Origin of the sequence: Pandoraea terrae (assembly GCF_902459695.1) — a bacterium.
In the GTDB taxonomy this organism is placed as follows: Bacteria; Pseudomonadota; Gammaproteobacteria; order Burkholderiales; family Burkholderiaceae; genus Pandoraea; species Pandoraea terrae.
This window is the reverse complement of the sequence record NZ_CABPRZ010000011.1, coordinates 1-57,671: the sequence shown is the minus strand read 5'-3', so window position 1 is coordinate 57,671 and position 57,671 is coordinate 1. Positions and strand designations below refer to the sequence as shown.

51 protein-coding genes and 1 pseudogene (1 of these 52 running past the window's edge) are annotated in these 57,671 nt (G+C 61.0%); 27 read left to right on the top strand and 25 right to left on the bottom strand.

The genetic code is table 11. The annotated features are described in order from the left end of the window. Window positions 1–522 carry the 3' portion of an MHYT domain-containing protein gene (locus PTE30175_RS14295; protein ID WP_150697730.1) on the top strand. It extends 279 nt beyond the left edge of the window, so the window shows 522 of its 801 coding nt (coding positions 280–801); the start codon falls outside the window, past its left edge; it ends in the stop codon at window positions 520–522. Window positions 523–550: 28 nt separating this feature from the next. Here the strand turns inward: PTE30175_RS14295 and PTE30175_RS14290 are convergent, their stop codons facing one another. From PTE30175_RS14290 to rpmH, 10 genes are all read right to left on the bottom strand, one after another. Further along, window positions 551–766 carry a hypothetical protein gene (locus tag PTE30175_RS14290; RefSeq protein WP_150697729.1) on the bottom strand — a complete coding sequence of 72 codons (216 nt, stop codon included), beginning with the start codon at window positions 764–766 and terminating at the stop codon, window positions 551–553. Window positions 767–789: 23 nt separating this feature from the next. After that, on the bottom strand, window positions 790–1,371 hold the full coding sequence (gene thpR / locus PTE30175_RS14285) for an RNA 2',3'-cyclic phosphodiesterase (protein WP_150697728.1): 582 nt from the start codon (window positions 1,369–1,371) through the stop codon (window positions 790–792). Between the two features lie 92 nt (window positions 1,372–1,463). Continuing rightward, window positions 1,464–1,796, bottom strand: a complete 333-nt coding sequence (locus PTE30175_RS14280; RefSeq protein ID WP_150697727.1) for a hypothetical protein — start codon at window positions 1,794–1,796, stop codon at window positions 1,464–1,466. 91 nt (window positions 1,797–1,887) lie between these two features. Further along, complete coding sequence (locus tag PTE30175_RS14275; protein ID WP_150697726.1) at window positions 1,888–2,427, bottom strand: YMGG-like glycine zipper-containing protein; 540 nt, start codon at window positions 2,425–2,427, stop codon at window positions 1,888–1,890. Between the two features lie 11 nt (window positions 2,428–2,438). Then, window positions 2,439–2,786 carry a hypothetical protein gene (locus tag PTE30175_RS14270; RefSeq protein ID WP_150697725.1) on the bottom strand — a complete coding sequence of 116 codons (348 nt, stop codon included), beginning with the start codon at window positions 2,784–2,786 and terminating at the stop codon, window positions 2,439–2,441. A 409-nt stretch (window positions 2,787–3,195) separates the two neighbouring features. Then, the gene (mnmE, locus tag PTE30175_RS14265) at window positions 3,196–4,590 is read right to left on the bottom strand and encodes a tRNA uridine-5-carboxymethylaminomethyl(34) synthesis GTPase MnmE (protein WP_150697724.1); all 1,395 of its coding nucleotides are present in this window, start codon (window positions 4,588–4,590) and stop codon (window positions 3,196–3,198) included. Window positions 4,591–4,700: 110 nt separating this feature from the next. Continuing rightward, window positions 4,701–6,353 (bottom strand): membrane protein insertase YidC, encoded by a 1,653-nt coding sequence (gene yidC / locus PTE30175_RS14260; RefSeq protein ID WP_150697723.1) that lies wholly within the window; start codon window positions 6,351–6,353, stop codon window positions 4,701–4,703. Window positions 6,354–6,376: 23 nt separating this feature from the next. Next, on the bottom strand, window positions 6,377–6,697 hold the full coding sequence (gene yidD / locus PTE30175_RS14255; protein ID WP_150697722.1) for a membrane protein insertion efficiency factor YidD: 321 nt from the start codon (window positions 6,695–6,697) through the stop codon (window positions 6,377–6,379). 14 nt (window positions 6,698–6,711) lie between these two features. Beyond that, window positions 6,712–7,227, bottom strand: a complete 516-nt coding sequence (gene rnpA / locus PTE30175_RS14250) for a ribonuclease P protein component (protein ID WP_150697835.1) — start codon at window positions 7,225–7,227, stop codon at window positions 6,712–6,714. A 52-nt stretch (window positions 7,228–7,279) separates the two neighbouring features. Further along, window positions 7,280–7,414: a 50S ribosomal protein L34 gene (rpmH, locus tag PTE30175_RS14245; RefSeq protein WP_150697721.1), complete on the bottom strand. Its 135-nt coding sequence runs from the start codon at window positions 7,412–7,414 to the stop codon at window positions 7,280–7,282. A 651-nt stretch (window positions 7,415–8,065) separates the two neighbouring features. On the opposite strand from rpmH, the gene dnaA reads away from it, so the two are divergent. From dnaA to gyrB, 3 genes are all read left to right on the top strand, one after another. Then, entirely contained in the window at window positions 8,066–9,592 is a 1,527-nt protein-coding gene (gene dnaA / locus PTE30175_RS14240; protein ID WP_224788777.1) for a chromosomal replication initiator protein DnaA, read from the top strand. 224 nt (window positions 9,593–9,816) lie between these two features. Then, entirely contained in the window at window positions 9,817–10,923 is a 1,107-nt protein-coding gene (dnaN, locus tag PTE30175_RS14235; RefSeq protein WP_150697719.1) for a DNA polymerase III subunit beta, read from the top strand. Window positions 10,924–11,046: 123 nt separating this feature from the next. Then, a complete protein-coding gene (gyrB, locus tag PTE30175_RS14230) occupies window positions 11,047–13,521 on the top strand; it encodes a DNA topoisomerase (ATP-hydrolyzing) subunit B (protein WP_150697718.1) in 2,475 nt (824 codons plus the stop codon). Window positions 13,522–13,727: 206 nt separating this feature from the next. On the opposite strand, the gene PTE30175_RS14225 is transcribed toward gyrB, so the two are convergent. Then, the gene (locus PTE30175_RS14225) at window positions 13,728–14,687 is read right to left on the bottom strand and encodes a LysR family transcriptional regulator (RefSeq protein WP_191629066.1); all 960 of its coding nucleotides are present in this window, start codon (window positions 14,685–14,687) and stop codon (window positions 13,728–13,730) included. Window positions 14,688–14,833: 146 nt separating this feature from the next. On the opposite strand from PTE30175_RS14225, the gene PTE30175_RS14220 reads away from it, so the two are divergent. The 17 genes from PTE30175_RS14220 to PTE30175_RS14140 all read left to right on the top strand — a co-directional run bounded on the left by PTE30175_RS14220 (window position 14,834) and on the right by PTE30175_RS14140 (window position 35,250). After that, window positions 14,834–15,844: a glycine betaine ABC transporter substrate-binding protein gene (locus tag PTE30175_RS14220; RefSeq protein ID WP_150697716.1), complete on the top strand. Its 1,011-nt coding sequence runs from the start codon at window positions 14,834–14,836 to the stop codon at window positions 15,842–15,844. Window positions 15,845–15,900: 56 nt separating this feature from the next. Beyond that, the gene (locus PTE30175_RS14215) at window positions 15,901–16,770 is read left to right on the top strand and encodes an ABC transporter permease (RefSeq protein WP_150697715.1); all 870 of its coding nucleotides are present in this window, start codon (window positions 15,901–15,903) and stop codon (window positions 16,768–16,770) included. Window positions 16,771–16,775: 5 nt separating this feature from the next. Next, entirely contained in the window at window positions 16,776–17,855 is a 1,080-nt protein-coding gene (locus PTE30175_RS14210) for a quaternary amine ABC transporter ATP-binding protein (protein WP_150697714.1), read from the top strand. Between the two features lie 43 nt (window positions 17,856–17,898). Then, window positions 17,899–19,344 carry an aldehyde dehydrogenase family protein gene (locus PTE30175_RS14205; protein ID WP_224788776.1) on the top strand — a complete coding sequence of 482 codons (1,446 nt, stop codon included), beginning with the start codon at window positions 17,899–17,901 and terminating at the stop codon, window positions 19,342–19,344. Beyond that, window positions 19,341–20,321, top strand: coding sequence for a membrane dipeptidase (locus tag PTE30175_RS14200; protein WP_150697712.1), 981 nt, complete (start codon window positions 19,341–19,343; stop codon window positions 20,319–20,321). Before PTE30175_RS14205 ends, PTE30175_RS14200 begins: the two co-directional genes overlap by 4 nt. Continuing rightward, a complete protein-coding gene (locus PTE30175_RS14195) occupies window positions 20,322–22,643 on the top strand; it encodes a DUF3726 domain-containing protein (protein ID WP_150697711.1) in 2,322 nt (773 codons plus the stop codon). Beyond that, the gene (locus PTE30175_RS14190; RefSeq protein ID WP_150697710.1) at window positions 22,636–23,652 is read left to right on the top strand and encodes an Ldh family oxidoreductase; all 1,017 of its coding nucleotides are present in this window, start codon (window positions 22,636–22,638) and stop codon (window positions 23,650–23,652) included. Before PTE30175_RS14195 ends, PTE30175_RS14190 begins: the two co-directional genes overlap by 8 nt. 198 nt (window positions 23,653–23,850) lie before the next feature. Further along, window positions 23,851–25,002 (top strand): porin, encoded by a 1,152-nt coding sequence (locus PTE30175_RS14185; protein ID WP_150697709.1) that lies wholly within the window; start codon window positions 23,851–23,853, stop codon window positions 25,000–25,002. Window positions 25,003–25,494: 492 nt separating this feature from the next. Further along, window positions 25,495–25,854, top strand: coding sequence for a PA2779 family protein (locus PTE30175_RS14180; protein ID WP_191629064.1), 360 nt, complete (start codon window positions 25,495–25,497; stop codon window positions 25,852–25,854). A gap of 137 nt (window positions 25,855–25,991) precedes the next feature. Further along, complete coding sequence (locus PTE30175_RS14175; RefSeq protein WP_224788775.1) at window positions 25,992–26,834, top strand: PA2778 family cysteine peptidase; 843 nt, start codon at window positions 25,992–25,994, stop codon at window positions 26,832–26,834. A gap of 214 nt (window positions 26,835–27,048) precedes the next feature. Then, window positions 27,049–28,662, top strand: coding sequence for an ABC transporter substrate-binding protein (locus tag PTE30175_RS14170; protein WP_224788774.1), 1,614 nt, complete (start codon window positions 27,049–27,051; stop codon window positions 28,660–28,662). 52 nt (window positions 28,663–28,714) lie between these two features. Further along, a complete protein-coding gene (locus PTE30175_RS14165) occupies window positions 28,715–29,692 on the top strand; it encodes an ABC transporter permease (protein WP_150697706.1) in 978 nt (325 codons plus the stop codon). Then, window positions 29,692–30,519 carry an ABC transporter permease gene (locus tag PTE30175_RS14160; protein WP_150697705.1) on the top strand — a complete coding sequence of 276 codons (828 nt, stop codon included), beginning with the start codon at window positions 29,692–29,694 and terminating at the stop codon, window positions 30,517–30,519. Before PTE30175_RS14165 ends, PTE30175_RS14160 begins: the two co-directional genes overlap by 1 nt. Window positions 30,520–30,521: 2 nt before the next feature. Next, on the top strand, window positions 30,522–31,538 hold the full coding sequence (locus PTE30175_RS14155) for an ABC transporter ATP-binding protein (protein WP_150697704.1): 1,017 nt from the start codon (window positions 30,522–30,524) through the stop codon (window positions 31,536–31,538). Next, a complete protein-coding gene (locus PTE30175_RS14150; protein WP_150697703.1) occupies window positions 31,535–32,599 on the top strand; it encodes an ABC transporter ATP-binding protein in 1,065 nt (354 codons plus the stop codon). The genes PTE30175_RS14155 and PTE30175_RS14150 overlap by 4 nt, the downstream gene beginning before the upstream one ends. A gap of 34 nt (window positions 32,600–32,633) precedes the next feature. Then, window positions 32,634–34,283, top strand: coding sequence for an amidohydrolase (locus tag PTE30175_RS14145; RefSeq protein WP_150697702.1), 1,650 nt, complete (start codon window positions 32,634–32,636; stop codon window positions 34,281–34,283). Between the two features lie 4 nt (window positions 34,284–34,287). Further along, window positions 34,288–35,250: a CobW family GTP-binding protein gene (locus tag PTE30175_RS14140; RefSeq protein ID WP_150697701.1), complete on the top strand. Its 963-nt coding sequence runs from the start codon at window positions 34,288–34,290 to the stop codon at window positions 35,248–35,250. A gap of 33 nt (window positions 35,251–35,283) precedes the next feature. Here the strand turns inward: PTE30175_RS14140 and PTE30175_RS14135 are convergent, their stop codons facing one another. Next, window positions 35,284–36,135 (bottom strand): alpha/beta fold hydrolase, encoded by an 852-nt coding sequence (locus PTE30175_RS14135; protein ID WP_150697700.1) that lies wholly within the window; start codon window positions 36,133–36,135, stop codon window positions 35,284–35,286. A 95-nt stretch (window positions 36,136–36,230) separates the two neighbouring features. On the opposite strand from PTE30175_RS14135, the gene PTE30175_RS14130 reads away from it, so the two are divergent. Beyond that, window positions 36,231–37,082, top strand: a complete 852-nt coding sequence (locus PTE30175_RS14130) for a LysR family transcriptional regulator (protein ID WP_191629062.1) — start codon at window positions 36,231–36,233, stop codon at window positions 37,080–37,082. 64 nt (window positions 37,083–37,146) lie between these two features. Here the strand turns inward: PTE30175_RS14130 and PTE30175_RS14125 are convergent, their stop codons facing one another. Both PTE30175_RS14125 and PTE30175_RS28700 read right to left on the bottom strand, forming a co-directional pair. Beyond that, the gene (locus PTE30175_RS14125; RefSeq protein ID WP_224788783.1) at window positions 37,147–38,136 is read right to left on the bottom strand and encodes a PDR/VanB family oxidoreductase; all 990 of its coding nucleotides are present in this window, start codon (window positions 38,134–38,136) and stop codon (window positions 37,147–37,149) included. Next, a pseudogene (locus PTE30175_RS28700) lies at window positions 38,122–38,490 on the bottom strand (cupin domain-containing protein); the annotation flags it as partial. The gene PTE30175_RS14125 and the pseudogene PTE30175_RS28700, both read right to left, overlap by 15 nt. Before the next feature lie 186 nt (window positions 38,491–38,676). Here PTE30175_RS28700 and PTE30175_RS14120 point away from each other — a divergent pair. After that, window positions 38,677–39,939, top strand: coding sequence for a citrate synthase (locus PTE30175_RS14120; RefSeq protein WP_224788773.1), 1,263 nt, complete (start codon window positions 38,677–38,679; stop codon window positions 39,937–39,939). Between the two features lie 60 nt (window positions 39,940–39,999). Here the strand turns inward: PTE30175_RS14120 and PTE30175_RS14115 are convergent, their stop codons facing one another. After that, the gene (locus tag PTE30175_RS14115; protein WP_150697698.1) at window positions 40,000–40,716 is read right to left on the bottom strand and encodes an EthD domain-containing protein; all 717 of its coding nucleotides are present in this window, start codon (window positions 40,714–40,716) and stop codon (window positions 40,000–40,002) included. Window positions 40,717–41,057: 341 nt separating this feature from the next. Further along, window positions 41,058–41,927, bottom strand: coding sequence for a LysR family transcriptional regulator (locus tag PTE30175_RS14105; protein WP_150697697.1), 870 nt, complete (start codon window positions 41,925–41,927; stop codon window positions 41,058–41,060). Between the two features lie 151 nt (window positions 41,928–42,078). On the opposite strand from PTE30175_RS14105, the gene PTE30175_RS14100 reads away from it, so the two are divergent. Beyond that, window positions 42,079–42,798 carry an aspartate/glutamate racemase family protein gene (locus PTE30175_RS14100; protein ID WP_150697696.1) on the top strand — a complete coding sequence of 240 codons (720 nt, stop codon included), beginning with the start codon at window positions 42,079–42,081 and terminating at the stop codon, window positions 42,796–42,798. Window positions 42,799–42,897: 99 nt separating this feature from the next. On the opposite strand, the gene PTE30175_RS29235 is transcribed toward PTE30175_RS14100, so the two are convergent. Beyond that, window positions 42,898–43,029 carry a TetR family transcriptional regulator gene (locus tag PTE30175_RS29235; protein WP_150697831.1) on the bottom strand — a complete coding sequence of 44 codons (132 nt, stop codon included), beginning with the start codon at window positions 43,027–43,029 and terminating at the stop codon, window positions 42,898–42,900. Window positions 43,030–43,234: 205 nt separating this feature from the next. On the opposite strand from PTE30175_RS29235, the gene PTE30175_RS14090 reads away from it, so the two are divergent. Beyond that, window positions 43,235–44,359 (top strand): 3-ketosteroid-9-alpha-monooxygenase, oxygenase component, encoded by a 1,125-nt coding sequence (locus PTE30175_RS14090; RefSeq protein WP_150697695.1) that lies wholly within the window; start codon window positions 43,235–43,237, stop codon window positions 44,357–44,359. Window positions 44,360–44,453: 94 nt separating this feature from the next. Continuing rightward, window positions 44,454–45,950, top strand: a complete 1,497-nt coding sequence (locus tag PTE30175_RS14085; RefSeq protein ID WP_150697694.1) for an alcohol dehydrogenase catalytic domain-containing protein — start codon at window positions 44,454–44,456, stop codon at window positions 45,948–45,950. A 91-nt stretch (window positions 45,951–46,041) separates the two neighbouring features. Here the strand turns inward: PTE30175_RS14085 and PTE30175_RS14080 are convergent, their stop codons facing one another. From PTE30175_RS14080 to kdpF, 8 genes are all read right to left on the bottom strand, one after another. Continuing rightward, window positions 46,042–46,545, bottom strand: a complete 504-nt coding sequence (locus PTE30175_RS14080) for a surface-adhesin E family protein (protein ID WP_150697693.1) — start codon at window positions 46,543–46,545, stop codon at window positions 46,042–46,044. Window positions 46,546–46,654: 109 nt separating this feature from the next. Beyond that, a complete protein-coding gene (locus PTE30175_RS14075) occupies window positions 46,655–48,583 on the bottom strand; it encodes a potassium transporter Kup (RefSeq protein ID WP_150697692.1) in 1,929 nt (642 codons plus the stop codon). A 439-nt stretch (window positions 48,584–49,022) separates the two neighbouring features. Beyond that, window positions 49,023–49,247: a DUF3820 family protein gene (locus PTE30175_RS14070; RefSeq protein ID WP_150697691.1), complete on the bottom strand. Its 225-nt coding sequence runs from the start codon at window positions 49,245–49,247 to the stop codon at window positions 49,023–49,025. Between the two features lie 94 nt (window positions 49,248–49,341). Then, window positions 49,342–52,098 carry a two-component system sensor histidine kinase KdpD gene (kdpD, locus tag PTE30175_RS14065; protein WP_420819634.1) on the bottom strand — a complete coding sequence of 919 codons (2,757 nt, stop codon included), beginning with the start codon at window positions 52,096–52,098 and terminating at the stop codon, window positions 49,342–49,344. Next, the gene (gene kdpC / locus PTE30175_RS14060) at window positions 52,095–52,691 is read right to left on the bottom strand and encodes a potassium-transporting ATPase subunit KdpC (protein ID WP_150697690.1); all 597 of its coding nucleotides are present in this window, start codon (window positions 52,689–52,691) and stop codon (window positions 52,095–52,097) included. The genes kdpD and kdpC overlap by 4 nt, the downstream gene beginning before the upstream one ends. 12 nt (window positions 52,692–52,703) lie before the next feature. Beyond that, window positions 52,704–54,773: a potassium-transporting ATPase subunit KdpB gene (kdpB, locus tag PTE30175_RS14055; protein WP_150697689.1), complete on the bottom strand. Its 2,070-nt coding sequence runs from the start codon at window positions 54,771–54,773 to the stop codon at window positions 52,704–52,706. Between the two features lie 29 nt (window positions 54,774–54,802). Continuing rightward, complete coding sequence (gene kdpA, locus PTE30175_RS14050; RefSeq protein ID WP_150697688.1) at window positions 54,803–56,611, bottom strand: potassium-transporting ATPase subunit KdpA; 1,809 nt, start codon at window positions 56,609–56,611, stop codon at window positions 54,803–54,805. After that, window positions 56,611–56,700, bottom strand: coding sequence for a K(+)-transporting ATPase subunit F (gene kdpF / locus PTE30175_RS14045; protein ID WP_150697687.1), 90 nt, complete (start codon window positions 56,698–56,700; stop codon window positions 56,611–56,613). Before kdpF ends, kdpA begins: the two co-directional genes overlap by 1 nt. 340 nt (window positions 56,701–57,040) lie before the next feature. On the opposite strand from kdpF, the gene PTE30175_RS14040 reads away from it, so the two are divergent. Next, the coding region (locus PTE30175_RS14040) for an adenylate/guanylate cyclase domain-containing protein (RefSeq protein ID WP_150697686.1) at window positions 57,041–57,671 on the top strand (631 nt) is incomplete at its 3' end.

Genomic DNA, 57,671 nt, shown 5'->3' with positions numbered 1-57,671 from the left:
GTCGTATCGGGCTTCGCCTTGTGGTACGTGGGCCGCTCGCCGTTCAATGCGTTTTATTGCTTGGTCGGCGGCGTGCTGGGGGGGCTGGGCGTCACCGGGATGCACTATCTGGGCATGAGCGCAGTACGCACACAAGCCTATTTCACATGGGATGCGGGGTTGATCGCGTTGTCGGCGGTAATCGCGATGGTTGCGGCGGCCGTTGCGCTATGGCTGGCGTTCAACTTGCGCACGTCGATGCAGCGCGGACTGGCGTCGCTCGTGATGGCCGGCGCCGTGTGCGGCATGCATTACACGGGCATGCGCGCAGGGACCATGATCTGCACGGCGGACAGCCCAAGCAACAGCGCGTGGCTGCACGGCGACACCTTGGCGTACGCCGTTTTCGCAATCGCCTGCGTCGCCGTGCTGGGTATGGGTGTGCTGCTCTACCGCGGGTCCGTGGAACGGCGCGCGCGGATCGAGGCGCGGGTGGAGGCGCTTACGCGTGGCGTGGCGGGACGCGGTTCCGGCCCGATCTGAAATCGGAAATCGCGATGCCCGCCTGGCCTCAATGAAGGATGGGGCTGGCGCCGACAGGCATGACGTCGCCGGTTTCGATGAGATCGGCGATGAAGAACGGTTCCGTGTTGAGTTCGCGCGAAGCGCCGGGCTGGCCGGCGTACCAGCGAACCATGGCCATGTCGCCGAGCACGCGGGTCACGATCCCGATGGCGCCCTGGGGCACCGCAATATGATTGGATGTCACGATCGATCCGATTTGCACGTGGTTCTCTCCAGCAAAAAACGTTATCTGACTATACCGTATTGGCGCGTAGGTGCCGGGGATTTTGTGCGCTCCGGGTTATCGGTGCCGGGCGGCTCATCGAGCGTGGGCGCCAGTCTGCGGTAATGCGGGCCGCGCGGCGTCCGTATGGATTGGATGAGCGAGAACGTGTCGTATGTCCACAGCAGCGGACGAGGATTGGGGTCCGCCGGCGCGCAGCGCGCATGACGCAACAACGTGACGTGCGGACGGAACCCTTGCGCCTCGATGTGTCCGCCGGCGGCCTGCCATTGCGACAGCAGCGCGTCGCGGGTCGCATGCAGGGAATCGGGGACATGCGCGGCGCTGGCCCAGACGATCTTGCGATCCGACCAGAAACCGATTTGATCGAAGGTCAGCGTACCGGGCGTGATCGGGGTGCGTTGCATGAGCGTGAGCAACGTGCCCAGACGCGCCGGATCGACTTCCCCGAGAAACACAAGCGTGAGATGAAGCGTATCGGCGCGCAGCACGCGCCCGCCGCAGTCGGCGTGCGCCATGCGCGCCCAGTCGTGAAATTGCGCGCGGACACCCTGGCTGGGCCAGAGGGCAAAGAAGAGTCGCATGAGAACACCGCAGGTTGTGGCCTGTCGATGATTCTCATAGTAGTGCGACTCCGACCGGAATGCCAAAGCCGGCGCGTGGATGCGCCGGCGGATCAGTTGCTGGAAATGCCGGTTTGCGCGCCGCCGCGATGCCCGCGACGGGCGGCAGGTTTGTCGGCGGGTGTCTCGGCCGGTTTGGCCGGTGCGGGGTGAATGATGCTGTTCCAGTTGTTCTGGATAGCCGTATCGGTCGTGTCCCGCGAGATTGCGCGGGTGATGTCAGCCGACGGCGTGGGTGCGGGCGCCGTGGCCGGCATTGCCGGCGTCGTCACGCCGGGGGGCGCCGTTGTCCCTTGGGCCTGGGCGAGTGAGGCTGTGGCGGCGAGGCCGGTTACGGCGAGCAGGGTAAGGAAGCGGAATTGCGGACGAGCGAGGCGCTGGGACATGTGGGATCAGGACAATAAGCGCATCGACAACGTGCGGCATCGCGGATATCTGAGGATATCGGGCGACGCCGCACACTGGCGGGCGCGGGGTTCAATAGGTGCCGGGCGGCGGCGCCCAGCCCGGCGGCGGGGGTGGCGGCGGTGCGTAGCGGCGGGCGGGTTGCGCGGAGACCATGCCGCCGCGCACGGGCACCCGGTGACCGGAGGCGTACATGCACTGCACGTAGGCCGCATCGTACCGGTTTTGTGTGAGATACGCCGACGATTGCGCATTGCCGGCACCGATGGCGCTGCCGGTCAACAGGCCGGCGCCCGCGCCGACGGCGGCACCTCTGCCGCCACCGAAAGCGGCACCCGCGGCGGCACCGATGGCGGTGCCGACCACGGCACTGCCGACAGCGCTGTTGGTGGCGGCGGTGTTGGCGTCGAGGCCGCCGTTCTGGCCGTTGGCGTACTGACGGCAGGAGGCGTCATCGTAGCGGAACTGGTCGAAGCTCTTGCCGGTGCCGGGCAGCGCCATCACGCTGGGGCCGGTCGGCACGGCGACACAGCCGGCAAGCGCTGCGGCGAGCAGAAGCGCGGCGGGTGCGGCAAGCCTTCGGTGGTGATGAGACAGCGGCGGATGATTCATGGCACGGGCCCTCACTGTTGCGGTACGGGTTGCGCGGGCACGGTGCGCCATCCCGCCGGGCACGTTTTCACGTACGGATAGTAGGCTTTGGACTTATCGCAGTAATACCAGGTGTCGCCGCCTTGATCGCCGGCGGCAGCCTGTTGCGATTGCTCCACGTAGGCCTCGGACTGACCGGGCACGACGACAACGGGCGCGGGACCGTAATACGGGTACGGGGCGACGGGATAGGCGTACGGATAGGGGTAGAAGCCGGGACCGACCCAAACGCGGACACCGCCGCGCCATGCCATTGCGCTTCCGCTGGCGAGCGTGGCGGCCGCGGCCAACAGACCGATGACGACAGGAAGACGTTTCACGACGAGACCTCGATGCGCATGCCGGCACGGAATATGCCCGACACACAGCGGTTAGCCCTGACATCATGGGAAGCCGCGCACGCGCGGGGCTTCATGCCAGGATCATGGCAATTCCGAGTCTAGGCCCGAGGTCCCCGCGAGGCAATTACGAGGCGTGTTAGATGTGTTTCAAAGCATTACAGCGGGGGCGCACCTCGAACCCGGTTGGCTCGAAGCGCCAGTGCCGTTACAGACGGCGCACACCGATGACGGCCCGTCGTAATGAGCGTTTTGTCGCGTCCGTTTGAAATTCAAACTCTTTTTTTCCAGGGGAGTCTTGGCGGCGTTCGCCATTAGACTGAATCTGCCCAGCGCAACGTTGGTCCCATGTGCTTCGGGTTCTTGGCTCGCCCGAGCGGGCGGGCCCTTTTTATTTTCCGATACAAAACCGGCTGAAGATCACGCCGAGCAGATCGTCGGACGTAAACTCTCCGGTGATCGCGTTGAGCTGTTCCTGGGCCAGCCGCAGTTCTTCCGCGAACAAATCCAGCGCGCCGGCGTTTTGCGCGGCATGCGCCGCCGCTACGTCGACGTGCTCACGCGCCGCACGCAACGCCGCAAGATGGCGCTCACGTGCCAGGAAAACGCCTTCATTGCCCGCTTGCCAACCGGCAATCTTAAGCAGTTCCGAACGTAGCAGGTCGATTCCGTCGCCTGCCTTCGCCGACAGACGAATCGCCATCGGCGTACCATCCCTTGCAGCAACCACCATCGCCGCTTCTCCGGCGAGATCCGTCTTGTTCAACACTCGCACGATCGGCACCTGTGTCGGCAGGCGCTTCGCGATGTCCTCGTCGTCCGCCGTCATCCCCATACGCGCATCGAGCAGATGCAATACCGCATCCGCCTTCGCGATCTCGCTCCAGCTGCGTGCGATGCCGATCTGTTCCACTTCGTCGTGCGTCTCGCGCAATCCGGCCGTATCGATGATGTGCAAGGGAATACCGTCGATCTGAATCGTCTGCTGCACCTTGTCGCGCGTGGTCCCGGCAATCGGCGTGACGATCGCCAACTCGGCCCCTGCCAGCGCGTTGAGCAACGACGACTTGCCGACGTTCGGTTGGCCCGCCAACACGACATTCAGCCCTTCGCGCAACAACGCGCCCTGCTTCGCCTGTGCCAGCACGCTGTCGAGCTGCGCCTGTATGCGCGCCAACTGTCCGTGCGCATCGGCTGCCTCGAGAAAATCGATTTCCTCTTCCGGGAAATCCAGCGTCGCCTCGACCAGCATCCGCAAATGAATCACCTGATCGACCAACTGATGAATCTCGCGCGAAAACGCCCCATCGAGCGACCGGCTCGCCGAGCGCGCCGCCGCTTCGGTACTCGCTTCAATCAAGTCCGCGACAGCTTCCGCCTGCGCCAGATCGAGCTTGTCGTTCAAAAACGCGCGATGCGTAAACTCCCCCGGCTCGGCCAATCGGACACCCAGCTCGGCGCCGGCATCAAGACAACGCTGCAGGATCAACTGAAGAACGATCGGACCGCCGTGCCCTTGCAATTCGAGAACATCCTCGCCCGTATAAGAATTCGGCCCCGGGAAATACAACGCAATCCCGCGATCGAGCGTGCCGCCCTGCCCGTCCAGGAACGGCAGATACGCCGCATGGCGCGCCTTCAATGGTTGCCCGACCAGCTTCGCGATCACCGCCTGAACAGCTTCACCGCGATATTTCCCGAACGACACTCGCACGACACCAATCCCCCCCCGTCCGGGGGCGGTGGCGATGGCGGCGATCGGGACGGCGGTATGCGTGGCGCTCATGGGGCGATATGTCGGCAATGTTCGTCAATCCGTCATTTTGACATGCACAAAACAAAACCGCCCGCGAGGGCGCTCGCGGGCGGTTTGCAAAGCTTGCGAAGACGCGACGGTTACGCCGGCTTCTTTTCCTTCTTCTGGCCCAACATGCGGTTGATGGACCATTGCTGCGCGATCGACAGCGTGTTGTTGACCACGTAGTACAGCACCAGTCCCGACGGCAGGAAGAGGAACATGAACGAGAAAATCAGCGGCATGAACATCATCATCTTCGCCTGCATCGGATCCGGCGGCGTCGGGTTCAGCTTGGTCTGGATGAACATCGACACGGCCATCAGCACCGGCAGGATGTAGAACGGATCCTGTGCCGACAGATCGTGAATCCAGCCCAGCCAAGGCGCGCCGCGCATCTCCACGCTCGACAGCAGCACCCAGTACAGCGCGATGAACACCGGAATCTGGATCACGATCGGCAAGCAGCCGCCGAACGGATTCACCTTCTCGGCCTTGTACAACTCCATCAGCGCCGCGTTCATCTTCTGCGGGTCGCCCTTGTAGCGCTCACGCAAAGCCTGCATGCGCGGCGTGATTTCCTTCATGCGCGCCATCGAACGGTAGCTCGCAGCCGACAGCGGGAAGAACACCAGCTTGATGATCACGGTCACCGCGATGATCGCCCAACCCCAGTTGCCGATGATGCCGTGCAGCTTCGACAGCAGCCAGAACAGCGGCTTGGCCAGGATCGTGAAGTAACCGTAGTCCTTCGTCAGTTCCAGGCCCGGCGCGATCTCGCCGAGCATGTGCTCTTCCTGCGGACCGGCAAACAGGCGTGCATTGACCGTGACCGCTTGGCCGCCGGCGAGGCTGGCCAGCGGCGCTTTCGAGCCCACGCGATACAGGCCGTTGTCGAGCTTGCCGATGTAGTTCTCACGCGCCGCGCCTTCCTGCGGAATCCAGGCCGATGCGAAGTAATGCTGCACCATCGCGATCCAGCCGTCGTCGGACTGCTTGTTGTAGCTCGCCTTGCCCTTGTCGATGTCGCTGAAAGTGATTTTCTGGAACTTGTCAGCGCTGCTGTACACGGTCGGGCCCGTGAACGTGTGCGAAAACTTCGCGCCGCTGATCTCCGTACCGTCGCGCACCAGTTCCATGTACATCGTCGGCTTCACGGCGTCGTTGCCTGTGTTGACGATCTGGTTGGACACGTCGATCACGTAGCTGCCGCGATGGAACGTATACGTGCGGGTGAGTTGCACGCCACCCTTCACCGGCGACTGGAATTTGACCGCCAGCGTGTCGCCGGTCATCTGCAGCGGACCCGGCACCAGCGTAAAGGCGTCGTTGTGGTTCGGAAAGTCGCCGCCGATCAGTCCCGAGCGGGCGAGATAGGTGTGGGCGGCGGTGCTGTCGAACAACAGGACGTGTTTGCCTTCTTCTGCGTCGTCTTTCCACTTGGTCAGCGCGAGACGCGAGATCGTGCCGCCTTGCGTGTCAATGTCGGCATCAAAGACATCGGTGCTCACGTGCACTTTCTGCGACGCGGCGGCGACCGGTGCGTTACCGGGTGCGGCACTCGGCGCGGCGGCATTGGCCGCGGCCTGCGGCAGATCGTTGGCCGGCGTCTTGCCGCCCTGCACGGCCGGGGCGGTGGCCTCGGGTACAGGGAAGAACAGCGACGAATGGCCAGTGGCGCGTTGCCAGTTGTCGAAAAGCATCACGACAGACAGCGCGAAGATGACCCAGAGTACGGTACGTTTGATGTCCATGAGGAAGCTCTTGGTGGACGAGATCAGAAGAGGCGTTGCGAGCCGCGGCGATGCGCGTTCGACGGCCAGGGCTGGTCGGGGTTGGCGGAGTCCGGGCGTGCGGAATCGTCGGCCGAAGCACAGGCATGCCTGGCCGGAGGCACGGGGTCGAGCCCACCGGGATGAAACGGGTGACAACGGCACACGCGCCGGGCGGCGAGATACGTGCCATACGCGGGGCCATGGGTTTCAATGGCAACGCGTGCGTAGTCGGAGCAACTCGGATGAAAGCGGCAACGGTTACCCAGCCAGGGACTGATCACCAGCTTGTAACCGCGCAGGAGCAACAACAGCACGCTTCGCATCTCGATCCCGCCTGTCAGTCCGGCCGTGGGGGCCGGTTCGGCGGCGCCTGGCCCGAAGGGCCGGACGCCGTCGTGGGGTTCCGTTCCGGCTTATCGCGGTTTGCCCGGTCGAGGGCTGCCGCGAAAAGCTGCGTGAATTCGGCCTGGACCAGTGTCTTCAACACCGGTGCCGCTGCGGCTTCGTACGTGCCCTTGTCGAAACGGCGCGTGAGCCGCAGGACGAAGTCCCACCCGGCCAGATCGGCGCGGCGCTGGCGAAACATCTCGCGCGCCTGACGCTTGATCAGGTTCCGGGTGACGGCGCGTGGTGCATGCTTCTTGCCGACCACGATGCCGATGCGTCCCTCGCAACCGGACGCCGGGACAGGCAAATGCTGCAGCTCGCGCGGCCGCATGTACAAGACGAAGTGCACGCTGCGACGCAGGGGGCGCAAACTAAAAACGGATGAAAACTCATCCGTTTTGAGCAGCCGCGCGGCTTTAGGAAAACCAGCCGGCGGGGCTTCACGCCTTGCGGACTTTACGCGCAAAACCGCGGTAAAACCGAATACTCGCTGATCGCCGAAACTGGCCGAAGCCAGCTTAGACGGCCAGACGGTGACGGCCCTTGGCGCGACGAGCGGCGATGACCTTGCGGCCGCCACGGGTCTTCATGCGGACCAGGAAGCCATGGGTGCGCTTGCGGCGCGTCACGGAAGGCTGATAAGTACGTTTCATGATGCACTCACTGTGTGAAAAAAATCCCGGCGGCGGCGCGGTACGTCAGGCGCAAGCCCAAGCCCGGAAGGGACTTTCGCCTGCGGCGCAGCCAGCGAGAGTTGGACGGTAGTCCGGTTATCTTTCTGACGAACCCGTTATTTAATCGGTTTTTCCATTGTGTGTCAATAGCTTAGCGTCCCTGCCACTCGGGATCCATTCTCGGCGGCATGCGCCCCATACTGTACACGCCTCACCCGCCGCTTATTGTGTCGTTTCTGTGGATTGCTCTGCATTTGGGCAGCGGGGTCCAAGCCCCAAGCGGGTTAACTGGCGTGGGATTGAGCGGGATGCCCGTGCTGTGGGCATTCCTGTGGATAACTCGCCTTCGGGACACTTTGGCGGTAAAATCCCCCATCAAAATTTTTCCCAGCAGACTTCCGGCGACGCCGCCTTGTGGATAGCGCGCCGGGTTCGGCCGTTCGCGCGCGTCAGGAACCCCCTCTTTTCCTGATGGACGCTGCGCTCCTCCGAACCCGTGACCGCGCCCCAAGGCCTCGCCGGCGGGATGCATTGCGCCTGTTCGGCTTGCTCTTTCGCGTTTTGCCCCCACGTAGACAGGGTGAATGCGCGATTCGGCAGGCCGCGCGCCACCAGGACACCACACGCTGCATGAACGACTTCTGGCAACACTGCGCCACCCGGCTTGAGCAAGAGCTGACGCCACAGCAATTCCGCACGTGGATCAAGCCGCTGGCGCCGGTCGACTTCGACGCGCAATCGCGCGTGCTCAAAATCGGCGCGCCGAACCGCTTCAAGCTCGACTGGGTCAAGAGCCAATTTTCCGGCCGGATCACGGACATGGCCGCCGCGTTCTGGAACGAACCGATCGAAGTGACGTTCGTGCTCGACCCGAAAGCCGGCCTGCGTGTGCCTTCCCCGACCGCAGCGCCCGCCCCGCGAGTGGCCCCGGCAGCGCCGAATCATGCAACCAGTCCGGCGCCTGTGTCGCATCCGACGGCAGCCGCTGCCGCAGCCTCCGCCGCGATGGCCGACGGTGCAGGGCTCGACGGGGAACGTCCCGATCTGGAAGCCAGCGAAGCCGAGGCCGTGCGCCGCAATTGGCGCGTCACGCCCCAAGAGCCGGCCATCAACCACGAAGTCGAGTCGATCTACGAGCGCTCCAAGCTCAATCCGGTGCTCACATTCGACAATTTCGTCACGGGTAAATCGAACCAGCTGGCCCGCGCCGCAGCCATCCAGGTGGCGAACAATCCGGGTACGTCGTACAACCCGCTGTTCCTCTACGGCGGCGTCGGTCTGGGGAAAACCCACTTGATCCACGCGATCGGCAACCAGTTGTTGCAGGAAAAGCAGAATCCCCGTATTCGCTACATCCACGCAGAACAGTACGTTTCCGACGTAGTGAAGGCTTACCAACGTAAGGCCTTCGACGAATTCAAGCGCTATTACCATTCGCTCGATCTGCTGTTGATCGACGATATTCAGTTCTTTTCGGGCAAGAGCCGCACGCAGGAGGAATTCTTCTACGCTTTCGAGGCGCTGATCGCGAATCGTGCGCAGGTGATCATCACCAGCGACACGTATCCGAAGGAAATCACGGGGATCGACGATCGGCTGATTTCGCGTTTCGATTCCGGCCTGACGGTCGCGATCGAGCCGCCCGAGCTGGAAATGCGGGTGGCGATCCTGATCAAGAAGGCGCAGGCCGAAGGCGTGGGGCTGTCAGAGGACGTGGCGTTTTTCGTCGGCAAGCACCTGCGCTCGAACGTGCGCGAACTGGAAGGCGCGTTGCGCAAGATTCTTGCGTATTCGAAGTTCCATGGGCGGGAAATCACCATCGAACTGACGAAGGAAGCGCTCAAAGACCTGCTGACGGTTCAGAATCGTCAGATTTCCGTCGAAAACATCCAGAAGACGGTCGCCGATTTTTACAATATCAAAGTCGCCGACATGTATTCAAAGAAGCGTCCGGCGAATATCGCGCGTCCGCGCCAGATTGCGATGTACCTGGCGAAGGAACTGACGCAAAAGAGCCTGCCGGAGATCGGCGAACTGTTCGGCGGGCGCGATCATACGACGGTATTGCACGCGGTGCGCAAAATCGCGGAAGAGCGCGGCAAGGACGCGCAGCTCAACCACGAATTGCACGTGCTGGAGCAGACGCTCAAGGGCTGACCGCGGCCCCGTGGATAGGCTTGGCGCGAACGTCGGGCGGATTGGGGAAAACGGGCATTTTCGGGCACAATAGAGGATCGGCGCATAAATCGTGCCGATGCCGTCCACAGCCTTTTTTGCCCTTTTCTGCCCTGTTATCCCGTCCCCATGCCATTGATGGACCGAGGAATTTCGGGTTTTCCAGCGTTTTGATACCCGGTTAACAGTTACTACGAAGGATAGATATGCAATTGGTCAAAACTCAACGAGACAACCTGCTGCGGCCGCTGCAAACCGTGAGCGGCATCGTCGAGCGTCGCCATACGTTGCCGATTCTGGCCAATTTGCTGATCCGCAAGCATGGACCGGACATCTCCTTCCTTTCCACCGATCTCGAACTGCAGATCACCACGACGGCCGACTGCGGCGCGGGTGACGGCGAGGTCGCCACGACGGTGGCCGCGCGCAAGCTGCTGGACATTTTGCGCAACATGCCCGACGCCGAAGTCGCCCTGTCCCTGTCGGACAAGCGTCTGACGGTGCAGGCCGGCAAGAGCCGCTTCCAGTTGCAGACGCTGGCGGCGGAAGATTTCCCGACCGTGGCCGAAGCGAAGGACTACGCCGCGAGCTTCGCGCTGCCGCAGCGCAAGTTCCGCCAGCTGCTGGGCATGGTGCATTTCGCGATGGCGCAGCAGGACATCCGTTATTACCTGAACGGCATGCTGCTGGTGGTCGACGGCGAACAGATCATTGCCGTGGCGACGGACGGTCACCGTCTGGCCTATTGCAGCACGACGGTCGAGGGCGAGAAGTTTGCGCGCCAGGAAGTGATCATTCCGCGCAAGACGATTCTGGAACTGCAGCGTCTGATGGAAGACATCGACGATCCGGTGCAGATCGACGTGGCGCCGAGCCAGGTCAAGTTCCGCTTTGCGCAGGTCGAGCTGGTGTCGAAGCTCGTCGAGGGCAAGTTCCCGGATTTCACGCGCGTGATTCCGAAGGGCTACAAGAACGGTTTCGTGATCAGCCGCGAAGAACTGCACCGTTCGTTGCAGCGTGCGGCGATCGTGACATCCGACAAATTCAAGGGCGTGCGCTGCGCGGTGGGCGACAACCTGCTGAAGATCAGCGCGAACAACGCCGAGAACGAAGAAGCACAGGAAGAACTCGAAATCGACTACAGCGGCGATACGCTGGAGATCGGTTTCAACGTCACTTATCTGCTCGACGTCCTCGCCAACCTCAAGGTCGAGCAGGTCAAGGTGAGCTTGGGCGATGCCAATTCGTCGGCCCTGATCACGTTGCCCGACAACGAAGAATTCAAGTATGTCGTGATGCCGATGCGCATCTGAGTCCAAATCCGCCGATACGCGCGCGAAGGGGCTTGAAGGGGCATTGCGCCCCTTCGGCATTTCTAGAGATTTGTCCTTTGAACGGGATTGATCAGCAATAACGCAGTAAACCGGAAGATTGTCATGAGCGAACAGCAAAAGCAGCAGGCCGAAAACGGCTATGGCGCAGCCCAGATTCAGATCCTCGAGGGTCTCGAAGCGGTGCGCAAGCGGCCGGGCATGTACATCGGCGATACGTCCGATGGCACGGGTCTGCACCATCTGGTGTTCGAAGTGCTCGATAACTCGATCGACGAAGCACTGGCCGGTTATTGCGACGATATTCACGTCACGATCCACGCGGACAATTCGATTTCCGTGACGGACAACGGCCGCGGCATTCCGACTGGCATCAAGTTCGACGACAAGCACGAGCCCAAGCGCAGCGCGGCGGAAATCGTGATGACGGAACTGCACGCCGGCGGCAAGTTCGATCAGAACAGCTACAAGGTGTCGGGCGGCCTGCACGGCGTGGGCGTATCGTGCGTGAACGCGCTGTCGGATTTCCTGCGCCTGACGGTGCGCCGCGACGGCAAGAAGCATTACATGGAGTTCCGCCGCGGGGTGCCGCAGGACCGCCTGATCGAAGTGCAGGAAGGTGTTGAAGTGTCGCCGTTGAAGCTTTTGGGCGACACCGAGAAGCGCGGCACGGAAGTGCACTTCCTCGCCGACGAAAGCATTTTCGGCAAGGTTGAATTCCATTACGACATTCTCGCCAAGCGGATGCGCGAGTTGTCGTTCCTGAACAATGGCGTGCGGATCCGTCTGACGGATCTGCGCACGGGCAAGGAAGACGATTTCGCATTCGCGGGCGGCGTGAAGGGTTTTGTCGAGTACATCAACAAGTCCAAGAGCGTGTTGCACCCGACCATTTTCCACGTGACCGGCGAGCGCGACGGGATCGGCGTGGAAGTGGCGATGCAGTGGAACGACAGCTACAACGAGAATGTGCTGTGCTTCACGAACAACATTCCGCAGCGCGACGGCGGCGCTCACTTGACCGGTTTGCGTGCGGCGATGACGCGCGTGATCAACAAGTACATCGACGAACACGAGATGGCCAAGAAGGCCAAGGTCGAGACGACCGGCGACGATATGCGCGAAGGTCTGACGTGCGTGCTGTCGGTGAAGGTGCCGGAGCCGAAGTTCTCGTCGCAGACGAAGGACAAGCTGGTGTCGAGCGAAGTGCGCGCGCCGGTGGAAGAGTACGTGGCGAAGGCGCTGGAAGAGTTCCTGCAAGAGACGCCGAACGACGCGAAGATCATTTGCGGCAAGATCGTGGAAGCGGCGCGTGCGCGCGACGCAGCCCGCAAGGCGCGCGAAATGACGCGCCGCAAGGGCGTGCTGGACGGCGTTGGTCTGCCGGGTAAGCTGGCCGATTGCCAGGAAAAGGATCCGGCGCTGTGCGAGATCTACGTGGTCGAGGGTGACTCGGCAGGCGGATCGGCCAAGCAGGGCCGCGACCGCAAGTTCCAGGCGATCCTGCCGCTGCGCGGCAAGGTGCTGAACGTTGAAAAGGCGCGCTTCGACAAGCTGATTTCGAGCGAGCAGATCGTGACGCTGATTACCGCGCTGGGTTGCGGCATCGGCAAGGACGACTACAACATCGACAAGCTGCGCTATCACCGCATCATCATCATGACCGATGCTGACGTGGACGGCGCGCACATCCGTACCCTGCTGCTGACGTTCTTCTATCGTCAGGTGCCGGAGTTGATCGAGCGCGGCTACGTGTATATCGCGCAGCCGCCGCTGTACAAGATCAAGTCGGGCAAGGACGAGCGTTACCTGAAGGATGAAAGCGAGCTGAATCAGCATATGCTGCGGCTTGCGCTGCAGAACGCTGAGCTGCTGCCGACGACGGATGGCGTGGCGATCTCGGGAGACGCGCTGGGTGAGTTGGCACGCGCGTATCTGTTGTCGGAGGGCGTGATTGCGCGTGTGGGCCGATTGATCGAGCCGGCGATTCTGAACGCGATTACCGACGGCGTCGTGGTCGACCTGAGCGACGAGGCGGCGGCCAACGCTTCGGCCCAGGCGCTGCAAAAGGCGCTCGGCGACGATCCGCTGGCGCCGGAAATCACGGTGCGTGCGGTCATCGATGAGGCGAGCGAGCATCAGGCGTCACTGCGCGTGGAGCGGCGTCACCACGGCAATGTGAAGGTCAGCGTGCTGGATCAGGACTTCATGCAGACGGCCGATTACGGGCAATTGCAGAAGACGGCAGAGACGTTCAAGGGTTTGATCGGCGAAGGTGCACTGATCAAGCGCGGCGAGCGCTCGCAAGCGGTGACGAACTTCAAGAGCGCCATGCGCTGGTTGATGGCCGATGCCGAGCGTAACGTGAGCAAGCAGCGCTACAAGGGGCTGGGCGAGATGAACGCCGAGCAACTGTGGGATACGACGATGGACCCGGAGGTGCGTCGATTGCTGCGTGTCCAGATCGAAGACGCGATCGCCGCGGACGGCATCTTCACCACGCTGATGGGCGACGACGTCGAACCGCGCCGCGCGTTCATCGAAAGCAACGCGCTGCGTGCGGGGAATATTGACGTTTGATTGGTTTGTGTAGATAGCCGCATAACCTGAGAAAAAAGGACCCATAAGTTGAGAGACTTATGGGTCTTTTTTCGTGGCCAAGGTTTATGGGTGATTCATCGGCCGACCAATCACATCAAAGAGTCGCGCGGTCCTGATTGATTCTAGCTGCGCGCTCGGTATCGGCCCCACCTTCTCGTTCCTTCTTGTGACTTCCAAGGCTCGCGTCACTTGACTTGGCCCAGCAGCATCAGTTGTGAGCTGTCGGTGAGTTCGGCCATGGTATCGGAGGTTCCGTTGCCGAGCGATGCTAGCCATCGGGGAAGCTGCTCCTCAAGATGAGTGCAAAAGACGCGCGTGAGAGGGCTTTCGATGGAGTTGGGGCGTTGGACGATACCGACGTCTCTCCAACAGACTATGTCGTCTGCAAACGCAAGTGAGACAACATTCTTGGGAAGCGTCGAACACGAGAGAGCGGGAAGCAACGTTACGCCTAGCCCGGCTCCCACCATGGCTGTGAGCGATGAAATGTTGCGTACCGTCAGGCGAGCATTCGACGCTACTTCCGCGTACGACGCGTTATTCAGACTTCGCGACGACTCATTCAGAATCAAATTTGTCGTTGCGAGATCGTCCCAGCGTAACGGTCGCCCGAGCTGCACAAGAGGGTCGTCCTCGGCGCATACCAATCGGAATTTGTCCCTGAATAGGTGTTTGAAGGCCACCGACGTCGTGCCGGGCAGCGGACTGCAGATGCCAAAGTCTGCCTGCGCGGTTTCGACAAGCCGGATGACCTGAGAAGTGTCGGTATCTGTCAACTCGACATCGATATTGGCATGTCGAACGACAAAGTCCTTCAGAAGGCTGGGTAGCAGGTGTGTCGCAACTGAGGGAACGGACGCTATTCGCAATTTGCCTGTCCGGCCGTTTGCGTACGCCTTGATGAGGTCTACCGCACGGTCGTAATCCCGAATCAGAAGCGTCGCCGTTTCCTTTACGAACTGTCCAAGGTCCGTCAGGTGGCTCTTCCTGTCCTGCTCGAAAAGCGCAGCGGAGAGCTCATTCTCCAACTGGGTCAGAGTCATGGAAACGGCCGACACGGTCCGATTCAGGCGCTCTGACGCGCCTTTGATGCCTCCCACCTCCGCCACAGTCACAAACGTTCTCAGCGCTTCTAGCTTAATCACAGGGGCCTCCGCGTTCATTTCAGAAAAATTGAAAATAACTTAAAAATTATAAGATTGATTGAACTAATTTGGCTGGCAATGATTCGTCTACGGATGCCACGTGACGCGTTCGCCAATCAAATTAGAGACAGAGCAAAGGAGCCCCCATGAAATATGCTGCATCCCGCGCAATTGCCCTGCTGTGTTCAGCAGTCATTTGCGCTTTTGCCGGTTCGGCACAGGCTGCAGACTGCGGCACTGCTCCAAAAGTGACGATTGCCGAGATGTCGTGGTTGTCCGCCTCTACGCTTGCGCGCGTGACGCAGCACATCTTGAAATCGGGCTATGGCTGTAACGTCGAGCTCATGCCCGGAGACACCGTCCCGACGGCGACGTCCATGCTGACTCGCTCGCAGCCGAACATTGCACCGGAGCTTTGGGTGTCTACGACTCAGGACATCTGGAACTCAATCCGGAAGAAAGGAAATGTCTACAAGGCGAACGACGTCTTCGCCTCAGGCGCGCAAGAAGGACTGTGGGTTCCGGACTACCTCCTCAAAGAGAATCCGCAAATCAAGTCTGTCGAAGACTTGAAGGCCAACTGGAAGGTGTTTGCCTCTGAAGAGAATCCGTCCAAGGGGCGCATCTATAGCAGCCCTCCGGGATGGGCGTCCGAGATTGTCATCGCGAATCTCTACAAAGCTCTCGGGCTGCAGCAGACGTTCGAGCTTTTCTCCCCGGGGTCCGGTGAGGCGTTGAAGGCATCGATTGCTCGGGCGGTCGCGCGTCACCAGCCGTTTATTGGCTACTACTGGGCGCCGACGGAGGTGATCGCCAAGTATCACCTCGTACGCATGGACATGCCTGCTTACGATGCGGAGAAGTTCGTCTGTCTGACCAAGGACAGCTGCTCCAATCCGCAGGTTACCGGTTGGAAGAGTCCGGAAGTCGTTGTGGCTGCGACGTCGAACTTGAAGACCACAGCACCGGACGTCGCAACGTTCCTCAGCAAATTCCAAGTGCCGAACGACAAGCTCAATGAGTTGCTCGCTTGGGGCTCGACCAACGGTGCGACGCCTGAGCAGGTTTCGCAACGCTTCCTGAAGCAATACTCGAACGTGTGGACAGCGTGGGTTCCGGCCGACGTTGCCAAGAAGGTTCAGGCGTCGCTTCAATGATTGACCTAGCGTGGTCAAGCACGCCTTGACCACTTCGACGATTTTGGTGCGACGTTATGAACTCTGAATTTCCAGAACTTGTAGACCTGGCGCTTATTGGACACGCGATTGACAGCAGCTTCAATCAGTTTGTCTCGAATCACGGCGAGGGACTCGAAGCAACTGCGCTGCCGCTGCTCAAACTTCTGAACCTCTTCGAAAGCGGGCTGCTCGCGACACCGTGGTGGCTGGTCATCATCGCGTTGGGCGCGCTGGGGGGCTTGATTGCGCGCAGCGCCAAGGTGGCACTTGTCGTTGTCGTATTGATGTTTGGTGTGGGGCTTGTGGGCGTATGGGTGCCAGCCATGGCGACCATCGCGTTGATGCTTGTCGCCACTTTGCTGTCGGTGCTCATCGGCATCCCGATTGGTTTGATGATGTCTCAGTGGCGGGTGCTGCGAACCGTATTGCTTCCGGTTCTCGACGTGATGCAGACGCTCCCGATTTTCGTGTACCTGATTCCGTTCGTAATGTTGTTTGGTCCCGGGAAGATACCCGCGTTGCTCGCCACCATTTTTTTCGCGGTTTCGCCAGTGATTCGACTCACCGACTTGGGCGTGCGGCAAGTGGACGGTGAACTTGTTGAAGCGGTACGTGCCTTCGGTACGACGAAGACTCAGATTCTCTTCACTGTGCAGATGCCGTTGGCGTTGCCGTCAATCATGGCAGGCATCAACCAAACAACCATGATGGCGCTTTCAATGGTCGTTATCGCATCGATGATTGGTGCAGGAGGCTTGGGCTATCAAGTTCTGCAAGGAATCCAGCGCCTGGACGTGAGCCGGGGATTGCTGGCTGGCACGGGGATTGTGCTGCTGGCAATCGTGTTTGACCGAATTGCGCAGGCCTACGGCAAGCGCGCGCAGAAGACCTTGAAGCTGGGTTAGCCATCATGAGCGAAAACGTGAAAATCCGCATTGAAGATGTGACCAAAATCTTCGGGCCGAAGGCTTCGAAATCGCTCAAGCTTGTTCAGAGCGGGATGAGCAAGGGAGACCTTCTCAAGACGAACGGCAATGTGCTGGGTCTCAATCGAATCAACCTCTCCATCAACAAGGGGGAGACGTTCATCATCATGGGATTGTCGGGGTCGGGAAAGTCGACCCTCATCCGCCATTTCAATCGACTCATCGACCCGACGGCCGGCCGCATCCTGTTCGACGGCGAGGACATCCTCTCTTACGACGCGAAGAGGCTGCTTCACTTCCGCCGCAAGAAGGTCGCCATGGTGTTCCAGAAGTTTGCGCTCCTCCCTCACAAATCGGTCTTGGAGAACGCCGCTTACGGATTGCGAATCGCGGGCACGCCTCAGCGCGAAGCGAACCAGCGTGCAAAAGAGCAGCTCGACATCGTTGGCCTGTCTGGCTTTGTTGGTCACTATCCGGAGCAGCTGTCGGGTGGGATGCAGCAGCGGGTCGGTCTGGCGCGTGCCCTCGCGACCGATGCAGAAGTCCTGCTCATGGACGAAGCGTTCAGTGCGCTCGACCCGCTCATCAAGAAGGACATGCAAATCCAGCTCAAGGAAATCCAGGCGAAGCTGCACAAGACCATCGTCTTCATTACGCACGACCTCGATGAGGCACTGTTCCTTGGTGACCGGATTGCGATTCTCAAGGACGGAAACCTCATCCAAACCGGAACCGGGAGAGAGATTCTCACCCGACCGGCGGATGACTACGTCGCAAAGTTTGTGAGCGGCGTCAATCTTCCTAAAGCCATGACATGTGAGGACTTGGCGCTTCCGATTGAGGCGTCGCCTGATTGGCACCTCGCAGTGGTCGACCAGACCTTTCACATCTCACGAAAGGGGGGAACAGCAAGGGTCGCACAGACCATTGATGCTGCGGTCAACATTGAGCACGCATTTGCGCCGCTATCAGAAGGGTGCCCACCTCTCGTCGTAATGAAAAACGGCCAGCCCATCGGGATTCTCTGCAAGAGCGGAGTGCTGGCCGGCCTCAAGCGGCGTTGAGCTTTCGCGCTACTTTCAAACTTTCACTTTTAGGGGTTTGCAGTTGGAAACGCGAATCTATGTTGCCGGTCGCTGGGAAAGTGGCTCAGTTGTAAATGAAAACCGCAACCCGTCCGATACCTCGGACGTGATTGGTGTCTTTTCGCACGCCGACTCAGGTCTGCTTGCGGAGGCACTTGAGGCCGCGCAGCAGGCACAGAAGAAGTGGTGGGCCGCCGGCATTCAAAAGCGGCACGACGTTCTCATGGCGATTGGCAATGAGCTGATGGCACGCGCCGAAGAGATTGGACAGCTCGTTTCGCGAGAGGAAGGTAAGCCACTGGCCGAAGGCAAGGGCGAGGTTTATCGCGCCGGACAATTCTTTACCTATTTTGCGGCAGAGGCACTGCGATTGACCGGTGACTTCGCTGAAAGCGTTCGAGCCAACATCAGTATCGATGTGCGTCGCGAGCCGGTCGGCGTCGTTGCGATTGTTTCGCCATGGAACTTCCCCGTTGCAACGCCTGCATGGAAAATCGCGCCGGCGCTCGCGTTCGGCAACGCTGTGGTCTGGAAGCCCGCCGATTTGACGCCGGCGAGCGCGGTAGCGCTGACCGAAATCATCGCGCGACAAGACATTCCGGCAGGCCTGTTCAACCTCGTGATGGGCTCCGGTTCGAAGCTCGGACGCGCCTTGGTCAGCAACAAGGCTGTGAGTGCGATTAGCTTCACGGGCTCGGTTCCGGTTGGACGTGACATTGCGAGCTTGGCCATTCAAAACATGGCGAAGATGCAGATGGAAATGGGTTCCAAGAATCCGTTGGTCGTCATGGACGATGCGGACATGAACCTTGCCATCGACGTGGCCGTGCAGGCTGCATTCGGCGGCACCGGGCAGAAGTGCACGGCTGCCTCGCGAATCATCGTCCACAAAGCAGTACATGACGAGTTTGTCGAAAAATTCGCCAATGCGGCCCGGGCGCTCACAGTCGGACACGCGCTCGATTCCACGACTCAAATCGGGCCAGTGGTGAGCGCTTCGCAACTCAAGCAGAACCTCGAGTACATCGCACTTGGCAAGTCCGAAGGCGCTGAGCTCATCTGTGGCGGTGAAGCGTTGGAGCGCCAGACTAAGGGTTACTTCATGGCGCCGGCAGTCTTCGCAGGTACGCGGAATTCAATGCGCATCAATCAAGAGGAAATGTTCGCCCCGATTTCCTGCGTAATTATGGCGGATTCGTACACCGAGGCGCTGCATATCGCGAACGATACAGAATTCGGTCTGACCGCGGGCATCATGACGAACAGGCTGTCGATTGCCAACCACTTCCGTGCAAATTCGCGCTCTGGATGCGTGATGGTGAACCTTCCTACCGCCGGCACCGATTACCACGTTCCGTTTGGTGGTCGCGCAGCATCTTCGTATGGCCCGCGCGAGCAAGGTACCTACGCTGCCGAGTTCTACACGACCGTCAAGACGAGTTACGTCGCTAACGGGAGTCCGGAATGACCACCACGATTGATGGACTTCAATACGCGAAGTGGTCGGAGAAGATTTTCCGTCAGATGCGGCAGGGCAAGGTTGACGCTGTGCACGTCACCATCGCGTATCACGAAAACTTCCGGGAAACCGTCGCCAACATTCGCGAATGGAATCTCCTGTTTGAGCGCCATGCCGACCTCATCCTTCACGGCCGAACCGCGAAGGATGTGCTGCTCGCCAAAGAAACGGGTCGAACAGCCATCTTCTTCGGCTCGCAGAATCCGAGTTGTATGGAGGACGACATCGGCCTCATCGAGGTTCTGCACACGCTCGGGCTCCGGTTCATGCAATTGACGTACAACAACCAGTCGCTTCTCGCCACTGGTTGCTACGAGGCCTGCGACCCTGGCTTGACGCGCATGGGGCGCGAAGTCATTACGGAAATGAACCGGGTTGGCTTGGTCGTCGACATGAGCCATTCCGCCGAGCGCTCGACGCTGGAGGCAATCGAACACTCGACCCGCCCAATCGTTGTGAGCCACGCGAACTCGGCGAGCTGGCATCCGGCGCGGCGCAACAAGTCGGACGTTGTGTTGAAAGCACTGGGTGAGACCGGGGGGGTCTTGGGATTTTCCACCTATCCGCACCACCTGGCGGATGGCCCGGCCTGCACACTCGAAGGCTACTGCACGATGATTGCGCGCACTATCGATGTTATGGGCTTGCAATCAGTCGCGATTGGTACAGACCTTTGTCAGGACCAGCCCGACAGCGTCGTCGAATGGATGCGCTGCGGACGGTGGACCAAAAACATCGACTATGGTGAAGGAACGGCGTCTGCGCCGGGTTTTCCCGATATGCCGTCCTGGTTTCACGACAACCGCGATTTTCAGAACATAGCCGAGGGTTTGCGTGCGGTGGGGTTGCGAGAAAACGAGGTGCGGGCAGTGATGGGCGAAAACTGGCTTCGGTTCTTCGAGACCAACTTTGGACCGAAGGCGTAGATGAACAATTTTTCGGAGTTGACGAGAGTGACCGATATTTCTGCTTTCCGCCGTCCAGCGGACACGGTCATGCGTCTGGAACGGCTTGGGTCTTCGCATCCTACGCGCCTGTCCTTTCTGCGGACGCTTCTGCGCCGCATCGAGACAGAGCATTGGTCTTTTTCCCGGACCTTGTGGGAACTCGACAGCAATGGCGTGGGTCGTGCGGTTTATGCCCTACAAGGACCCGAGAGGACATATTCGCTTGTAGCCTTCGCGCACGACCTGCCGCCGGAAATGCGGTCGGACCGTGTTATTGCTACCGCTTGGGACGCAACCTTCACACTTTTCGACGGTGTGCCGTCGCTTGCCGATGTCAACCGCCTGCAGGAAAACGTGCCCTTCCAAGAGGCCGGGCGTATCAGCGTCAGGGAACTGACGCTGAGTCGAGCCAATCGGTCCGTTCGATTGTTCGAGCATGTGGTGTCGCGATTGGCCGAGGGCAAACAGCCGGACCTCGCGGAAATTGACGACGTCGGCTACCTCATGCGCACGACGGCGGTATATGGGTCCGGGAAATTCGGCGCAGCGGACCGAGCCGACATCAGTTCGCGGTCTGAATTGAATGGTCCGTTCCAGGTCGAAATGCTCACCGTCTGGCTCATTCGTGAGTTCACTGTCGACATCGTCGAGCACATGGCCAAAGTTCGCGGCGGTGAAGCAGCGGCCGCCCTCGATGGAGAAATCAAACGCCGACTGGGCGTCGGAAACTCCACTGGATTGGGGATGGCGCCGTTTTTAATTCGCCATCCTGTTCTGCTCAACAACTGGATTTCTGCTCGCGAAGATGCTCTCGCGCGCGTGCGCGCTCAGGACCATTCGGATAGCGAAGCCATCTCAGCTCTGCGCAACGAAATCAAGGCGAGCCGACAGAACGCGGACCTCTGGAAAAGCGACCATGAAATACAGAAGCGCAAGCTCGCGTTTCTGCGTGCGGATTTGCGTTTGCTCGAGAACTTCGTGTCTGCGCTCTGGGACGCCAAGTGTCCTCATCCTTGGGACCATCTGTGGACCTGGGGTGAAGAGAACCTCTCGTTCGAAGGGCAAGAGGCGTTGTTGGCTTTGATGCTGGAAGTCCATGGTCCGCTCGTTGACGATTTGGCGTTTCAAATGAGCGTCAACGACTCCGGAGTCTTCTGCATTCAAGGTGCACAGCCGTTGAATGAGTTCAGTCGCGAGTTCTTGCAGAACTATCGCTGGGCGCTTGTAATGGATATGTCGCTGCCGTCGGCCGCGGCGAAGTTCTGGTACGTGTCTGCGGAAAAGCTTGAGCCGCGCCTTGGCATCCGTGCCACGGAGTTCGGCGTTGCAAAAGAGTTGCCCTTGGCATCCGTGCCTGCCTGTCACGCGTTGGCGATTGCGCTTCAGCGATGGGACGGCGGGGATACCATTGCGGCATTTCTCGCCGCGCATCCGGAACACCGTGGAATGGTCCGGCGAGCGCAGATTGCAGCACGCTACCCATATTCAGAAGTTCGCGACAACCTTGTCGACGCGGGCATGCTGCCCATCGACCTGCTGCGCTGCAAGCTTGCCTTTTTCGGTGCGACGCGGTTCGACCCACGCTCGGACCTGTGGGTGCGAATCAGCCTGTTCCAAGGTATGCACTATCCGTCAGACCTCACAAAACGCGACCTTGGCAGCAAGGTGACTGCCGAAAAGAGCATTAGGGTGTCACGCTCGGAAGTCGAAGCAACTGCGATGAAGGCTACATGTGGGGCTGGCTTTGCCTGGGGCGTTGCCGAGGAAGTCGGTGCCTCGGTTCGCCGACTCGTTGAGGGCGGATTGCGGGGTCCCCAGATGCTGCTGAACTACCTGACATTTCGTGATGTTGACGTCAGTGCAGCAACGACCAATCCCACCGCCTGTCCCGTCCTGGCTGGCTTGTCCTTAATCGACTTAGCCGAGCGGATTGCGCAAGACGACCAATACGCTCATCAAATCCGCGTAAGCCATCCGCTTGTGCTGGTCGGCTTCGCGATGCGCGCCGCGGCGATAGCAAAAGCTCCGCTGCGGGTCACTTGGGAGGGGGCCGAGGTTGTCGTGGATTCGCTTGGCTATCTCGTATCGAAGCGAGGCGACTTGAACTCGAGCGATACGACCGATACGACGATTGAGCGCATTAGCGCTGAAGCGGTCCGCGGAGCGCGGATTACCGAAGGCGGTCAACTGTTGGACCTGAAGACGTGGGACGCCTTAGTCTCATTCAGCATGCGTACGACCGTTCCCGCTACCGGTGAATCTCGTGGCAACGCGGGAGCCGGAGCAACTGACAATGACTGAAATGACACAACGATTCACTCTGGAAGAGCTTGAAAAATTCGCGTTTGACTCGCTTGTCGCGGGTGGAACGAAGCCGGAGAATGCGGCTCCGCTTGCCAAAGCAATCACGACTGCAGAGCGAGATGGGATAACCAGCCATGGGCTCGCCTATCTCCCCACGTATCTGGAGCATGTGGCATGTGGAAAGGTTGATGGTCAGGCTCAACCCATCGTCACGGTCGATAACGGTGTCGTGATGGTGGACGCAAAGAGCGGATTCGCACACCCGGCCATTGCTGCAGGCTTCGAGCGGCTAATTGAAGTCGCGCGGAACAACGGCGTGGCTTGCCTCGCGGTGAAGAACTCTTACAACGCAGGCACGCTTGGGTATCACGCCGAGACCCTTGCATCAGCAGGTCTGTTGTCCCTTTGTTTCACTAATGCGCCGGCCTCAATCGCGCCGTTCGGAGGCACAAAAGCAGTCATCGGTACCAACCCGTTTGCGTTGGGCGTTCCCGACATGAACGGTGGATGCGCACTCGTGATTGACCAATGTTCAAGCGTTGTCGCGAAGTCGGAGCTTTTCAGGCATGTGCAAGCCGGTACGGCAATTCCGCAGGGCTGGGCGCTGGATGCAAACGGTCAGCCGACTACCGACCCTGCAGAGGGGCTCAAGGGGACGATGGTGCCATCGGGCGGCTACAAAGGTTTCGGAGTCGGATTGATGGTGGAAGTGTTTGCTGCCTTGATGACTGGAGCAACTTTAGGACTGAACGCATCACCGTTCAGTGGTCTGGTAGGAGGCCCTCCGAAAACTGGACAGTTCTTCATTGCCATCAATCCGGTGTTGACCGGCGGGGCGGAGATTGCAAATCGACTGAAGGTCATTGCGGACGCCATCGACGCTCAACCTGGCACGCAAAAGCCTGGGGACCGGGAGCGGCGGGCAAGGCAAAAAAGCCAAGCCGAAGGGGTCGCGGTGAGTGGGCAGTTGCTCGAAAAAATCAAGAATCTGGCAATGCCTCGGTAAGTGCAAAGTGTGGGGAGAAAGAGGTTTCCCTCTCTGCTAGGCGAGCGCCTCGAGACGCACCGTCGAGAGGTGCGGTGCCCCTGCGAAGTAAGTGAGCTGATGAAGTGTTAAAGATGGCAGTGCCGCGCAGAGCTACTTCGCTGTGACTGCCTTTCCAAAATAAGCAACGTCGCATGTTACAGACAATAAGGACTACGAATGAACAAGAGATGGATCGGAGGGGCTTTGATTGGTTTCGCCATGCTGGCTTCGGGCATCGCTCATGCTCAAGCTTCGGTAACGCTTTACGGCGTAATCGATGAAGGTATCGATTTCACCAACAACAGTGGTGGCAATTCACTTTGGCACATGCGCGACGGTACGTACGACGGTCAGTACGGAAGTCGTTGGGGGCTGAAAGGAAAGGAGGACCTTGGCGGAGGGCTCAGTGCGCTGTTCCTGTTGGAGAATGGCTTCAGTCTCGAGAATGGGCAACTCCGACAGGGCGGTCTTTTGTTCGGTCGTCAGGGTTACGTTGGCCTGTCTCACCACTCCTACGGTACGCTGACTTTTGGTCGACAGTACGATTCCATCGTTGACTTCCTCCAGCCTGTGACGGCTCCCGGAAACTTCGGCGGTCCCATCGTCCATTCCGGTGACATCGACAACACCATCAATTCGTTCCGGGTCAACAACTCTGTGAAGTATCGAAGCCCCAACCTTCAAGGCTTTGAGTTCGGAGGTATGTACAGCTTTACCAACACAAATGCTCCGGGGCGTGGCACCACAGGAATGTGGAGTTTAGGCGGTACCTACACGATAAGTGGATTGACCGTGAGCGGCGCCTACTTCCACGCGAAGAACCCGGCTCTCCTTTTCGTAGATGGCGACTTTGTCGCAAACACGACTGGAGCAGCAATTGGCGCCGGTGGTCCTTTCAGTTACGTCGGCAACCCCAGCAACCAGCAAATTTTCGGCGCGGGGGCAACCTACACGATTGGCAATGCGCTTTTCGGGCTCGACTACACCAACACTAAGTTCGATAACGCGAACGGAACGAACGGAACTGTTAAGTTCCAAAACTACGAAGCGTTCGGCCGCTACAACCTGACGCCTGCATGGTCGGTGGGAGCAGCCTACACTTACACGCACGGCGACGTGGGCTATAGCCAGACCGTCCTGGTTTATCACCAAGTCGCGCTCATGACGAACTACAACCTGTCGAAGCGAACCGGCGTCTATGCAATGGGCGTGTATCAGAAGGCCGCGGCCGGCGCAGCGTTGGCTGATATTTTTGACGGTGTGACCGGCAACGCTTCGAGCAACAATCATCAAATCGCGCTGCGCCTCGGGATGTACCACAAGTTTTAAGCCGCCCAACGCAACGCGCTTTCGCTGGAACGGCCGCTACCTAGCGGCCGCTTTGTTTTGCACGCTATGCACGTCGCCATGCATGAGGATGGCGCCTATTTACTGTGAGACGAAGGTGTTCTACCTACTTCGAATCGACAGTAGTAGCACTACGGCGCTTCAGCGCAGAGAAAAGGCCTTGATTATCAAGGCCTTTTTCTTTGTGTCAACAAATCACTGTTCGACGATTTTCCGGAAGCCTTGCTGTTGGTTCCGGAAGCAGGTCACCCGCACCAAAACAAAGCGCTGGCAGTCGGAGGGTAGCTTCCCCTGCCCCTGTCCTTGCTCTCAAATCCATCTTGACAGCCCGAGATACCCGACCTTTGATTGAAGGGCGTGCTGAGCCTGGCTGGGCACGTTGTCGCCGAATATGCGGCATCGGACCTGAACGATGTCCGCCCACGGAATTGTCACTGAGAGATTTCCTGTTAATCAACACCAAGGAGAATGGAAATGGGCTCTTGCTTCAAGTTCATCGCTCGCATGTTGATTGCAAGCATGTTGCTGCTCCCCTTTCACCCGGTGTATGCCGGTATCGTCGGGACCCAACAGGTGATCAACTCGGCACAGGCACAGGGCGCCCGCGACAAGGTGCTGAACTTCGTCAGCCGTGCCGATGTCCAGCGCCAGTTAGAAACGCTCGGAACCTCCCCGGAGCAGGCTAAGGCCCGTGTCGCAAGTATGACTGACGACGAAGTCACAACCGTCGCAGGCAAGCTCGACACGCTGCCCGCCGGCGGCAACTCCGGCTGGGCCGTCGCCGTGATTCTCATCGTCCTGGCTGCCGGTATCCTTTACTACGTGTACAAATAACCGCGCACGTGCCGCACGGGATGTTTGCCGGCCGGCTGGCTGGCATTCTTTTTTTGGCAGGGACGCTTGTCGGCTGCGCAATCGCTCCACAGACACGCCTGCTGGAACAGAATCGCCCAACCGATTTACCCCCGCGGGTGGAGCTTGCGGCGGTACCGTTCTTCCCGCAGGACGATTATCAGTGCGGCCCTGCAGCACTGGCCACGGTGCTCACTAGCGCCGGGGTAGCGCTCACGCCGGAAACGCTGGTCGATCAGGTTTACCTGCCGGCGCGCAAGGGGAGCTTGCAGGTTGAAATGCTGGCCACCACGCGCCGCAACGGTCTGCTCCCCTACGTTCTGGCTCCGCAGTTGATCGATGTGCTTCGCGAGGTCGCGTCGGGAACGCCAGTGCTTGTCCTGCAGAATATGCTGGTGAGCTGGTACCCGCTATGGCATTACGCGGTGGTCATCGGGTATGACCTGGACAAGTCCAGGCTCATCCTGCGCTCGGGAAAGAACCCGCGCCAAGTGTTGCCATTCTGGTATTTTGAACACACTTGGGCATTCAGCGATCATTGGGCCATGCTCGCGATCCGCGCAGACCACGTGCCGGAAACGGCCAGTGAACATGGCTACGCGTCGGCCGTGGCGGCCCTGGAAGCCAGCGGGAAAGCCGCTGCCGCTACCACCGCCTATACGTCCCTGCTGGCACGTTGGCCGTCAAGCCTGGCGGGTGAAATCGGCCTGGGCAACGCGCTCTACGCGCGTGGCCAACTGCGCGAAGCGGAAGCAGCTTATCGGCGGGCGACCAAGGATCATCCGGATTCCGCCCCCGCATTCAATAATCTGGCGCAGACCCTCGCTGATCAGGGCAGGCTCCCGGAAGCCTTGCAGGCAGCCCAACACGCGGTGGGTCTCGGCGGGCCGTTCCTGCCGGCGTCCCAAGCTACCCTCAGGTCGATACTCGACAAAGAGACGGCCCCCGCATCGGCCCGTTGAGGCGCGTTCCCACTCGCACGCTGCGCACACGGCTTGATCGCAAGGGCGAGCCCATCGCCTCGTTCCTATGGTTTTCCCCAGCGAGCCCCAACCACGGGGCGGCGCGCCATCTGGCCCAAAGAAATCAAATCATCTGGTGCTATCAGCGGACACGCAGAAATTCATAATAGGCGCTATAAATCAAGGATGGACTTTCATAAGTGAGGGGGCTGTTATGCTTGCGTCACTGTCTCGCGTGATCTACCGATTCTGTATGATCGCCTTGGCGGCGAGCTGCACTGCCGTGGCGCTTCCCGCCGCGGCACAGACCCCGCAGCGCGGCGGCACACTCAACATCCTCAGCATCTCCGCGATCAATACCCTGAACCCGGCCATCCAGTCGGGCGTGGCGACCGCCATGCCGGGTTCGCAGTTGTTCGCCAGCTTGCTGGAGAGTGATGCCGACTGGAAGCCGCATCCCTATCTGGCGGATTCGTGGGAGGTCTCGAAAGACGGCCTCGCATACACGTTTCATCTGAACAAGAACGCCGTGTTCCACGACGGCAAGCCGATCACCTCGGCCGACGTGGCGTTCTCGCTGGAGACCGTCAAGCAGAATCATCCCTTCGGCCCCGCCATGTTCGCCTCGGTGGCGCGCGTGGAGACGCCCGATCCGCTCACGGCGGTGTTCAGGTTGTCGAAACCCAACCCGGCGTTGCTGCTGGCGGTTTCGACACCGGCCCTGCTGCCGATTATCCCGAAGCACATCTACGACAACGGTCCGATCCGCAGCAACCCGCGCAACAATTCGCCAGTCGGTTCGGGACCGTTCAAATTCGTCGAATACAAGCCCGGCGAATATCTCGTGCTCGAACGCTTCGACAAATTCTTTCGGCCCGGCCGCCCGTACCTCGATCGCATCACCTATACGATCATGAAAGACCCGTCGGCGATGACGCTGGCGGTGTCGCGCGGCGATATCCAGTATGTCGCCTATGGCCCGATGCGCCTGTCCGACGTCGACCGCCTGGCCAAACAGTCGAACCTGATGGTGACCAACAAGGGGTACGAGGGTGTCGGCACGCTGACGTGGCTGGCCTTCAATGTGCGCAACAAACCGTTGTCCGATGTGCGGGTGCGGCAGGCGATTTCCTATGCGATCGACAGGAAATTCATCACCGAAAAATTGCAGCTGGGCCGTTCCAAACCGGCTTACGGTCCCATTGTGGCGTCCAGCCCGTTCTATAATCCCTCGCTCAATCACTACGATCTGAACCTGGACCGCGCCAACCAGTTGCTTGACGCGGCCGGCTTTCCCAAGAACGCGCAGGGCGTGCGGTTTCCGCTGCGGCTCGATTACATTCCGGCCAATATCGACAGTTCGCAGGTCATTGCCGAATACCTCAAGCCGCAGTTGAAGAAAATTGGCGTCGAAGTGCAGCTTCGTCCGTCGCCCGATTTTCCGACCTGGTCGCAGCGTGTTTCCAACGGCGATTTCGACATGACCACCGACATCGTCTTCAACTGGGGCGACCCGGTCATCGGTGTGGCGCGCACCTATATGTCGTCCAATATCAAGAAGGGCGTGATCTGGTCGAACACGCAAGGCTACGTCAATCCGAAGGTCGACCAGTTGCTGGGCGAGGCCGCGGTCGAGAACGACGCGGCCAAGCGGCACGCGCTGTACAACGATTTCCAGAAAATCGTCAACGAAGAGCTGCCGGTCGCCTATCTGCTGCAAGTGCCGTACCAGACCATCTACAGCAAGTCGCTCAAGAACGTGCCGCTCGGCGTGTGGGGCGCGTTCGCACCGTTCGACGACGTCTACTGGGCAAAAGCCCCCGGCTGATGCCGCTCGGCCACGAGCAAGGCAACCTTCTTCGATAAGGAGATGCGTGGCGATGAGGAACTTAGGGTACATAACCCAGCGGCTCGGCTACGGCCTGGTGATGGTACTGGCGGTGGTCGTGCTCAATTTCCTGCTGCTGCGGCTCGCGCCTGGTGACATCGCCGACATGCTGGCCGCGCAGGCGGGCGGGGCGACGCAGGAGCAGGTCCAGCAGATTCGCCAGCAGCTTGGGCTCGACCGGGGCGTCGGCACACAACTGGCCACTTATCTCAAGGAAGTGGCGCAGGGACATCTCGGCCAGTCGCTGTACTACAACGCGTCGGTCTCACAATTGATTCTCGACCGGGCGCCCGCCACGCTGGCGCTGGTGGTGTTGGCGCTGCTGCTGGCCATCGTGATCGGCACGCTGCTGGGCATCGTGTCGGCGCGCAAGCCGCGCGGCTGGCTCAGCCACGTGGTGACGGTGGTCTCGCTGGTGGGATTTTCGGCGCCCGTGTTCTGGAGCGGCATCATGCTGCTGATCGTGTTTGCCTACTGGATTCCGCTGTTCCCGGCTTCGGGCATGCTCGACGTCGGCGTGCCGCCCACCGGCTTCACCAAATACGTCCAGATCGCGCATCACCTGGTACTGCCGGTAACGACGCTGGCACTGGTCTACCTGGCGCAATATAGCCGTCAGGCCCGCGCCAGCATGCTCGACGTGCTGGGCGCCGACTACATTCGAACCGCGCGTGCCAAGGGCCTGACGGAACGCCGCGTGGTCTACGTACATGCGCTCAAGAACGCCTTGATCCCCATCGTCACGCTCGCCGGCCTGCAATTCAGCCAGGTGCTGGCGGGCGCGGTGCTGGTCGAGACCGTGTTCAATTGGCCGGGCCTTGGGCGGCTGGCGTTCGACGCCGTGCTCAATCGCGACTATGCGCTGCTACTGGGCATCCTGCTGGCTTCGGCGATTCTGGTGGTGATCATGAACATGCTCACCGATTTTTCATACCGGCTGCTGGATCCGCGCATGAGGAGTACCCGCTGATGAACACCGGGTGGAAACTTTTCCTGGCCAACCGGGGCGCGGTGGCAGGCGCGCTGGTGCTGGTGCTGATCGTGCTGTCCGCCATGCTGGGACCGGTCCTGTATCACGTGGCGCCATTTGACATGGTCGGCGCGCCGATGACCGGGCCGGGCGGCGAGCAACCGCTGGGCACCGACTATCTGGGCCGCGATGTGCTCGCCGGCTTGCTGTATGGCGCGCGCACTACGCTGGAAATGGGCGTGGCAGCCACGCTTTGCACCGTCTTCATCGGCGTGACCATTGGCGCACTGGCGGGCTTCCACGGCGGCTGGGTTGACAATCTTTTGATGCGCATCACCGAGTTCTTCCAGGTCTTGCCGCCGATTCTGCTGGCGATGGTGCTGGTCGCCGTGATCGGTCCGAGCATTCTGACCATCGTGCTGGTGATCGGCGCGGTGAGCTGGACCCCCATCGCCCGCCTGACGCGTGCCGAATTCATGAAGATCAAGGAGCGCGAGTTCGTGATGGCCGCACGTGCCGTCGGGGCGCGCAGTCTGCGCATCATGTTTCGCGTGATCCTGCCCAATGCGCTGCCGCCGCTGATCGTGTCAGGCGCACTCACGATCGGGGTGGCGATCCTGTTCGAATCTGGCCTGAGCTTCATTGGCCTGGGCGATCCGGATGTGATGAGCTGGGGCTACATGATCGGCAACTCGCGCGACCGCATTTTCGATAGCTGGTGGGCGGTGATGTTTCCGGGCCTGGCGATCTTCCTGACCGTGTTCGCCATCAGCCTGATCGGCGACGGGCTTAACGATGCCTTCAACCCGAAACTGAGGAATCGCTGACCATGGCGCAAGCATCCTCCTCACCGTTGCTGGAAGTGAAGGACCTGGAGGTGGAGTTCACCACCAGCGCCGGCGTGGCGCGCGTACTCGACAAGGTAAGTTTCGCGCTCGGCGACGGCGAGACGCTCGGCATCGTGGGCGAGAGCGGCTGCGGCAAGAGCATGACCAGCCTGGCGATCCTGCGCCTGATTCCCAGCCCGCCGGGACGCATCGTCGGCGGCGAGATCCGGTTGCGCGGCGAAAACCTGCTCGATGCCAGCGAGGCGCGCATCCAGGACGTGCGCGGCAACGAAATCTCGATGATCTTCCAGGAACCGATGACCGCGCTCAATCCGGTGTTCACCATCGGCCAGCAGATCATGGAAACCCTTCGCCGGCACCAGGGCAAGCGCGGCGGCGAGGCACGCGAAGCCGCCATCGAACTGCTGCGCTCGGTGCATATTCCCGAGCCGCACAAGCGCGTCGACCAATATCCGCACCAACTGTCCGGCGGCATGCGCCAGCGCGCCATGATCGCCATGGCGCTTGCGTGCAAACCCAAGGTGCTGATTGCCGACGAGCCCACCACCGCGCTCGACGTGACCGTGCAGGCGCAGATCTTCGACCTGATGCGCGAACTGCATGAAACCGCTGGCACGGCGATCATGCTGATTACCCACAACATGGGCGCCATCGCGGAACTGGCCGACCGCGTGATCGTGATGTACGCGGGCCGCAAGGTCGAGGAAGGGCGGGTCGAGGATGTCATCAAGCATCCGCGGCATCCCTATACGCAGGGACTGTTGCGCTGCGTGCTGCAGGTTCGGGAAGATGTCGACGAGAACCGGGCGCCGCTGCCGGCCATTCCCGGCGTGGTGCCGGCCCTGACAGAGCTGGGCCACGGCTGTGCCTTCGCGCCACGCTGCCCGCACGCGAATGCGCATTGCCGCGAAGCGGTGCCGCCCCTGATCCCGTTGGGCGAGGGGCAGGTCGCCGCATGCTGGCGTGCCGAGGAGTTGATGCGCCAGGGGGCGGTATGAGCGAGAACTTGCTGGAAGTCAACGACCTGCGGGTGTATTACACGCTGGACCGCCCGACCTGGTTTGCCCCGGCGCAGACCGTGTATGCGGTCGATGGCGTGAGTTTCTCGGTGCGACGCGGCACGGCCTTCGGCCTGGTTGGCGAAAGCGGCTGCGGCAAATCGACCACCGCACTGGCCACGCTGCGCCTGATCGAACCTACCAGTGGCTCGATCCGGCTCGACAAGACCGAACTCACCACGCTCGGCAGCCATGCCTTGCGCAGCATGCGGCAGCGCATGCAGATCATTTTTCAGGACCCATACTCGTCGCTCAACCCGCGCAGCCGGGTGGCCGATATCATCGAGGAACCGATGATCCTGCTGACGGGTATGCGTGAACCGGAGCGGCGCCAACGGGTCGACGAACTGATCCGGCGCGTCGGACTTCGGCCGGAACAGAAGCGCCTGTTTCCCCACCAGTTCTCCGGCGGCCAGCGCCAGCGCATCGGTATCGCCCGCGCCCTGGCGGCGCGGCCCGAACTGGTCGTGTGTGACGAACCGGTATCGGCGCTCGACGTAGCGATCCAGGCGCAGATCCTCAATCTCCTGGCCGAACTGCGGCACGATCTGGGCTTGACCTATTTGTTCATTTCGCACGACTTGGCCGTGGTGCAACACCTGTGCGAAGCGCTGGCGGTGATGTACCTCGGCAAGATCGTCGAGCAGGGCGACCGCCGTGCGGTATTCAGCCAGCCGCTGCATCCGTACACGCACGCGCTGCTCTCGGCCGAGCCCGCCAAGGACCCCGCGCTGCGGCAGTCCAGCCGGCGCGTAGCGCTGCAAGGCGACCCCCCGAGCCCGATCAATCCGCCGTCCGGCTGCCGATTCCACACCCGCTGTCCGTATGCCGAGGCACGCTGCCGTCAGGAATTGCCGAGCCTGCGCGAGGTGGCGCCGGGCCATGCGGTTGCGTGCCATCTGGTGCGGGTCGAAGGCGGGAAAATCATTTCGCCGGTCTCGATGCCTGCCACGGTCATGCAATTCCACCGAGACGCGGTGCCAACGAGCCGCGGCGGCTGATCGCGGGACAGCCGGCACGCCAAGCGAGAATGAGATGACAGCCAAGACCACCATCTTCTGTGCCAAGAAAATCATTACGATCAATGCCAGCCAGCCCACCGCCACGCACGTGGCGGTGCGCGACGGCCGCATCCTCGGCGTCGGCTCGCTCGAAGAATTGCAGGGGTGGGGGCCGTACGATCTTGACGAGCGCTTCGCCGATAAAGTGCTGATGCCGGGGTTGGTGGAAGGGCATTGCCACTTGGCCGAGGGCGGCATGTGGCGCAACGCCTACGTCGGCTACTATGATCGGCGTGGGCCGGACGGCACCTTGTGGAAGGGCTTGAAAAGCTTCGACGAGGTTGTCGAGCGCCTGCGCGAGGCGCAGGCGCGCCTGTCCGATTCGACCGAGCCGCTGCTGGCCTGGGGCTTCGATCCGATCTATTTCAAGGGGCCGCGCATGACCGCGCGTGACCTCGACCGCGTGTCCCCCACGCGGCCGGTCATCGTATTGCATGCCAGCTTCCACTTGATGAACGTCAACAGCGCGATGCTGCGCGCGGCCGATATCACGGCCGACACACCCATCGAAGGCATTCCGAAAGGGCCGGACGGCCAGCCCAGCGGGGAGCTGCAGGAGTTCGCGGCCATGTATCTCGTTTACCGGGTGATTGGCGACATCTCTTCCGTGGGGGCCGCCCAGGATCCTGTCGCGCTAAGGCGTTTCGGTGAGATAGCGCGCGGTGTCGGTGTGACGACCGCGACGGATCTGGTCAACGACCTGAGCGAGGCGACCATCACCAATATGCGCGAGATCACGGCTGATGAGGACTACCCGGTCCGCATCGTGCCGGCCTTCGCGCCGATGCGCGTCAAGTCGGGGGAGACCGGTGCGCAGCGCGTCCTGGACACGCTGCCGCTTTCCACCGACAAACTGCGCTTCGGCCTGGTCAAGTTGGTGATCGACGGCTCGATTCAGGGCTTTACCGCACGCTTGCGCTGGCCCGGTTATTACAACGGCAGCCCCAACGGCCTGTGGCTGGTGCCACCGCAACAAGTCGCGCAGCAGGTGGCCGAATACCACAAGGCGGGCTTGCAGGTGCACATTCACACCAACGGCGACGAGGCCTCGGAAGTGGCGCTCGACGCGATCGAAGGGGTGCTTCGTGCCGCCCCGCGCTGGGATCATCGACACACGCTGCAACATTGCCAGATGGCCGACACTGCGCAATTCCAGCGCATGGCCAGCTTGGGCGTCTGCGTCAACCTGTTCAGCAACCACCTCTATTACTGGGGCGATGCACATTACACCCAAACGATGGGGCCGGAGCGCGCCAACCGCATGGACGCCGCCGGCACCGCCAAGCGGCTAGGTGTGAATTTTGCGATTCATTCCGATGCGCCGATTACGCCGCTCGGGCCGCTGTTTACCGCGTGGTGCGCAGTCAACCGGCAAACCGCTTCAGGCCGGGTGCTGGGCGAGGCCGAGCGCATTTCCGTGGAAGACGCCCTGCACGCCATCACACTCGGCGCGGCCTACACGCTCAAGATGGATCATCAGATCGGCAGCCTCGAAGCCGGCAAGTTCGCCGACTTCGCGGTACTGGAGCAAGACCCGCTGGCGGTGCCCGCGAGCGCGTTGAAAGATATTCCGGTGTGGGGTACCGTGCTGGGCGGCCGAGTGTTCCCGGCGCCGGGGGGGTGAGGCCGTGAATACCCCGCTCCCCGTCGCGCCGATTGCCCTGACCATCCTCAGCGGCTTTCTCGGCGCGGGCAAGACCACGCTGCTCAATCGCATTTTGCGCGCGCCTCACGGCCTGCGCATCGCCGTGCTGATCAATGACTTCGGGGACATCAATATCGATGCCGCGCTCGTCGCGCGGCGCGACGAGGAGGTGATTGACCTCGCCAACGGCTGCATTTGCTGCTCGATCGGCAGTGAGTTGATGGCGGCGCTGCTGAAAATCGCAGAACGCCCCGCGCGGCCGGACTATCTCATCATCGAAGCGAGCGGTGTGTCGGATCCCTGGAAAATCGCCCAGATCGGCTTGGCCGACCCGGCCTTCCGGCTCGACGGCGTGATCGTGCTGGCCGACGCCGAAGCGGTTCGCTCGCTGGCGAGCGACCGATACGTCGGCGATATCGTGCGCAGGCAACTGACTGCGGCCGACATCGTGGTGCTGAACAAGACAGACCTGATCAGCGTGTCACAACGGGCCGAGGTAAGCGCCTGGTTGCGCACCCTCGCGCCCGACGCCAGGCAGTTTGCGGCGGTGCAGGCCGACGTGCCGATGGCCGTGCTGCTCGGCGCCGGTACCGAACCGATAGCACGCGCCGCGCGCCAGGAAGGCGCAGCCGGGCACGGGCACGCCCATCACCACGACCGCCAGTTCGACAGTTGGAGCTTCACCGCTGACCGGCCGTTTTGCCGTGCGGCGCTCGAACGGGTGCTGGATGGCCTGCCAACAGACTTGCTGCGCGGCAAGGGGCTGTTGTTGTTGCAGGACGACCTGGAGCATCCGGCGCTGCTGCAAATCGTCGGGCGCCGGCGCACGTTGATGCGCAGCCCTGCATGGCGCGACAGCCCGCGCACGGCGCTGGTATTGATCGGCGTATCGGGAAGCCTCGATCCGGCGGCGCTGGACGCGGCGTTTACCGCCGCATTGGCTTAGAAACGACAAGGGGCGCCATCTGCGCGTCCGCGATCAGCAGCTTGCGAACGCATGCACGAGGCGGTTAAAAGCGCCGGCGTTCGACACATTCATCCCGTGCGACGCCCCGCTGATGGTCTGTCTTTCCGCTTGGTCGATCCATCCTGCCAACTTTTCGACGTTGTTGCGGAACATGCGAGGGCTGCGCTGCCCGTCGATCAGCAAAGTCCTGCATTTCACGTCGCGTGCGATATCACAAGAATATGCCGGCAATGGATCGCGGAATTGCTTGGGCAGCGTGCCCGCATTGTCGATCGCCATGGTGCGGAACGCAACGGGACTCTTGCGCCATGATCCGGGCACGCTCACCGAGTCGACGAAAAGCTCCAGTCCCGCGTCGATCTGCTGGCTATCGATGAGTTCAGCGACACGCGCTCGCAGGACATTGGTCGCGGCCGGCAGCGACGCGTCCGACATCCCCTCGATCTGGAGCGGGCCGCCCGGGTCCGCGAGCGTCAACGTCTTCACGAGCCGCGGATGTTCGCGTGCCACATGAAACGCCACGCAGCCGCCGCGCGAATGCCCCACCAGATGCACGGGCCCAAGGTCGATCGCCGCGATGAACTCGGCCACCTCGGCGACATGCGTCTGCCAGCCGAATTCGGCCTGGATGCAAGCCTCGCTCGCCGGCCAGTAGTGGCTCAGGCTCACCGAGATGCAGCGGAAATGCTGCGACAGCGCCGCAGTCTGCGCGCTCCAGTAGCGATAGTCGCAAAGCGACCCGTGCACGAATACCAGCGGTTCGCCTTCTCCGCACTCAACGTACGGCACGCAGATGCCCGATGCGATGGTCGCAAACGACAAATCCGGTACGGCAAGCACTGAGAGGTCGGTACGGGCGTTCATTATGTGGCTCCTTTGAGGCCACTATGCCCGATGTCGCCGCCTTGGAAAATCGCGTAATATTGATCGAATCTATCTAATTTTCTGATGCCAGCCCAATGAAAGCTCTCGACCTTGACGTCATGACGATGATCGTCGCCGTCGCTGACGCAGGCAACATAAGCCGGGCGGCGGAAGTCGTGCATCGTTCGCAATCGGCGGTGAGCATGCAGATCAAGACGCTCGAGACTGCGCTCGGCAAGCCGCTTTTCGTCCGCAAGCCGAGAAGTGTGGTCCCGACGCAGGATGGCGAAGTCCTGCTCACTTACGCGCGCCGCATGCTCGCATTGCGCGACGAGGCTTGGGCCGCAGTGGTTCGGCCGGACGTGACCGGGCGCGTGAGCATCGGCGTGCCGGACGATTACGCCTCGTCGCTCCTGCCGCCGATCCTCAAAAAGTTTTCCGCGAGCTATCCGAAGGTGGAGATTCAGGTCGTCGGATTGCCGAGCGTCGCACTCGCGCCGATGGTGAAAGATGGTTCTGTCGATCTTGTGTGCGCGACGCGGGTCAAGGGCCTGTCAGGGGAGTTCATCCGTCTCGAGCCGATGGAATGGGCGGCGGCACCGAGCGCCGATGAAATTTGGAGCGAACGGCCGTTGCCGATCGCGGTGTTCCTGCCGGGCAGCGTCGCGAGAGAGAACGCTATTCGCAGTCTTGAGCGCGCAAAGATTCCCTACCGGACCTCGTATGAAAGTCCAAGTCTGCTCGGCCTGCTGTCGATGGCCGAAGCGGGGCTTGCCATTGTTCCGCTCGCACGATGCGCGGTTCCGGCGCATTTCGCGCTGCTCGGTCAAGCGCAGGGCTTACCGAAGATTGACGCGCTTGAAATGGTTCTGGCGCGAAGCACGGGTTCGAAGCGGCCGCCATGCGATTTCCTCGCAGAGAAGATCCTCTCGGAGTTGAGGCGCTAGCCGGAGGCACCGCTGCTATTGAGGCCTTTCCGCTTCATCCAGCAACTTCGTTGAATTCGCCTGATTAGAGATCAAGCACCAGGGACTCGCCCTTGCAACCCGAGACACACACCGTCATCACCGCGTTACTCTCACGCTCGCTCGCGCTCAATACCGAGTCGCGATGGTCCGGCTCGCCGGACAGCACGCGGGTCTTGCATGCGCCGCACAATCCTTGCGTGCAGCCATGCTGGACATCGACGCCAGCGTCGAGCAGTGTCTGCAGCAGCGTCGTGCCCGGTGCGACTTCGAGGCTGCGTCTCGAGCGGCTCAATTCGACGCGGTAACGCTTCTTCGTTTCCGCTGGCGCATCGCGTGCCACGAAGCGCTCCAGATGAACATGCGCAATTCCGAGCTCGCTGCAATGGCGCTCGAAATCGTCCAGCATCGGCGTCGGACCGCACGCGTAGAAATGTGCGTCGCGGCGACGGGTGGCGAGAAACTGCATCAGGCCGACGCGCTCACCGTGCTCGTCGTTGAAATGCCACTTGACCTCGAGTCCGAGCGCCTCGATCTCGTCAACAAACGCCGCCTCGCGACGCGAACGCGCGCAGTACAGCAACTCCACCGATCGCCCGAGCGCGCAAAGCCGCCGCGCCATCGACAGGATCGGCGTAATGCCGACCCCGCCAGCGATCAGCACCGTATGGACCGCCTCCTCGTGCAACGGAAAATTGTTGCGCGGACGGGAAATTTCGATCCGGGCCCCGACCCGCAACTGCTCGTGCACGTAGCGCGATCCACCGCGGCTTTCTTCGACATTGAGCACGCCGATAACATACCGGTCTTTGTCTTCTGCGGAATTGCACAGCGAATAGCTGCGAATCATCTCGTTGGGCAGATGAAGATCGATGTGAGCACCTGCGTCGAATTCAGGGAATGCCGAACCGGGCTGCGGCCGCAACTCCACGCTGACCACGCGTTGCGCCTCGTAGCGAATGGCATGGACCGTCGCGCGCAACTGTGTGGTTTCCGGCTTGTCGCGCACGCGCGGCGGATGGTAAACCACCAGCATTTCCAGCGTCGAATCGCCGAGATTGCGGAAGGAATGCGGCACGCCCGCTGAAATGGGGCTGACCGAGCCCGCCCTGACCTCATTGATTTCGTCGCCGACGGTCACTTCGCCGTGCCCGGAGAGCACGTAAAACAGGTGAGCGTGCGGCTCGACATGCGTTGGAGAAAATCCGCCGGGGCCGACCGACGTCAGCTCGATACTGTACGCATTACCGGTGTATGTGGTGTCGGTGATCGTCTTGTACCCGGACTTGTTGATGAACAATCCCGTCAGCGGAATCCACGACACTTCGTCCACATGCCACGTGACCGGAGCTTCGGCGGTTGTCGTAACGGACGGCTGGGTTTCGCGCATGGCGACGTTCATTTCATCTCCTCCAGAACTGGTTCGCGTCACGTCAGCGGGGCTGACCGCGTGCTCGTATCAAGCGCTATCGTTGCGGGGTATGGGAACGTGGCTATACTCGATTCAAAGCCGCGTCGTTATGCGAATACTAGACACCGCGGTCATGGTTGATCAAGATTGATTTTTAAAATCGACATGAAGAAGCAAAACGACTTTCTGACTCGCGAAGAAGCGCTTGCGACGCTCGGCGTAAAAGTGGCCACCCTTTATTCGTATGTAAGCCGTGGCTTGATACGCAGTGTCCCCGTGGCGGGAACCAAACGCCATCTCTACGCGAGCGAGGATGTCGAACGCTTCGCGGCGCGCGGGCGCGGAAGGCTGCCGCGCTCCATCACGGCTGGAACGTCGATGCGCTGGGGCGAGCCCGTGGTCGCCTCGGCGATCACCTATATCGACGAGCGTGGCCCCGTCTATCGCAACCGGCGCGCGCTTGATCTGGCCCAAGCCGGCCATGCATTCGAGGTGGTCGTGCATTTTCTGATCACGGGTGTCTGGCAGGATACGCAGGCGGACTGGCCGCTCGCCGACATCCCTGCCGACACGGCCGCGTTGCTCGCGTCGCATGCCAAGGCGATCGCACCCGATGACATCGGCAATCTGATGGCCATGATCGCCCTGTCACTCGGCATGCGCGCAAGGGATCGGGCAGAGATGGCCGATGGAACTACCGTGCAGATGGCGCGCACGATCCTTCATGCGTTCACCGGTTGCCTTGGCTTTCTTTCGAAGCATGGGCGGTACATCGCGCGCAAACCGGGGGAACCGCTTGCCGCATGGGCGTTGCGCGCGAGTGGCGCGCCTGTGACACCGCAAGCCGTGCAGGCGATCAACGCCGCGCTTGTGATTCTCGCCGATCATGAACTCGCGCCTGCCACGTTCGCAGCACGTGTCGCGGCCTCGATCGATGCGGGGCTATGCAACTGCGTCGCCGCTGCCATCAGCGCGCATGTGGGCTATTCGACAGGGGCAGTGACCGATCGCGTGGAAACGCAGCTATTCGACGATCCCCGTGGCGGTGTGCCGAACTCGCGCCTGGAACTTGTGCGCACGCGCGGCGCCAGCCTGTACGGCTTCAATCATCCGCTGTACCCGGCGGGCGACCCGCGAGCTGAATGGATCCTTTCGCTGGCGAGCGGCTGTGGTGAGAACGATCCTTCAGTGCGCAAAACACTGAAGTTTCTTGCGCGCCTACGCGACGAGACCGGCATGACGCCAGGACTCGCTCTGGCCCTGGTGCCCCTGACGCGCGCGCTCGGCATGCCGAGAGGAAGTGCCACGGCATTGTGGATTCTCGGTCGGACGGCAGGCTGGTGCGCACACGTCGTCGAGCAGCGCATGCAGGCGTTCATGCTACGTCCGCGCGCGAAGTACATTTCGGCAGTGCCCAACGGCGGCTGACCGATCAAGCTGACAACGCCGTGGTGAGGCAATGCCGCGTGCATTGCCTCACCCGTGACGTCAGTTATTCACAGCTTTGACGACATACTGACTGGTCGGCACAACATCAATCTTGTCGAAGTCGATGAAGCGCGCACAGCTGTCCCTCATCGCCTTCACGTTGTGCTGGAACTTCTCCTCGTCGCCGACCGCATCGAAGAACGCACGCGGGTCCGTCATCGCCGCCGCCGGAAAGCACTCCTCCACGATCGCGTCATACCCGGGGGCCCCATGCGTTAACGCGCGGACGACAACGTTCTGCACATAAAGAAAGTTGTCCTGCGTGTCGATCGCGACGCGCGTGTGGTGGTTGTGCCAGACATCCAGCCATGCCTCGTGCGTCAGGCGCGGCGGGCGCTTAAGAAACGCAAGCTGCGAAAACCCGCTGGTCCGTTCACCCGGTTTCGCCGGGAAGCGCGTATTGCGGATCGGCTGCGATTCTGTTACGAGGTAAGCGGCCATGTGCGGCACGACGGCACGCACTGCGTCGTCGTACGGCTGACGGAACATCGGTACCGCGCTGTCGATCCAGATGGCCACGCTGCCGTCGATCTTTGGCAGCGTGTTCGCCTGACGCAGCGCCGCCGCGGGCTCGACGTCGGCATCGGCGACATTGATCTGCACGCCATGCGCGCCGAGCGATAGCAGTTTGTCGGCGAGCTTCGCGCGCACCGTGCGGCTCCACTGATCAGGCGAGGTCTGTGTCTCACGCCACAACACATAAACGACTTTTTCCATCGCAGGGGCTCCGGTTTGAACTTCGAGAGTTGGCGAACGCTGCCGGCGGCACGCATGTTGTGCTCCCCAGTCTAGCCGCCCAGGTGTTTGAGCCGATTCGTCCAAACGGGTTAGATGCCGGCGATGGACCCAAAGGACGCGTCTTTGAGTTGATTTGCCATGCCTTCGTAATAGTCGAGCTTCTGCTCCGGCGCCGACCCGGTTCGACGTTACGTCGGTACGCCTTTGCACAATGCGGCATACGACTTCAACGACGATGCACTGTTAATCGGCGCCCGTTACTTTGCCGAACTGGTGCGCATCAGATTGCCGCGCTGAGGGGAGGTGAGCGGCCCTGCTAGCTAGCGCTTGCGCCGTAGTTCGTCGCACAGTGCATCGAGTGCCACCGAATGGTGGCCGATGCGCCAGACAAGGTGGGTACGCACCCGCGCCACTTTCGGCGGCAGCGGCAGGATCTTGACCTGACTTTCGGCATGCACCGCCTGCAAAACGGAGCGCGGCACGATCGCGATGCCGGAGCCAGCTGCCACGCAGGCCACGATCGCGTGATAGGACGCTAGTTCCAATACCCGCTCGGGCACTACTTCGCACGTCGTGAGCCAGTCCTCCAGGATGCGCCGATAAGAGCAGCCAGTAGCAAAGGCAATGACCGTGCACTGCTGTAAGTGCTTCGCGCTTTTGATCTGTTCCGCCTTCTTCGGCGCGATCAGCACCAGCGCTTCGGAGAATCCCTCCTGCGTTTCCAGTTCAGCGTCATGAAAGGGCTCGGAGATGAAAGCAGCCTCAACGTCATAGCGGTGCACGCGGTTAATCAACGCAGTCGTGGTGCCGGTGACCAGTTCTATTTTCACATCGGGATAGCGTTGGTGGTAGCGCGACAGGAACGGCGGCAGGCGAGCAGCGGCAGTGCTTTCCAGCGTGCCGATACGCAAAATGCCGCGCGGGGTGCCACAGCGAAGTGCGGCTTCGGCTTCGGTTGACAGCCGCAGCAGCCGCTCCGCGTAACCGAGGAGGAGCCTACCCTCGGGCGACGGCACGAGCTTGCCACCCTGCCTTTGGAATAGCGTCACGCCAAGTCGCTCTTCGAGATTCTTGACTCGCGTGGTGATGTTGGATTGCACCCTGTTCAGGTGAGCTGCCGCCTTGGTGACGCCGCCGAAATCGACGACAGCCTTGAAGATTTGCAGCGAGTCGAGATCAATGTTTCTCATTTCGAGAACCTCCCATCTCCATTATTCATTTTTCGTGATTGCCAAGTCAAGCTAGACTTCCGACTCGCTCCTCCAGAAGGCGCGGGGGCCGAATCCGTTTTCGGCTGCTTTCCGTCTACACTGATTTTTGTCTGATGAAGGAAACGACGTCATGGAAATGTGGAAGATTGGCCTGATTGGTGGCATGAGTTTTGAGGGCTCATCCGTTTACTACCGAAAGATCAACGAGGCAGTGCGCGAACGTCTTGGTGATTTGCATTCGGCGGAGCTACTTCTGTATTCGGTTGATTTTCAGACAATTGTCGACATGCAGAAGGCCGGCCGTTGGGACGACGCCGGCAGACGCCTTTCAGAAGTCGCTCGCAGTCTTGAAGGCGCAGGCGCCGAATGCGTGATGATTTGCGCGGTTACCATGCACCTCGTTGCCGACGCCGTCGAAGAGGCGGTTGACGTACCGTTCATCCATATCGTCGATGAGACGGCACGTCGCCTGAAGGCCTCAGGCTGTCGCCGCCCGCTGCTGCTGGCCACTCGCTATACGATGGAAAACGGCTTCTATCCGGCGAGGATGAAGCGACATGGCATCGACGTTATGGTGCCGGAGGCCGATGGGCGAACGCTCACGCACAACATCATCTTCGACGAGCTGTGCGCCGGTAAGGTGTTGGACCATTCGCGCGACGCGCTGATTTCGCTGATTGAAATAGCGAAGGCAGACGGCGCGGACGCGGTGATCTTCGGCTGCACCGAAATTTGCCTGATTCTCGACGCCGATCGTCTGCCGTTGCCGGGTTTCGACTCCACTGGTATCCACGTAGATGCGGCGGTGGAGTTCGCGATTGGAAAGGGCGGCACCACAAGATCGGGTTAAAGCATGCAATTCAGCGACCTCGCCATTGCACTGGGACCCCGCGCGCCAATACCTTGATTTCCACTGCTTGCTCCTGGGTCAACCTCGAACTTACTCAGGCTATGCTGCGTCTCCTCGAAAAAGGCACCCATTCTCTGCGTTGATCACAGCCTGAATCACCGCCTTCCTGGTCCCGAAGTACCGGAACAGGGGCCGGCGCGAGATGTTGGCCCGCTGCACCACGTCATCGATCGAAAACCCCTCGGATTGACTTTCTCACGAAATGGCACAAATTTATAATTTGTGCCATTATGTGTCACGTATATATATTTTTGTGACATAGCGCGTCGAGCTCAAGCCAAGTCGTCGGTGGAGTGAGCCCGCTTGCGCGGCAATGAGAGGCGCTCTGGATAGGGTTGCCGAACATCGTCGGATACCGACTGGAGGAGACAATTTCATGGCTGATTCCACCGTGCCTCAGGGCAAGCCGTCTGTTCACCGAATTCACGCAGCGCCCATTGAAGATCGTTACGCGCGCGGCTGGCATTGCCTGGGGCTTGCTGATGACTATCGGGACGGCAAACCACACGGGTTGTCGATCTTTGGCACGCGTCTGGTCGTGTTCCAAGGGGAGGAGGGGCAACTACACATCCTTGACGGATATTGCCCGCACATGGGCGCCGATCTAAGCCAGGGATGCATCGAAGGGAACATGGTGATTTGCGCCTTTCATGGGTGGTCCTGGGGGACGGATGGCGCGTGTGCAGGCATCCCCTATTCGAATCGGGTGCCACCGAAGGCGCGCGTCAAATCCTGGCCGGCTGTAGAGCAGAACAAGCTGCTGTTCGTCTGGAACGATCCTGAGGGCAATCCGCCGGATCCATCCGTTGTCATCCCGCGCATCGACGCGTGCTTCTCGGATGCGTGGAGTGATTGGTCGATCGTCAAATGGACCATCAACACAAACTGCCGCGAACTGATAGATAACCATTCCGATATGGCGCATTTCGGACCTGTCCACGGCGCGCCTGTCGACTACTTTTGCAACACATTCGTTGGACCTGTTGCTTATCAGAAGCTCAGCGGCGGCAGTGAGCGGCTTGCCGAAAGCGGCAGGCTGACATCGGATTCAGCATACTTTGGGCCTGCCTATCACGTTACGCTGATGACTGGAGAGGCGCAGGGGGAGCAGATCAAATCGATTTTGCTCAATTGCCATGTCCCCATCGACACGAACAGCTTCGAACTACGGTTTGGTGTGATGGTGGAGAAGAACCCGATGCTCACAGACGAGCAGAACCAGGCAATGGTTGCGGGGTATGTCCAGGCTGCCCAGGATGCGTTCCGAGAAGATGTAGCCATCTGGGACCATAAGACTCGCGTGGACAACCCGCTCCTGTGTGACGGTGACGGTCCGATATACCGTTTGCGGCAGTGGTACCAGCAGTTCTACGTAAATATAGCCCAACTCCCTCGAGAACACGGAGTGACCGAGGTCTATGAATATCGGCATGACGACGGGCGTTGGCGCAAGCTCGATGACGTACCCGCTGAGGCGGTCAGCCGCCTCTCGACCATCTAGCGAGAGTACACAGGTACTTCCGTAATCTCGCGCTGCCTTATGGTGCAACGTGCACGTTCCAAATGCCGATGCATTACCCTCCAAAGGAACTGAAATGAACGTATCTTGGCTTGGACCAATCAAGCAGATTAGCTTCACAACCGACGATCTCGACCCGTTGGTGCGCTTCTGGGAAACGCAGGTCGGTGTCGGGCCCTGGAGTGTGTTTCGTGGCCTGACGCTCAACATGACGTATGAAGGACGCCCTATCTCACTACCGTTTCACGTTGCGTTGAGCATGCACGGCGAAACGCTGATTGAGTTGATTCAGGTGACAGGCAACGGCCCGTCTCCGTTTCATGATTCACTCAATCGCCCGATCATCGGTCTGCAGAGACTGGCATCGCTCAGCCACGATATCGAGCGAGATGCGGCATCGGCAGTCGCAAAGGGCATGGAGCTGTTTGCCGAAGGTCGCGACGTCACGGGACAACGGTTCTACTATTTCCGTTCGCCGGCTGCTCCGGGCATCGTGCTGGAGTTACTCGAGGCGACTCCGTTCTTCAATGCGTTCGTCGATGGACTTGCGGCGCGTGCGCATAGCTACAGCGCCATAGCTTGTTCAACGGTGACCGGAGAGGCCGTGGAGGCGCACGCGTATGCGGTCGCCGGCAGCGCACCGACCGGGTCTATGCAGGCCGCCCATTTACACAACTATGGCACGCCGGACGCTTTCCGTATCGAGACAATCGCGGAACCCAGCCCAGGACCCGGTGAAATCCGTGTGCGCGTTGCCGGCGCGGCGGTAAACCCCGTCGAGATTAAGGCAAGAAAGGGGATGCTGAAAGATTGGGTGCCACTGGCGTTCCCGGCCCAGCTCGGTGGTGACGTCGCAGGCATTGTCGACGCCGTTGGTCCGGGCGTCACGACCTTCAAGCCTGGCGACCGCGTCATGGGCATGGTCAATCCCTTCCACAATGGTGCGTATGCCGAAAAGGCGATCTTCTACGCAACGAACTTCGTACACGTGCCAGATGAACTTGACCTGGTCGATGCGGCGGCATTGCCGACCGGTGTGCTCACGGGCACGCAGTTGATCGAATCCGGGATCCGCCCGACGCGCGGTGATAAGGGCTTGGTCATAGGTGCGAGCGGCTCAACAGGACGGGCGGCCATCATTGCGGCGCTCGATGCCGGCGCAATGGTCTACGCCGGCGTGCGAGCGTCAAGCCGCGACACGGTGAAGGATTTGCCGGTCGCCGGCGTTATCGACATCGCCGACCATGAGGCGCTTGCGGCAGCAGGCCCATTCGACTTCTTGGCCGATACCGTCGGCGGCGAAGTTGCCGAGGGACTTTTCGCATATGTGAAACCGGCCGGCGTGGTTGCGTCGATCGCCAATCCGTCGCCCAAACCGCCGAGTGAGTCGACACAGCGCTTCGTCTCGTTGATCGTGCGGTTCGATGGCCCGCGCCTGCAGCGTTTTGCGCGCGAGATGCCATACAAGATTCCGATGCCAGTCGCACACAAGCTGCCGCTGACAGAGGTGGCTCAAGCGCATCGTTTGATGGAGCAGGGAGGTGTAGGCGGCAAGATCGTCCTTGTACCTTGATTTTCCGGTTCGGGTCGCTATGGAGAGATGGACATAAGCGACCCATGTCGGCCCGCATTTGGTGCGTTAGCGGGGCAGCCTTGCGGGATTTTCATCGCCTGGATTCGGCTTCTTTCGGGACCCTGGCGCAGACAAATTGAAGCGTCGTCTCACCTATGCTGCCAGGTACGACGTCAGTAAAGCTGGCTTGACTTTGCGGAATCGACCAAGTGGCGCTTGTATCTATGCCATGAGGTACGGCATTCGTAACGCGGGCTCCCATTTGCGGGATCGACCAGGTGCCGCCTGTATCTCCCATCGAGCTCGGCGTCTTGAACTCAATTTTTCCGATGGTCGCGCTGGTCCCTTCTGCGCATCTGAATAGTTCACGAATCCTGGATGACAAATATTGCGGGGAGGCGGAAGAGACTCGTGAGGTTTGGGGCGTGGCATAGCTCCAGAACACCGAGGCTTCAATAATGCCTTTACCGGCGACTCGGATGCTCTGTGTGTCGACGAATGTCCGCGAATCCATGCCGCTTCCTACCTTGACCCAGTTGGATGCAAAACACAGTGTCGGCAGTAACAAGCAGGCAGCTTCGACTACTTTTTTCATCTCTTTTCTCCGGTCCCCCGGAAAAGCAAATATGTCGCCGGTAGTCGCTTGACGTGTGCGATTCCTCAGCCTTGGCCCCGAAGACGCCGTTTCATCGTAGGTGCCGAAATCAAATCTCCACCCTGGCTCCGAGTTCGATGACCCGGTTAGCCGGCAGTTTCAGATACGCGGCGACGTTGCCGACGTTGTGCAACATCACGGCGAACAGTTTTTCGCGCCATAGCGCCATTCGCTTGCTGCCTGGCGTCGGCACCACTGTTGCACGACTCATGAAGTAGGACGTCGCGCGCGGCTCGAATACGAGGCCGTATGGCTTGCAAGCTTCCAGCGCGCGCGGCAGATTGACCTCGTCCTTGAAGCCATAGGTCACCGTGACCTGATAGCAGTTTTGTCCCAGCGCCTGCACCGCTACGCGCTCGCTTGCGGGAACCCACGGCACCTCGCAGGTCGTCACCGTCAAGAACAATACGCGCTGATGCAGCACGTGGTTATGGTCGAGATTGTTCAGCAGGGCATGCGGCACACCATTAGGATCGGGCGACATGAAGATCGCCGTGCCACTCACACGGACAAGCGAGCTCGCCAGCAGCGATTTCAGAAATGGCTTGAGCGGCGTCGTGCCGGCGCGCACCTGCGCTTCGTGACGCATCATTTCCCAGCCGCGTCCCCACGTCGACATGATCGTAAACAGAATGAGACCGATGACGAGCGGGAACCAGCCGCCATCGGCGATTTTCAGCAGGTTGGCCGAGAAAAACGTCGCATCGATGATGAAAAAGAAACCAGTGGCGAACACGCACAGGAACCAGTTGTAGTGCCACGCATAGCGCACAACGAAGAACGTGAGCAGGGTGGTGATCAGCATCGTGCCGGTGACGGCGATGCCGTAGGCCGATCCCAGTGCGGTCGACGAGCCGAAGCCGATCACCGCAGCGACGACCGCGGCAAGCAGCATCCAGTTGATGCCCGGCACATAGATCTGGCCGATTTCCTTTTCGGATGTGTAGACGACGTTCATGCGCGGCAGGAAGCTCAACTGCATCGCCTGCTTGGTCATGGAGTAGGTCCCCGAAATCACGGCCTGCGACGCGATCACCGTGGCGATCGTCGACAGCACGACCATCGGATACAACGTCCATTGCGGAAACAGGCGGTAAAACGGATTGTCCAGCGCGGAAGGATCGGCGAGCAGCAACGCGCCCTGGCCAAGATAGTTCACCGCGAGCGCGGGAAAGACAAGCCCGAACCACGTGAGCCGGATCGGGCGCTTGCCGAAATGCCCCATGTCCGCATAGAGCGCCTCGGCGCCAGTCAGCGAGAGCACCACCGCCCCCAGGGCAACAAACGCGAGCCAGCGGTGATGCAGGCAGAACGCGAGCCCGGCGAACGGATCGAGCGCCGCCAGGATGCGCGGCGCGTCGAGAATATTGACGAGGCCCGCGCCGGCCAGAATCACGAACCAGATCACCATGATCGGCCCGAATACCGCGCCGATGCCTGCCGTGCCGCGCTTCTGCATGGCGAACAGCACGATCAGCGCGAGAAGCGTCACGGGAATGACATAGGGCTTCAGTGCCGGTGTCGCGACTTCGAGCCCCTCGACCGCGCTCAGCACCGAGATCGCCGGCGTAATCACGCCGTCGCCGTAGAACAGCGCCGCGCCCATCACGCCGGCGGCGAGCAGCGCGTGGCGCAATCGTGGACGGGTCGCAACCGACGACGCGGCAAGCGAAAGCAGCGCCATGATGCCGCCCTCGCCATGGTTGTTCGCGCGCATGATGAGCGCCACGTATTTGAGCGAGACGACGATCGTCAGCGACCAAAAAATCAACGAGACGATGCCGATCACGTTGTAGGCATTGAGCGGCAGGCCATTGCCGGGGTCGAAGACGGTCTTCAGGGTATACAGTGGGCTGGTGCCGATGTCACCGTAGACAATGCCCAGCGCGGCGAGCGCGAGGCCCCATACTGCCGGCCGGTGCGGCCCGGATTGACCGACGTGATTGTCGTCGGATGCGGCCGATGCAGAGCGTCCCATGGTTCCTCCCCTTGCGCGCCCTTGGTGGGGGGAGGCCGTAGCATCGGCCGTTGCCCGCCAAGGCACAGATCGTCCCGCAAGACGGCCGCACGCTGGTTGCATTGTCAGAGGATGGCTTCTTCCCTGTGCTTATCGAAGTATAGGGAAGCACGCGGAAAAAGCCGGAAACGCCGCATAATTCTAAAAGTAGTAACGAGGGCGCTGTTTATTCCTTTTTCTGTCGTTCACCGATTCCTGACACGACCTCTCCCCCTATGCTTCGCCCGTCGCATGACGGCCCGCTGATTTCAGAAGCGTACGCAACCGAAAAACACGGGCAATCGTCCGAAAGAACTAACAAATGTGCGGCGTTCGGATCGAGGTGCTCCGCCGTCTGAAGTCGACCGATGTTCCCCGGAACTGCCCAAAATCCTCGAAAGCGGTGGTGTCGGATGCGGTGCTATGTTTGGCCGCGCAGCGGCTTGAGCAAATGAGATAGCCCGTTATGGTCAAGTTCGTGCATGAGCGCGAGCAGGCCACCAATTTCACCGGGTGGATAGCCCTCGCGAGCGAACCAATTGAGATAATTTCCGGGCAAATCCGCGATCACGGTGCCCTTGTGCTTCCCAAATGGCATGGGGGTGGTGACCAGCCGCATCAGTGCGGCGGCGTCGAAGGGGGTCATGGGTAATGGACGGGAAAAAAATCGCCACGCTACCATAGTCATGGGTGTAGATCCGGAGAGGGTGGCTGCTTTCGGTTTCGTCTGGCATGGTGGCCTACCCTTCGTGTTCGGACAGTCCGGACTCGGCGTCCAGTAAAGGTGGCGGGGCACCCGCCGGCAGCGAGAATGTAAAGAGCGCCCCACCCTCGGGCAGATTCCGTGCCCAGATCCTGCCTCGATGCGCCTCGACGATCGCGCGGCAAATCGCCAGGCCCAGCCCCACACCCGCTTTGGCTGACTCCTGCTCGCCGCGAGTGAATTTCTCGAAAATCTGGGCTTCCATGCCGGGCGGAAGGCCCGGGCCGTCATCGCGCACCGACACCCATACTTCACCGTCTTGTTGCTCGGCAAAGACGTGGATGCGCGTTCCAGCAGGTGTGTACTTGCATGCGTTATCGAGAAGATTGCTCAGCACGCGCTCGATCAAAGTCGCATCGAACCGAAGTAGCGGCAGGTCCGGCGGCAACCCGACTTCAACATGATGTCCAGCGAGCGATCGGTGGACGCCGCGCAACGCCGATCCCGTCACCTCTTCGAGCGACTGCCATTGCCGGTTCAGTTGCACCTCGCCGGACTGCAGCTTGGCCATGTCGAGCAGATTCGTCACCAGGCTATTCATCCTGAAGGCGTCGTCGTACACCATATCGATCAGATCCAGCTGCGTCTTTCGGTCAAGGATCTGTTCCTTGAGCGTGCTCGCCACGCCGATAATGGCGGTCAGCGGTGTGCGCAAATCGTGCGAAATCGCACTTAGCAGTGAATTGCGCAGCCGCTCCGATTCCATCGTAAGTAACGCATCCTGTGCAACCTCAACGTAATGCACACGCTCGAGCGCCAAGCCGATCTGCGACGAGAACGTGTCCAGCAGTCGCTGCTGCTCCGGGAGCATGAGCGTGTCGGGATGGTCGGGCCGGATCGCCAGCACACCTCGCGTGCGCATCGGCGCCTTGAGCGGCAGATACAGCACCTGCCCCGCAGGCAAGGTATTGGTACCCAGGCCAGCTTTCTCCTGATGGTCGTAGACCCATTGCGCGACGCTCGTGTCGATCGCCACTGGCGCCAAGGCCGTATCTGGCCCAGCGTCGCCGGCCGCGAGCGGCTGTACATGCTCATGGCTATCGGGCAACAGCATCGCCACCTTGCTCTGAAACACGCCCGAAAGATAGCGCGTGCTGATCTCGACGATCTGCGGCGCCATGAGCGCCGCGGCAAGCTCCTTGCCCAGATCGTAAAGCGCGCTCGTGCGGCGCTCACGATAGGTCGCGATACGCGCCTGGTAACGCAGGCCGGAGGTCAGGTTGCCAATCACCAGCGAAACCACCAGCATCACCACAAACGTGAACAGATACTGGGTGTCCGACACAGTGAAGGACATTCTCGGCGGGACGAAAAAGAAATCGAAAGCGGCCACGCCCAGAAACGATGCCAGTATCCCCGGCCCCCGGCCATACCTGACCGACACGACGACCACCCCAAGCAGGTACAGCATGATGACGTTCGACAGGTCGAAATGCCGAACCAGGTAAGCTGCGATGGCGGTGGTGATCGCGCTGGAGGCTGCCGCCCACAGGTAGCGTCTCGACTTGCTTGGCGGCACGGTCTCGAACTCGAGGCTGACCATCGAAGCACCGGTGGCACGCCGGGGCAATTTCGCGCTGTCCCCAAGGCCGCGCCCGACCACGTAAACGTCGACGTCCTCGGCGTGCACAGTCAGGTCATCGGCGACCGAGCGCCTGGTCAGCCGGCTCAAGAACGAACGCCTCGACTTGCCGATCACCAGCTTCGACACATTACGGCTGCGCGCATAGCTGAGCAGCACCCTGGCGACCTGCGTTCCGCTCAAGGTCGTCGTCTCTGCCCCCATCTCCTGCGCCAGGCGCAGCGTCTTGAGGATCGCCTCGCGCTGCGCGTCCGAGAGCTTCTGCAATGCCGGCGTTTCAACGTATACAGCCAGTAGGTCAGCCTTCAGGCTGGCCGCCAGGCGCGCCGACACCCGAACCAGACGGTCGCCTTCGGGGTCCGGCCCGATGCAGACCAATAGCCGGTCCTTGGCCTCCCACACGTGATGGATGGCCTGGTCGGCTCGGTACTCGCGCATTTGCGCGTCGACGCGGTCAGCCGTGCGCCGCAATGCCAGTTCGCGCAATGCGATCAGGTTGCCTTTGCGGAAGAAGTTCTTGCCGGCCCGTTCCGCCTGCTGCGGAATGTAGACCTTGCCCTCCTTGAGACGCTGCAGCAGTTCATCCGGCGGCAGGTCGACCAGCGTGACTTCGTCAGCCTGCTCGAACACGTGGTCGGGTAACGTTTCCCGGACGCGGATCCCGGTGATCTGTCCGACCACATCGTTCAGGCTCTCAAGATGCTGGACGTTGAGCGTGGTGAACACGTCGATCCCCGCGGTCCGCAGTTCCTCGACGTCCTGCCACCGCTTGGCGTGACGCGAGCCCGGCACGTTTGAATGCGCCAACTCGTCGACGAGGACCAGGCTGGGTTTCCTGGCAAGTGCGCCGTCGAGGTCAAATTCGCCAAGCTGACGCCCCCGATATTCGATCAGCCGGCGCGGCAGCACCTCGAGCGCCGCGAGTTGCGCCTCGGTTTCCCGCCTGCCGTGGGTTTCGACAATGCCGACCACCACGTCGACGCCCTGGGCGCGCATGGCGCTCCCTGCCGCTAGCATGGCGAAGGTCTTGCCGACCCCGGCGCAGCCGCCAAAGAAAATCTTCAGGCGGCCGCGACGTTCCTTCTCGGCATCCTTCTGCAATTTCTCGAGCAGTTCGTCCGGGTCGGGACGCGTGTCGTCCACTGGCATCATTGCCCGCTTCCGGCGGCCTTGGCGCCGAGCGCGTCGAGCGCCAGGTTGAGTCGCAACACATTGACCCGCGGCTCACCGAGCACGCCGAACTGGCGCCCTTCCGTGTGGGACGCTACCAGGGCGCTAACCTGATCGACCGGCAAATGGCGGGCGCGGGCGACACGGCCCACCTGGAACTGCGCCGCAGCCGGGCTGATGTCCGGGTCCAGCCCGCTGGCCGATGCCGTCACCAGGTCGACGGGCACGGGCGCCGGGTTGTCGGGGTCGGCCTGCTTGAGCGCCGCGACGCGGGCTTTCACCGCGTCGGTGAGCGCCGGGTTGAGCGGCCCGAGGTTCGAACCGCCCGAACTCATCGCGTTATTGGGATTCGGTGTCGTCGCTGAAGGCCGGCCCCAGAAATACTTGACGTCGCTGAAGTTCTGGCCGATCAGCGCCGAGCCAACGAGCTTGCCATCGTGCTCGATCAGGCTGCCGGCGACCTGGTTGGGGAAGACCCACCTGCCGATGCCGGTGGTGAGAAGCGGGTAGGCCACGCCGGTCACAAGGCTCAGGACAAGGAAGGTGGCGATGGCGGGGCGAAGCAGTTTTGTCATTTCGGATACCTCTCAGACCAGACCGGCGACGGTGAGGATGACGTCGATCAGTTTGATCCCGATGAACGGCAACAGGATGCCGCCCAGGCCGTAGATCAGCAGATTGCGGCGCAGCAGGGCGGCCGCACCGACTGGCCGGTATTTCACACCCTTGAGCGCCAACGGAATCAGGAACACGATGATCAGCGCATTGAAGATCACTGCCGACAGGATCGCCGAACTCGGGCTGGTCAGCCCCATCACGTTGAGCGCACCCAGTTGCGGATAGGTGGTCGCGAACGCGGCCGGAATGATCGCGAAATACTTGGCGATATCGTTAGCGATGCTGAAGGTGGTCAGCGAACCGCGGGTCATCAACATCTGCTTGCCGATTTCGACCACTTCGATGAGCTTGGTCGGATTCGAATCCAGGTCCACCATGTTGCCGGCTTCCTTGGCCGCCTGCGTGCCGGTGTTCATCGCCACAGCGACATCGGCTTGCGCGAGGGCCGGCGCATCGTTGGTGCCGTCACCGGTCATCGCCACGAGCTTGCCCTGGGCCTGATGCTTGCGGATCAGTTCGAGCTTGGCCTCCGGCGTTGCTTCGGCGAGAAAATCATCAACGCCCGCCTCGGCAGCAATCGCCGCCGCCGTCAGACGGTTGTCGCCGGTGATCATCACGGTCTGGATGCCCATGCGCCGCAGCTCGGCAAAGCGCTCCTTGATACCGCCCTTGACAATGTCCTTGAGCTCAATCACGCCGAGCGGCTTGCCGCTGTTGGCGACCACAAGCGGCGTGCTGCCGCGGCGCGAAACGTCGTCGACGACGTGCAGGATCTCGGCCGGGAAAACCTTGCCGAGCGCTTCGACATGCTTGCGGATCGCTTCGGCGGCGCCCTTGAAGATCTTGCGCTCGCCGAGCTCGACGCCGCTCATGCGCGTATGCGCGGAGAACGGTTGAAAAATCGCGCCCAGGGAATGAATGTCACGCTGCCGCATATTGAACTTCTGCTTGGCCAGCACGACAATGCTGCGCCCTTCCGGCGTTTCGTCCGCGAGCGAGGCCAGTTGCGCCGCATCGGCCAGTTCCTGCTCGCTTACCCCGGGCGCCGGAATGAACGCCGAGGCCTGGCGGTTACCGAGCGTGATCGTGCCGGTCTTGTCGAGCAGCAGCACGTCGACGTCGCCCGAGGCTTCCACGGCGCGGCCGGAGGTCGCGATCACGTTGGCCTGCATCATGCGGCTCATGCCGGCCACGCCGATGGCCGAGAGCAGCCCCGCGATCGTAGTCGGAATCAGGCACACCAGCAGCGACACGAGCGTAGTGATCGTCACCGGCGTGCCGGCCTTGGCCGCTTCCACGCTGAACAGCGAGAACGGCAGCAAGGTCACGGTGGCCAACAGGAAGACGATTGTCAACGCGACCAGCAGGATCGTCAGCGCAATTTCGTTCGGCGTCTTCTGGCGCTTTGCGCCTTCGACCATGGCGATCATGCGGTCGAGGAAGGTCTCGCCCGGATCGGCCATGACACGGACGACGATCCAGTCCGACAGCACGCGCGTGCCGCCGGTCACCGCCGAGAAATCGCCTCCGGCCTCCCGGATGACCGGCGCGGATTCGCCCGTAATGGCCGATTCGTCAACCGACGCGACGCCTTCGATGACTTCACCGTCGGCGGGAATCATGTCGCCGGATTCGACCAGAATAACGTCGCCACGGCGCAGGCTGTCGCTGTCGGTCATCAGGATTTCGGCCTTGCGGGTCGAATCCGCCAGCTTCTTCGCCATCACGTTATGCTTTGCCTGGCGCAGCGACGCGGCCTGCGCCTTGCCGCGTCCTTCGGCAAGCGCCTCGGCGAAGTTGGCGAACAGCACCGTGAACCACAGCCACAGGGCGATGCCGAGGATGAAGCCGGGACGCGCCTCGCCATGACCGCCGAGAGACTGGACCAACAGAATCGTCGTCAGGATGCTGCCGATGTACACAACGAACATCACGGGATTGCGCCACTGTGTTTGCGGCGCGAGCTTCTTGAACGACTCCCAAATGGCCGGACGCACCAGCTTGGGGTCGAACATCGAGAGCATTGCGGCTTTGCTCATTACGAATTCTCCAAAGATTTCCTCGCGCGTCAATGCACGCCGATCATCGTCAGGTGCTCGATCACCGGCCCCAGCGCAAGCGCCGGCACATAGGTCAGGGCGCCGATCAGCAGGACAGTGCCGATCAGCAGGCTGACGAACAGCGGACCATGCGTGGGCATCGTGCCCAACCCCGCTTGAATCCGCTTTTTGCCGGCCAGCGAGCCGGCAATGGCCAGCACCGGCACGATCACGCCAAAGCGGCCGAACCACATCGCGATCGCAGTCATGATGTTGTAGAACGGCGTATTGGCCGACAGTCCGGCGAACGCGCTGCCATTGTTGTTGGCTGCCGACGAGAACGCGTACAGGATTTCGGAAAAGCCGTGCGCGCCAGGGTTGGCGATACCGGCGCGGCCCGGGTCGACGAGCACGGCGATGGCCGTGCCGGCCAGCACCAGCAACGGCGTGATCAGGATGATCACGGCCGTCATCTTGATGTCGTAGGATTCGATCTTCTTGCCGATGTACTCCGGCGTGCGCCCGATCATCAGCCCGGCCACGAAGACCGCCATGATCGCGTAGATCAGCATGGTGTAGAGGCCGGAACCGACGCCGCCGAAAATCACCTCACCCAATTGAATCAGCACCAACGGCGCCAGACCGCCGATCGGTGTGAGCGAATCGTGCATGGTGTTGACAGCGCCGCAGGACGCCGCCGTCGTGATGGTGGTGAACAGCGAGGAAGCGACGATGCCGAAGCGCGTTTCCTTGCCCTCCATATTGCCGCCCGATTGCAAGAGGCTGGCCGTTTGATCGGCGCCTGCGGCGGTAAGCAGCGGGTTGCCCTGCTGCTCGGCCCAGATCGTCACGCTTGTCATGACCACGAAGACGATGGCCATCGCGGTGAACACGGCCCAGCCCTGGCGCGGGTCACCGACCATCAAGCCGAACGTGTAGCAAAGCCCGGCGGGAATCATGAAGATCGCCAGCATCTGCAGGAAGTTGACCAGCGGCGTCGGATTCTCGTAGGGGTGCGCCGAGTTGGCGTTGAAGAGACCGCCACCGTTGGTGCCCAGCATCTTGATCGCCTCTTGCGAAGCGACCGGGCCCATCGGCAACGTCTGCGTCTGCGTCGTCGCCGTTTCCGTTACCGGATTGCCCTGCGCATCCTTGAGCGGGTTGCCTTGCGCGTCGAGCTTTGGGTTCTGGAACGTGGTCGCCTCGATGGTGTGGACGTCCTGATATCCATCGAAATTCTGAATCACGCCCTGCCCCATGAAGACTACGGCCAGCACCAGGGAAATCGGCAGCAGGATGTACAGCGAACAGCGGGTCAGGTCCACCCAGAAATTGCCGATCGTTTTGGCCGTATGGCGCGTGAAACCCCGGATGAGCGCGATCACCACGACGATGCCCGTCGCTGCCGAGAAGAAGTTCTGCACCGCCAGGCCGAGCATCTGGGTCAGGTAGCTCATCGTGCTTTCGCCCGAATAGCCCTGCCAGTTAGTGTTGGTCACGAAGCTCACACCGGTGTTGAACGACGAATCAGGCGTCACCGCCGGAAAATTCTGCGGATTGAGCGGCAGCCAGACCTGCCAGCGCTGCAGCGCATACACTGCCAACACGCCGAGAAAGCTGAACAGCAGGACGGCGAGCGCATAGTGTTTCCAATCCATTTCCTCATGCGGATCGACGCCGCCGAGGCGATAGACGAGTCGCTCGACCGGGCCGCCGATCTTGTTGAGCAGCGGCGTATCGCCGGACATCACGCGGGCCAGGTAAATGCCGACCGGCTTGGTGAGCAACAGCACCGCCAGCAGGTATAGCCCGACTTGGATCAAAATATTCGAGGTCATTAAAAATTCTCCGGCTTGACCAAGGCGTATATCAGGTAACAGAGCAGGAATACGGCGAGTGCGCCGCTGGTCAGATAGAGCCAGGTCATTGCTTGTCTCCCAGGCGCGCGCAGCCTACGGTCAGCAAGTAGGTGAGCAGGACCAGGGCGCCACTCAGCGCCAGGTACAGAGCGTCCATAAAACCCCCGTAATTGAAGATGGATTTGCCACCTGTAACGTATCAATTCACGCGTAAAGGTTTTATAAAAGTTCCAACGGGGCTGTAAAAATCGCGTAAACGTCAGCACTGCACGCAATGGCGCGCACGCCCGATTCCGATACAGGCACACCCTTCGTGCGCTTCATCACAGGCGCGCGCTTCCTGTCTTGCTAACGAAGCTAATGGCGCGTCTAATGATCGGAGGCAGGCGATGGCCATAAGGGGGCGATATGCGCTGCACAAATTGCGGGTTCGAGAATCTCGCGAAAGCCAGGTTCTGCGAGCAGTGCGGGACCGGGCTTGCACGGATCTGCCCGCGTTGTGGCGAGGCGTCCGGCCCTGCCGCAAAGTTCTGCTCCGGATGCGGAGCGCCCCTGAACGATTCCCCGTCAGCGTCGCTTTCAGAGTCCCTTCCCGCGCCTGAGTCTGCCACTTCGGCCCCTGTTCACTACACGCCGCCCCATCTGGCCGAGCGCATCCTGGCGGAGCAGGCGGCCATGGAAGCCAGGGGAGAGACGGCCGGCGAACGCAAAACCATTACCGCGCTCTTCGCCGATATGGCGGGCTCAACGGCGTTGATCCAGGACCTGGATCCCGAAGAGGCGCGGCGCCTGATCGACCCTGTCGTGACGCTTATGATGGAGGCCGTGCACCACTATGAGGGCTACGTCGCCAAGTTCCTGGGCGACGGCATTCTCGCGCTGTTCGGCGCGCCCATCGCCCACGAGGACCATGCCCTGCGGGCGTTATACGCGGCCTTACGCATGCAGGAAGCGATGCGTCGTCATAGTGACCGAGTGCGTCTGGACCAAGGCATTGCGCTTCAGATCCGCGTCGGAATCCACACGGGCGAGGTGTTGG

Coding starts and splice junctions, on each gene's coding strand:
- thpR (WP_150697728.1), bottom strand. CDS start 1,371: ATGCGACTCTTCTTTGCCCTCTGGCCCAGCCAGGGTGTCCGCGCGCAA.
- PTE30175_RS14280 (WP_150697727.1), bottom strand. CDS start 1,796: ATGTCCCAGCGCCTCGCTCGTCCGCAATTCCGCTTCCTTACCCTGCTC.
- PTE30175_RS14275 (WP_150697726.1), bottom strand. CDS start 2,427: ATGAATCATCCGCCGCTGTCTCATCACCACCGAAGGCTTGCCGCACCC.
- mnmE (WP_150697724.1), bottom strand. CDS start 4,590: ATGAGCGCCACGCATACCGCCGTCCCGATCGCCGCCATCGCCACCGCC.
- yidC (WP_150697723.1), bottom strand. CDS start 6,353: ATGGACATCAAACGTACCGTACTCTGGGTCATCTTCGCGCTGTCTGTC.
- yidD (WP_150697722.1), bottom strand. CDS start 6,697: ATGCGAAGCGTGCTGTTGTTGCTCCTGCGCGGTTACAAGCTGGTGATC.
- rpmH (WP_150697721.1), bottom strand. CDS start 7,414: ATGAAACGTACTTATCAGCCTTCCGTGACGCGCCGCAAGCGCACCCAT.
- dnaA (WP_224788777.1), top strand. CDS start 8,066: ATGAACGACTTCTGGCAACACTGCGCCACCCGGCTTGAGCAAGAGCTG.
- dnaN (WP_150697719.1), top strand. CDS start 9,817: ATGCAATTGGTCAAAACTCAACGAGACAACCTGCTGCGGCCGCTGCAA.
- gyrB (WP_150697718.1), top strand. CDS start 11,047: ATGAGCGAACAGCAAAAGCAGCAGGCCGAAAACGGCTATGGCGCAGCC.
- PTE30175_RS14220 (WP_150697716.1), top strand. CDS start 14,834: ATGAAATATGCTGCATCCCGCGCAATTGCCCTGCTGTGTTCAGCAGTC.
- PTE30175_RS14215 (WP_150697715.1), top strand. CDS start 15,901: ATGAACTCTGAATTTCCAGAACTTGTAGACCTGGCGCTTATTGGACAC.
- PTE30175_RS14210 (WP_150697714.1), top strand. CDS start 16,776: ATGAGCGAAAACGTGAAAATCCGCATTGAAGATGTGACCAAAATCTTC.
- PTE30175_RS14200 (WP_150697712.1), top strand. CDS start 19,341: ATGACCACCACGATTGATGGACTTCAATACGCGAAGTGGTCGGAGAAG.
- PTE30175_RS14195 (WP_150697711.1), top strand. CDS start 20,322: ATGAACAATTTTTCGGAGTTGACGAGAGTGACCGATATTTCTGCTTTC.
- PTE30175_RS14190 (WP_150697710.1), top strand. CDS start 22,636: ATGACTGAAATGACACAACGATTCACTCTGGAAGAGCTTGAAAAATTC.
- PTE30175_RS14185 (WP_150697709.1), top strand. CDS start 23,851: ATGAACAAGAGATGGATCGGAGGGGCTTTGATTGGTTTCGCCATGCTG.
- PTE30175_RS14180 (WP_191629064.1), top strand. CDS start 25,495: ATGGGCTCTTGCTTCAAGTTCATCGCTCGCATGTTGATTGCAAGCATG.
- PTE30175_RS14170 (WP_224788774.1), top strand. CDS start 27,049: ATGCTTGCGTCACTGTCTCGCGTGATCTACCGATTCTGTATGATCGCC.
- PTE30175_RS14165 (WP_150697706.1), top strand. CDS start 28,715: ATGAGGAACTTAGGGTACATAACCCAGCGGCTCGGCTACGGCCTGGTG.
- PTE30175_RS14160 (WP_150697705.1), top strand. CDS start 29,692: ATGAACACCGGGTGGAAACTTTTCCTGGCCAACCGGGGCGCGGTGGCA.
- PTE30175_RS14155 (WP_150697704.1), top strand. CDS start 30,522: ATGGCGCAAGCATCCTCCTCACCGTTGCTGGAAGTGAAGGACCTGGAG.
- PTE30175_RS14150 (WP_150697703.1), top strand. CDS start 31,535: ATGAGCGAGAACTTGCTGGAAGTCAACGACCTGCGGGTGTATTACACG.
- PTE30175_RS14145 (WP_150697702.1), top strand. CDS start 32,634: ATGACAGCCAAGACCACCATCTTCTGTGCCAAGAAAATCATTACGATC.
- PTE30175_RS14135 (WP_150697700.1), bottom strand. CDS start 36,135: ATGAACGCCCGTACCGACCTCTCAGTGCTTGCCGTACCGGATTTGTCG.
- PTE30175_RS14130 (WP_191629062.1), top strand. CDS start 36,231: ATGAAAGCTCTCGACCTTGACGTCATGACGATGATCGTCGCCGTCGCT.
- PTE30175_RS14125 (WP_224788783.1), bottom strand. CDS start 38,136: ATGCTGGTGGTTTACCATCCGCCGCGCGTGCGCGACAAGCCGGAAACC.
- PTE30175_RS14120 (WP_224788773.1), top strand. CDS start 38,677: ATGAAGAAGCAAAACGACTTTCTGACTCGCGAAGAAGCGCTTGCGACG.
- PTE30175_RS14115 (WP_150697698.1), bottom strand. CDS start 40,716: ATGGAAAAAGTCGTTTATGTGTTGTGGCGTGAGACACAGACCTCGCCT.
- PTE30175_RS14105 (WP_150697697.1), bottom strand. CDS start 41,927: ATGAGAAACATTGATCTCGACTCGCTGCAAATCTTCAAGGCTGTCGTC.
- PTE30175_RS14100 (WP_150697696.1), top strand. CDS start 42,079: ATGGAAATGTGGAAGATTGGCCTGATTGGTGGCATGAGTTTTGAGGGC.
- PTE30175_RS14090 (WP_150697695.1), top strand. CDS start 43,235: ATGGCTGATTCCACCGTGCCTCAGGGCAAGCCGTCTGTTCACCGAATT.
- PTE30175_RS14085 (WP_150697694.1), top strand. CDS start 44,454: ATGAACGTATCTTGGCTTGGACCAATCAAGCAGATTAGCTTCACAACC.
- PTE30175_RS14080 (WP_150697693.1), bottom strand. CDS start 46,545: ATGAAAAAAGTAGTCGAAGCTGCCTGCTTGTTACTGCCGACACTGTGT.
- PTE30175_RS14075 (WP_150697692.1), bottom strand. CDS start 48,583: ATGGGACGCTCTGCATCGGCCGCATCCGACGACAATCACGTCGGTCAA.
- PTE30175_RS14070 (WP_150697691.1), bottom strand. CDS start 49,247: ATGACCCCCTTCGACGCCGCCGCACTGATGCGGCTGGTCACCACCCCC.
- kdpD (WP_420819634.1), bottom strand. CDS start 52,098: ATGATGCCAGTGGACGACACGCGTCCCGACCCGGACGAACTGCTCGAG.
- kdpC (WP_150697690.1), bottom strand. CDS start 52,691: ATGACAAAACTGCTTCGCCCCGCCATCGCCACCTTCCTTGTCCTGAGC.
- kdpB (WP_150697689.1), bottom strand. CDS start 54,773: ATGAGCAAAGCCGCAATGCTCTCGATGTTCGACCCCAAGCTGGTGCGT.
- kdpA (WP_150697688.1), bottom strand. CDS start 56,611: ATGACCTCGAATATTTTGATCCAAGTCGGGCTATACCTGCTGGCGGTG.
- kdpF (WP_150697687.1), bottom strand. CDS start 56,700: ATGACCTGGCTCTATCTGACCAGCGGCGCACTCGCCGTATTCCTGCTC.